General features: G+C 71.5%; 53 protein-coding genes, 1 tRNA gene, 2 pseudogenes and 1 riboswitch (1 of these 57 cut by a window edge). Of the genes and pseudogenes, 29 read left to right on the forward strand and 27 right to left on the reverse strand.

Features of this window, described 5'->3' with window-relative positions:
- The first annotated feature begins 258 nt into the window (after positions 1–258).
- The 8 genes from BIV25_RS02070 to BIV25_RS02105 all read left to right on the forward strand — a co-directional run bounded on the left by BIV25_RS02070 (position 259) and on the right by BIV25_RS02105 (position 8,646).
- Entirely contained in the window at positions 259–1,119 is an 861-nt protein-coding gene (locus BIV25_RS02070) for a hypothetical protein (protein ID WP_071370343.1), read from the forward strand.
- A gap of 243 nt (positions 1,120–1,362) precedes the next feature.
- Positions 1,363–1,495, forward strand: a riboswitch (cobalamin riboswitch).
- 116 nt (positions 1,496–1,611) lie between these two features.
- Positions 1,612–2,850: a prenyltransferase/squalene oxidase repeat-containing protein gene (locus BIV25_RS02075; protein WP_071370344.1), complete on the forward strand. Its 1,239-nt coding sequence runs from the start codon at positions 1,612–1,614 to the stop codon at positions 2,848–2,850.
- Complete coding sequence (locus BIV25_RS02080) at positions 2,847–3,500, forward strand: SCO2322 family protein (protein ID WP_071370345.1); 654 nt, start codon at positions 2,847–2,849, stop codon at positions 3,498–3,500. Before BIV25_RS02075 ends, BIV25_RS02080 begins: the two co-directional genes overlap by 4 nt.
- Entirely contained in the window at positions 3,493–4,593 is a 1,101-nt protein-coding gene (locus BIV25_RS02085; protein ID WP_256255519.1) for an energy-coupling factor transporter transmembrane protein EcfT, read from the forward strand. The genes BIV25_RS02080 and BIV25_RS02085 overlap by 8 nt, the downstream gene beginning before the upstream one ends.
- Complete coding sequence (locus BIV25_RS02090; RefSeq protein WP_071370346.1) at positions 4,590–6,287, forward strand: ABC transporter ATP-binding protein; 1,698 nt, start codon at positions 4,590–4,592, stop codon at positions 6,285–6,287. Before BIV25_RS02085 ends, BIV25_RS02090 begins: the two co-directional genes overlap by 4 nt.
- Entirely contained in the window at positions 6,284–7,174 is an 891-nt protein-coding gene (locus BIV25_RS02095) for an ECF transporter S component (RefSeq protein ID WP_071370347.1), read from the forward strand. Before BIV25_RS02090 ends, BIV25_RS02095 begins: the two co-directional genes overlap by 4 nt.
- 301 nt (positions 7,175–7,475) lie before the next feature.
- Positions 7,476–7,883 (forward strand): transglycosylase SLT domain-containing protein, encoded by a 408-nt coding sequence (locus BIV25_RS02100; RefSeq protein WP_071370613.1) that lies wholly within the window; start codon positions 7,476–7,478, stop codon positions 7,881–7,883.
- A 112-nt stretch (positions 7,884–7,995) separates the two neighbouring features.
- Positions 7,996–8,646 (forward strand): YoaK family protein, encoded by a 651-nt coding sequence (locus tag BIV25_RS02105; RefSeq protein ID WP_071370348.1) that lies wholly within the window; start codon positions 7,996–7,998, stop codon positions 8,644–8,646.
- Between the two features lie 9 nt (positions 8,647–8,655).
- Here the strand turns inward: BIV25_RS02105 and BIV25_RS02110 are convergent, their stop codons facing one another.
- A complete protein-coding gene (locus tag BIV25_RS02110) occupies positions 8,656–9,891 on the reverse strand; it encodes a cytochrome P450 (protein ID WP_071370349.1) in 1,236 nt (411 codons plus the stop codon).
- A gap of 220 nt (positions 9,892–10,111) precedes the next feature.
- Here BIV25_RS02110 and BIV25_RS02115 point away from each other — a divergent pair, with 220 nt between their 5' ends.
- Positions 10,112–11,281: a steroid 3-ketoacyl-CoA thiolase gene (locus tag BIV25_RS02115; protein WP_071370350.1), complete on the forward strand. Its 1,170-nt coding sequence runs from the start codon at positions 10,112–10,114 to the stop codon at positions 11,279–11,281.
- Here BIV25_RS02115 and BIV25_RS02120 read toward each other — a convergent pair.
- Positions 11,265–11,531, reverse strand: a complete 267-nt coding sequence (locus tag BIV25_RS02120) for a DUF397 domain-containing protein (protein WP_071370351.1) — start codon at positions 11,529–11,531, stop codon at positions 11,265–11,267. The genes BIV25_RS02115 and BIV25_RS02120 overlap by 17 nt on opposite strands.
- A complete protein-coding gene (locus BIV25_RS02125; protein ID WP_071370352.1) occupies positions 11,512–12,339 on the reverse strand; it encodes a helix-turn-helix transcriptional regulator in 828 nt (275 codons plus the stop codon). The genes BIV25_RS02120 and BIV25_RS02125 overlap by 20 nt, the downstream gene beginning before the upstream one ends.
- A gap of 72 nt (positions 12,340–12,411) precedes the next feature.
- On the opposite strand from BIV25_RS02125, the gene BIV25_RS02130 reads away from it, so the two are divergent.
- Entirely contained in the window at positions 12,412–12,816 is a 405-nt protein-coding gene (locus tag BIV25_RS02130) for an ATP-binding protein (protein ID WP_071370353.1), read from the forward strand.
- Positions 12,817–13,113: 297 nt separating this feature from the next.
- On the opposite strand, the gene BIV25_RS02135 is transcribed toward BIV25_RS02130, so the two are convergent.
- Entirely contained in the window at positions 13,114–15,147 is a 2,034-nt protein-coding gene (locus BIV25_RS02135) for a bifunctional glycosyltransferase 87/phosphatase PAP2 family protein (protein WP_071370354.1), read from the reverse strand.
- A 333-nt stretch (positions 15,148–15,480) separates the two neighbouring features.
- Here BIV25_RS02135 and BIV25_RS02140 point away from each other — a divergent pair, with 333 nt between their 5' ends.
- Positions 15,481–16,152, forward strand: a complete 672-nt coding sequence (locus BIV25_RS02140; RefSeq protein WP_071370355.1) for an O-methyltransferase — start codon at positions 15,481–15,483, stop codon at positions 16,150–16,152.
- An 18-nt stretch (positions 16,153–16,170) separates the two neighbouring features.
- Here BIV25_RS02140 and BIV25_RS02145 read toward each other — a convergent pair whose 3' ends face one another.
- Entirely contained in the window at positions 16,171–16,563 is a 393-nt protein-coding gene (locus BIV25_RS02145; protein ID WP_071370356.1) for an FHA domain-containing protein, read from the reverse strand.
- Positions 16,564–16,690: 127 nt separating this feature from the next.
- Between BIV25_RS02145 and BIV25_RS02150 the strand changes: the two genes are divergently transcribed.
- Complete coding sequence (locus BIV25_RS02150) at positions 16,691–17,098, forward strand: DUF1992 domain-containing protein (protein WP_071370357.1); 408 nt, start codon at positions 16,691–16,693, stop codon at positions 17,096–17,098.
- 147 nt (positions 17,099–17,245) lie between these two features.
- Here the strand turns inward: BIV25_RS02150 and BIV25_RS02155 are convergent, their stop codons facing one another.
- On the reverse strand, positions 17,246–17,668 hold the full coding sequence (locus BIV25_RS02155; RefSeq protein WP_071370358.1) for a nuclear transport factor 2 family protein: 423 nt from the start codon (positions 17,666–17,668) through the stop codon (positions 17,246–17,248).
- A gap of 59 nt (positions 17,669–17,727) precedes the next feature.
- Positions 17,728–18,450 (reverse strand): YafY family protein, encoded by a 723-nt coding sequence (locus BIV25_RS02160; protein ID WP_071370359.1) that lies wholly within the window; start codon positions 18,448–18,450, stop codon positions 17,728–17,730.
- A 72-nt stretch (positions 18,451–18,522) separates the two neighbouring features.
- Here BIV25_RS02160 and BIV25_RS02165 point away from each other — a divergent pair, with 72 nt between their 5' ends.
- Positions 18,523–19,020, forward strand: a complete 498-nt coding sequence (locus BIV25_RS02165) for a GNAT family N-acetyltransferase (protein WP_177235131.1) — start codon at positions 18,523–18,525, stop codon at positions 19,018–19,020.
- On the opposite strand, the gene BIV25_RS02170 is transcribed toward BIV25_RS02165, so the two are convergent.
- Complete coding sequence (locus tag BIV25_RS02170) at positions 19,013–21,064, reverse strand: MDR family MFS transporter (protein ID WP_071370361.1); 2,052 nt, start codon at positions 21,062–21,064, stop codon at positions 19,013–19,015. The genes BIV25_RS02165 and BIV25_RS02170 overlap by 8 nt on opposite strands.
- Positions 21,065–21,294: 230 nt before the next feature.
- On the opposite strand from BIV25_RS02170, the gene BIV25_RS02175 reads away from it, so the two are divergent.
- Complete coding sequence (locus tag BIV25_RS02175; RefSeq protein WP_256255521.1) at positions 21,295–22,182, forward strand: peptidoglycan-binding protein; 888 nt, start codon at positions 21,295–21,297, stop codon at positions 22,180–22,182.
- A 239-nt stretch (positions 22,183–22,421) separates the two neighbouring features.
- On the opposite strand, the gene BIV25_RS02180 is transcribed toward BIV25_RS02175, so the two are convergent.
- Both BIV25_RS02180 and BIV25_RS02185 read right to left on the reverse strand, forming a co-directional pair.
- Entirely contained in the window at positions 22,422–23,090 is a 669-nt protein-coding gene (locus tag BIV25_RS02180) for an HAD-IA family hydrolase (RefSeq protein ID WP_071370363.1), read from the reverse strand.
- A 187-nt stretch (positions 23,091–23,277) separates the two neighbouring features.
- The gene (locus tag BIV25_RS02185; RefSeq protein WP_071370364.1) at positions 23,278–23,859 is read right to left on the reverse strand and encodes a TMEM165/GDT1 family protein; all 582 of its coding nucleotides are present in this window, start codon (positions 23,857–23,859) and stop codon (positions 23,278–23,280) included.
- A 395-nt stretch (positions 23,860–24,254) separates the two neighbouring features.
- On the opposite strand from BIV25_RS02185, the gene BIV25_RS02190 reads away from it, so the two are divergent.
- Positions 24,255–24,908 carry an HNH endonuclease family protein gene (locus tag BIV25_RS02190; RefSeq protein ID WP_071370365.1) on the forward strand — a complete coding sequence of 218 codons (654 nt, stop codon included), beginning with the start codon at positions 24,255–24,257 and terminating at the stop codon, positions 24,906–24,908.
- A 205-nt stretch (positions 24,909–25,113) separates the two neighbouring features.
- Here BIV25_RS02190 and BIV25_RS02195 read toward each other — a convergent pair whose 3' ends face one another.
- The gene (locus BIV25_RS02195) at positions 25,114–25,728 is read right to left on the reverse strand and encodes a DedA family protein (RefSeq protein WP_071370614.1); all 615 of its coding nucleotides are present in this window, start codon (positions 25,726–25,728) and stop codon (positions 25,114–25,116) included.
- 227 nt (positions 25,729–25,955) lie between these two features.
- Here BIV25_RS02195 and BIV25_RS02200 point away from each other — a divergent pair, with 227 nt between their 5' ends.
- On the forward strand, positions 25,956–26,486 hold the full coding sequence (locus tag BIV25_RS02200; RefSeq protein WP_071370366.1) for a superoxide dismutase family protein: 531 nt from the start codon (positions 25,956–25,958) through the stop codon (positions 26,484–26,486).
- A 143-nt stretch (positions 26,487–26,629) separates the two neighbouring features.
- Here BIV25_RS02200 and BIV25_RS02205 read toward each other — a convergent pair whose 3' ends face one another.
- On the reverse strand, positions 26,630–27,085 hold the full coding sequence (locus BIV25_RS02205; RefSeq protein ID WP_071370367.1) for a DoxX family protein: 456 nt from the start codon (positions 27,083–27,085) through the stop codon (positions 26,630–26,632).
- 102 nt (positions 27,086–27,187) lie between these two features.
- Positions 27,188–27,412 carry a DUF2277 domain-containing protein gene (locus BIV25_RS02210; RefSeq protein ID WP_079176409.1) on the reverse strand — a complete coding sequence of 75 codons (225 nt, stop codon included), beginning with the start codon at positions 27,410–27,412 and terminating at the stop codon, positions 27,188–27,190.
- Positions 27,413–27,505: 93 nt separating this feature from the next.
- Between BIV25_RS02210 and BIV25_RS02215 the strand changes: the two genes are divergently transcribed.
- From BIV25_RS02215 to BIV25_RS02220, 4 genes and pseudogenes are all read left to right on the forward strand, one after another.
- The gene (locus tag BIV25_RS02215; RefSeq protein WP_079176384.1) at positions 27,506–28,480 is read left to right on the forward strand and encodes a ketopantoate reductase family protein; all 975 of its coding nucleotides are present in this window, start codon (positions 27,506–27,508) and stop codon (positions 28,478–28,480) included.
- A 75-nt stretch (positions 28,481–28,555) separates the two neighbouring features.
- Positions 28,556–28,702, forward strand: a pseudogene (locus BIV25_RS46270) (ketopantoate reductase family protein); the annotation flags it as partial.
- Between the two features lie 72 nt (positions 28,703–28,774).
- A pseudogene (locus BIV25_RS46275) lies at positions 28,775–28,924 on the forward strand (ketopantoate reductase family protein); the annotation flags it as partial.
- Between the two features lie 150 nt (positions 28,925–29,074).
- Positions 29,075–29,410 (forward strand): hypothetical protein, encoded by a 336-nt coding sequence (locus BIV25_RS02220; RefSeq protein WP_071370368.1) that lies wholly within the window; start codon positions 29,075–29,077, stop codon positions 29,408–29,410.
- A 45-nt stretch (positions 29,411–29,455) separates the two neighbouring features.
- On the opposite strand, the gene BIV25_RS02225 is transcribed toward BIV25_RS02220, so the two are convergent.
- Positions 29,456–29,527: transfer RNA gene (locus BIV25_RS02225), tRNA-Val, on the reverse strand.
- A 249-nt stretch (positions 29,528–29,776) separates the two neighbouring features.
- Between BIV25_RS02225 and BIV25_RS02230 the strand changes: the two genes are divergently transcribed.
- The 3 genes from BIV25_RS02230 to BIV25_RS02240 all read left to right on the forward strand — a co-directional run bounded on the left by BIV25_RS02230 (position 29,777) and on the right by BIV25_RS02240 (position 32,624).
- Entirely contained in the window at positions 29,777–30,547 is a 771-nt protein-coding gene (locus tag BIV25_RS02230; RefSeq protein WP_071370369.1) for a DUF4097 family beta strand repeat-containing protein, read from the forward strand.
- A gap of 96 nt (positions 30,548–30,643) precedes the next feature.
- Complete coding sequence (locus tag BIV25_RS02235) at positions 30,644–31,996, forward strand: hypothetical protein (RefSeq protein ID WP_071370370.1); 1,353 nt, start codon at positions 30,644–30,646, stop codon at positions 31,994–31,996.
- Positions 31,997–32,084: 88 nt separating this feature from the next.
- On the forward strand, positions 32,085–32,624 hold the full coding sequence (locus BIV25_RS02240; protein ID WP_071370371.1) for a DUF4383 domain-containing protein: 540 nt from the start codon (positions 32,085–32,087) through the stop codon (positions 32,622–32,624).
- Here the strand turns inward: BIV25_RS02240 and BIV25_RS02245 are convergent.
- The 3 genes from BIV25_RS02245 to BIV25_RS02255 all read right to left on the reverse strand — a co-directional run bounded on the left by BIV25_RS02245 (position 32,612) and on the right by BIV25_RS02255 (position 37,360).
- Positions 32,612–33,727, reverse strand: coding sequence for an amidase domain-containing protein (locus tag BIV25_RS02245; protein WP_177235143.1), 1,116 nt, complete (start codon positions 33,725–33,727; stop codon positions 32,612–32,614). The two genes, BIV25_RS02240 and BIV25_RS02245, sit on opposite strands and share 13 nt — an antisense overlap.
- 189 nt (positions 33,728–33,916) lie before the next feature.
- The gene (locus BIV25_RS02250) at positions 33,917–35,203 is read right to left on the reverse strand and encodes a hypothetical protein (protein ID WP_071370372.1); all 1,287 of its coding nucleotides are present in this window, start codon (positions 35,201–35,203) and stop codon (positions 33,917–33,919) included.
- Positions 35,204–35,254: 51 nt separating this feature from the next.
- Positions 35,255–37,360: a transglycosylase domain-containing protein gene (locus BIV25_RS02255; protein ID WP_079176385.1), complete on the reverse strand. Its 2,106-nt coding sequence runs from the start codon at positions 37,358–37,360 to the stop codon at positions 35,255–35,257.
- A gap of 303 nt (positions 37,361–37,663) precedes the next feature.
- Here BIV25_RS02255 and BIV25_RS46280 point away from each other — a divergent pair, with 303 nt between their 5' ends.
- Positions 37,664–37,876, forward strand: a complete 213-nt coding sequence (locus BIV25_RS46280) for a zinc ribbon domain-containing protein (RefSeq protein ID WP_079176386.1) — start codon at positions 37,664–37,666, stop codon at positions 37,874–37,876.
- Here BIV25_RS46280 and BIV25_RS02260 read toward each other — a convergent pair.
- The 3 genes from BIV25_RS02260 to BIV25_RS02270 are packed head-to-tail and all read right to left on the reverse strand — an operon-like array spanning position 37,873 to position 42,319.
- The gene (locus BIV25_RS02260; protein WP_071370373.1) at positions 37,873–38,682 is read right to left on the reverse strand and encodes an HAD family hydrolase; all 810 of its coding nucleotides are present in this window, start codon (positions 38,680–38,682) and stop codon (positions 37,873–37,875) included. The genes BIV25_RS46280 and BIV25_RS02260 overlap by 4 nt on opposite strands.
- Entirely contained in the window at positions 38,682–41,153 is a 2,472-nt protein-coding gene (locus BIV25_RS02265; RefSeq protein ID WP_071370374.1) for a phosphoribosyltransferase, read from the reverse strand. The genes BIV25_RS02260 and BIV25_RS02265 overlap by 1 nt, the downstream gene beginning before the upstream one ends.
- Complete coding sequence (locus tag BIV25_RS02270) at positions 41,150–42,319, reverse strand: HpcH/HpaI aldolase/citrate lyase family protein (protein WP_071370375.1); 1,170 nt, start codon at positions 42,317–42,319, stop codon at positions 41,150–41,152. The genes BIV25_RS02265 and BIV25_RS02270 overlap by 4 nt, the downstream gene beginning before the upstream one ends.
- A 186-nt stretch (positions 42,320–42,505) precedes the next feature.
- Between BIV25_RS02270 and BIV25_RS02275 the strand changes: the two genes are divergently transcribed.
- A complete protein-coding gene (locus BIV25_RS02275; protein WP_071370376.1) occupies positions 42,506–43,279 on the forward strand; it encodes a TerD family protein in 774 nt (257 codons plus the stop codon).
- Positions 43,280–43,291: 12 nt separating this feature from the next.
- Here the strand turns inward: BIV25_RS02275 and BIV25_RS02280 are convergent, their stop codons facing one another.
- The 6 genes from BIV25_RS02280 to BIV25_RS02305 all read right to left on the reverse strand — a co-directional run bounded on the left by BIV25_RS02280 (position 43,292) and on the right by BIV25_RS02305 (position 47,820).
- Positions 43,292–44,029, reverse strand: coding sequence for a Tellurium resistance (locus BIV25_RS02280; RefSeq protein WP_071370377.1), 738 nt, complete (start codon positions 44,027–44,029; stop codon positions 43,292–43,294).
- A gap of 114 nt (positions 44,030–44,143) precedes the next feature.
- Complete coding sequence (locus BIV25_RS02285) at positions 44,144–45,283, reverse strand: DUF475 domain-containing protein (RefSeq protein WP_071370378.1); 1,140 nt, start codon at positions 45,281–45,283, stop codon at positions 44,144–44,146.
- A 131-nt stretch (positions 45,284–45,414) separates the two neighbouring features.
- Positions 45,415–45,993, reverse strand: coding sequence for a TerD family protein (locus BIV25_RS02290; RefSeq protein ID WP_071370379.1), 579 nt, complete (start codon positions 45,991–45,993; stop codon positions 45,415–45,417).
- Between the two features lie 103 nt (positions 45,994–46,096).
- Positions 46,097–46,672, reverse strand: coding sequence for a TerD family protein (locus BIV25_RS02295; RefSeq protein WP_071370380.1), 576 nt, complete (start codon positions 46,670–46,672; stop codon positions 46,097–46,099).
- 140 nt (positions 46,673–46,812) lie between these two features.
- Positions 46,813–47,271 carry a peroxiredoxin gene (locus tag BIV25_RS02300; RefSeq protein WP_071370381.1) on the reverse strand — a complete coding sequence of 153 codons (459 nt, stop codon included), beginning with the start codon at positions 47,269–47,271 and terminating at the stop codon, positions 46,813–46,815.
- 123 nt (positions 47,272–47,394) lie between these two features.
- Positions 47,395–47,820, reverse strand: coding sequence for a DUF3052 domain-containing protein (locus tag BIV25_RS02305; protein ID WP_071370382.1), 426 nt, complete (start codon positions 47,818–47,820; stop codon positions 47,395–47,397).
- A 377-nt stretch (positions 47,821–48,197) separates the two neighbouring features.
- Here BIV25_RS02305 and aceE point away from each other — a divergent pair, with 377 nt between their 5' ends.
- Positions 48,198–50,945 (forward strand): pyruvate dehydrogenase (acetyl-transferring), homodimeric type, encoded by a 2,748-nt coding sequence (gene aceE / locus BIV25_RS02310; RefSeq protein WP_071370383.1) that lies wholly within the window; start codon positions 48,198–48,200, stop codon positions 50,943–50,945.
- Positions 50,946–51,323: 378 nt separating this feature from the next.
- Here aceE and BIV25_RS02315 read toward each other — a convergent pair whose 3' ends face one another.
- A complete protein-coding gene (locus tag BIV25_RS02315) occupies positions 51,324–52,943 on the reverse strand; it encodes an MFS transporter (protein WP_071370384.1) in 1,620 nt (539 codons plus the stop codon).
- A 66-nt stretch (positions 52,944–53,009) separates the two neighbouring features.
- On the opposite strand from BIV25_RS02315, the gene BIV25_RS02320 reads away from it, so the two are divergent.
- The 3 genes from BIV25_RS02320 to BIV25_RS02330 all read left to right on the forward strand — a co-directional run.
- Positions 53,010–53,654 (forward strand): TetR family transcriptional regulator, encoded by a 645-nt coding sequence (locus BIV25_RS02320; protein WP_071370385.1) that lies wholly within the window; start codon positions 53,010–53,012, stop codon positions 53,652–53,654.
- An 83-nt stretch (positions 53,655–53,737) separates the two neighbouring features.
- Positions 53,738–54,955 carry an alpha/beta hydrolase gene (locus BIV25_RS02325; protein WP_071370386.1) on the forward strand — a complete coding sequence of 406 codons (1,218 nt, stop codon included), beginning with the start codon at positions 53,738–53,740 and terminating at the stop codon, positions 54,953–54,955.
- Between the two features lie 66 nt (positions 54,956–55,021).
- A protein-coding gene (locus BIV25_RS02330; RefSeq protein ID WP_071370619.1) for a DUF4429 domain-containing protein crosses the window boundary here: on the forward strand, positions 55,022–55,223 show its beginning. The gene runs 650 nt beyond the window's last position; the window shows 202 of its 852 coding nt (coding positions 1–202); its start codon is at positions 55,022–55,024; its stop codon lies beyond the right edge, outside the window.

A 55,223-nucleotide genomic window follows, 5' to 3' on the forward strand; every position in this document is an offset into this window, starting at 1 on the left:
CGGGACGAGACGCGAGGCTACCCGGTCGTCCGTCCGCCGACCAGAGATGACAAGACTTCCTGCCCAATGAGGCAGGAATAGTTGACAGTTGAGCGTGCGGTGGGTGAGGATCACGCCACAGAGAGCAAGATTTCGACCCGCCCCGGGTGCCGCACACGGGGGAAGCGGCACCCGGGGCGTTCCACCGCCCGCCCGACCGCCCCGTCCGACCGTCCCGCTCTGCCGCTGTCCTGCCTCTCCCGCAAAGGTGATGCGCCGATGCCGCAGCCCGTCCTCCTGCTCGGGGCCGGCCCCGTCGCGTACGGGATCCCGCTGGAGCGGATCGCCGAGACCCGCCCCGTGATCCTGGTCGACAGCGCCGCACCCGGCTGGGCGCGGCCCTTCCTGTCCGGCCATCTCCCGGCCGACCCCACGCACGAGGCGCGGACGGCCGAGGCGATCGCGCGGTACGCGGACGGGCAGCCGGTCGCGGGCGTGCTGACCTGGACCAGGGCGCATCTGCGCACCGCCGCGCGGATCACCGGGTATCTGGGGCTGCCGGGCCTGTCGTACGAGACGGCCGGGGCCTGCACCGACCCCGCGACGTCGAAGGCGCTGCTCGCCCGGCACCGCCTGACCGCGGACGGGCCCGGTGACCTCGACGGCGCGCTGGTGTCCGCGGAGACGGTCGTCCTGGACGACGAGGTCCGCATCGCCGCGCTCACCCGTACGACACCGGGGGCGCCGGGGGGCCTGCCGCTGCGCCACTCGGTCCACGCGCACGACGGCCTGCTGCACAACCGCTTCCTGCGGCAGACGGTCGAGCGGGCGGTCCGGGCGCTGGGGCTCGCGCACACCGTCGCGCACGTGGGACTGCGACTGACCGGCCGGGGCCCGCGGGTGACCGGGGTCGCGCCGTTCCTCCCGGGCGACCTGATTCCCTGGCTGGTGGAGCGGGCGACGGGGGTCGATCTGGCACGGGTGGCGCTGGCGCTGGCGTGCGGCACGTCGGTGGACGCCACGCCGAGCCGGCAGCGGGCCGCCGCGATCCGCTTCGCGGAGTCGGCGGACGGGCGGTCGTACTGGGTGGTGGAGGGTGAGGACACGGAGGAGTGCGATCGGGCGCTGGGGGCGGCGTAGGCGCGTCGTGGCCGTCCGGGCCCACACGGCGGAGCCGCATATCGATACGGCCCTCGGCGAGCGCGGTCAGCAGGGTCGGGCCCGAGAGGCGTTCCATGACGAGGTCCCGGCTCAGCACCCACGCCGCGTCGATCTCGTACACGTCCGCCGGGCGGCCCGCGCCGAGCGGTTTCCCCGTCGTCATGGCCGTCACCCTGGTCACCGCCGCCCTGTGCCCACGGCCACCCCCCGGCGCGCGCAGGCCTGCCGGTAAGGTGGCGGGGTCGTCATCACACCCGTACAGGGGGAAGCCGGTGCAATTCCGGCGCTGAACCCGCAACCGTGAGCCGTTCGTCACCGGACGGTGAGCCGGACTGCCCCGGACGGGACGTTGACCGGCTCACGTGCGTCGGCGACCCGCCGCGCACGGCACCGTCGAGGTCTACGGAGCCGAGCCGCCCGGGGTGTCCCCGCGCGCTGCCCGGCTCCCCGCAGGAGAGGCAGTCGCCGACCATGAACGTCCGCCGCAGCGCAGCGGCTCTCGCCGCCGTAGGCGTGCTGGCCGCCGCCGCGCCCGCCACGGCCGCCGGAGCGTCCCCGGCCCCGTCGCCCTCTGCGAAGCTCACCCTCCCGGCCGGGCTGTACGGCACGGCCGACCCGGCCTACGACGGCGTGTGGCGCCAGTCGCTGACGCTGGTCGCGCAGCGCACGCTCGGCTACCGGCCCGCCGCGCAGGCCGTCGACTGGCTCACCGGCCAGCAGTGCGCGAACGGCGCGTTCGCCGCGTTCCGCGCCGCCCCGGACAAGGCGTGCGACAGCAAGGTCGTGGTGGACACCAACAACACGGCCGCCGCCGTCCAGGCCCTGAAGGCGACCGGCGGGCACGACGACGTGGTCGGCAAGGCGGTCGCCTGGCTGAAGTCCGTGCAGAACACGGACGGCGGCTGGGGCTACAACCCGGGCGGCGCCAGCGACACCAACTCCACGTCCGTCGTCATCGGCGCCCTGGCCGCGACCGGCACGGACCCGGCGAAGACCACCAGGGCGGGCAAGTCCCCCTACGACCTCCTCGCCGCCATGTCCGTGCCCTGCAAGCGGCCCGGCGGTGGCGGCCTCGCCTTCCAGCCGGACAAGAAGGGCGCCCTCGCGGCCAACGCGGACGCGACGGCGGCGGGCGTACTCGGCGCGCTCGGCAAGGGGTTCGTCACGACGGCCGGCAAGGCGCCCGGCAGCAGCGCGTGCGTCACCGGCGAGCACCTCACCCCGGCGCAGATCGCGGACAACGCGGGCGCGAACCTCGCGTCGGCCGTCGCGAAGACCGGCCACCTGACCTCCGCGCTGCCCGGCGCCACGGACCAGCCGGACTACGGCAACACGGCGGACACGGTCGTCGCGCTCGCCGCCGACGGGCACGTCGAGCAGGCCTCGCGGTCGTACGCCTGGCTGGAGCACAACGCCACGCACTGGGCCGAGCAGAGCGGCCCGGCGGCGTACGCCCAGCTGATCCTCGCCGCGCACGCGGTGGGCGCGCAGCCGGGCGACTTCGGCGGCACCAGCCTGGTCCGCTCGCTCAACGCGCAGGGCCCGGCGCCCAGCATGGAATCCGCCGGGCACGCGTCCAACAGCCCCGAGAAGTCCACGAAGTCCGACGGCGGATCGTCGTTCGGGCTCTGGTGGTTCGTCGGTGTCTGCCTCGTCGCGGGCATCGGCATCGGCTTCCTGCTCAGCGGCCGCAAGAAGCAGCAGCTGTGACCGGGGTCCGCCGTGCGGCGACCCTGGCGCTGGCCGCGTTCGTCGTCCTCGCCGCCGCGGTGACCCAGGCGCAGGCCGCCGGTTACCGCTACTGGTCCTTCTGGGAGCGCACCGGCGACCAGTGGACGTACGCCACGCAGGGCCCGGCGATCGCCCGTCCCGACGACGGCGCGGTGGCGGGTTTCCGCTTCGCGGTCAGCGCGGACTCGGCCGACGCGAGCCGGCCGCGCGGCACGGCGGACTTCCGGACGATCTGCGCGGCCACGCCGGCCAAGGCCGGCATGAAGCGGGTGGCGCTGGTCCTCGACTTCGGCACCCCTGCGGACGCGCCGTCCGGCGAGACCCCGCCGGCCGGCCGTACGGCCTGCGCCCGGGTGTCCGACGACGCGACGACCGCCGACGCCCTGGCCGCCGTCGCGCCACCGCTGCGCTACGACACCAACGCCCTGCTGTGCGCCATCGCCGGGTATCCGCACCGGGGGTGCGGCGAGCAGGTGTCGGACACGCAGAAACCGCGCCGCGTCACCGGGCACGGCGCCGAGCACAGCCCCTCGGACGGGCCCGCGCTGGGCCTGCCGATCGGCGTGGGCGTGGTCGTCGTGCTGGCGGGCGCGGCGGTGTGGCAGGCGCGACGGCGACGGAATGACTAGCGCAGGCGCCGGGCACCGGGGCACCGTTCACGCCGGTGCCTGGTGGCTGTGGGCCCTGAGCCTCGGGACCGCCGCCACCCGCACCACCAATCCCCTCCTCCTCGCGCTCCTCATATCCGCGTCCGCGTACGTCGTCGCGACGCACCGCGCCCCCACCCCGCTCGCCCGCTCCTACGCCGCCTTCGCCAGGCTCGCCCTCGTCGTCCTCCTCGTCCGCCTCCTGTTCGCGGTGGCGCTCGGCTCCCCGATCCCCGGCACCCACACCCTGTTCACGCTCCCCGAAGTCCCGCTCCCCCACTGGGCGCAGGGCATCCGGCTGGGCGGGAAGGTGACCGCCGAGGCGCTGGTCTTCGCTGCGTACGACGGCCTGAAGCTGGCGACGCTGCTGATCTGCGTCGGTGCGGCGAACGCCCTCGCCGCTCCGGGCCGTCTCCTCAAGTCCCTGCCCGGCGCGCTGTACGAGACCGGCGTGGCCGTCGTCGTCGCGCTCACCTTCGCGCCGCACCTCGTCGCCGACGTCCAGCGGCTGCGCGCCGCCCGCCGGCTGCGCGGCCGCCCGGACCGGGGCCTGCGCGGGCTGCTCCAGGTCGGACTGCCGGTCCTGGAAGGCGCGTTGGAACGCTCGGTCGCGCTCGCCGCCGCGATGGAGGCCCGGGGGTACGGACGCAGTGCCGAGGTCCCCGCCCGGGTCCGCCGTACGACGGCCGCGCTCACCCTCGGCGGCCTGCTCGGCGTGTGCGCGGGGACGTACGGGCTGCTCACCGCGGAGGGCGGCAGCTACGGGCTGCCGGTGCTGCTCGCCGGGGTCGCCGCCGCGCTCGCGGGGCTGAAGCTGGGCGGCCGGCGCTCGCTGCGCACCCGGTACCGCCCGGACCCGTGGGACGCGCGCGCCTGGCTGGTGGCCGGCTCGGGCGCCGCCGTCGCCGCGCTCCTCACCCTCGCCGCCGACCGCGCCCCGGAGGCGCTGCACCCGGGGGTCGTCCCCCTGGTCGCCCCGGCCCTGCCCCTGTGGCCCGCCGCCGCGGTCCTCCTCTCCCTCCTGCCCGCCTTCGCCGTGCCCAAGGCCCCCAAGGACCCCAAGGAGCCGTCGTGATCCGCTTCGAGGACGTCGCCGTGGTGTACGAGGGCGCGGCCGAACCCTGCGTCCGGGGCATCGACTTCGAGGTGCCGGAGGGCGAACTGGTGCTGCTCGTCGGCCCGTCCGGGGTCGGCAAGTCCACCGTGCTCGGCGCGGTGAGCGGGCTGGTGCCGCACTTCACCGGCGGCACCCTGCGCGGCCGCGTCACCGTCGCCGGCCGCGACACCCGCACCCACAAGCCGCGCGAACTCGCCGACGTGGTCGGCACCGTGGGCCAGGACCCGCTCGCCCACTTCGTCACGGACACCGTGGAGGACGAACTCGCCTACGGGATGGAGTCGTTGGGCCTCGCCCCCGAGGTGATGCGGCGCCGGGTCGAGGAGACCCTCGACCTGCTGGGCCTCGCCGGGCTCCGCGACCGACCGATCGCCACCCTCTCGGGCGGCCAGCGCCAGCGCGTCGCGATCGGCTCGGTCCTCACCCCGCACCCCCGGGTCCTGGTCCTGGACGAGCCGACCTCCGCCCTGGACCCCGCCGCGGCGGAGGAGGTGCTGGCGGTGCTCCAGCGCCTGGTGCACGACCTCGGCACGACGATCCTGATGGCCGAACACCGCCTGGAACGCGTCGTCCACTACGCGGACCGGGTCGTCCTGCTCCCGGCCCCCGGCGAGGCCGCGGTCGTCGGCACCCCGGCCGAGGTCATGACAGTCTCCCCGGTGTACCCGCCGGTCGTCGCCCTGGGCCGGCTGGCCGACTGGACCCCCCTTCCCCTGACGGTCCGTGACGCCCGCCGCAGAGCGGGTGACCTGCGGGAACGTCTGGCGGCCAGGGCCGCGAACGGCGATCCCGCCCCAGCCGCGGTGCCTCCGCCGCGGCAGTCGCACCCCGGCCGCGGCCCCGCGCCCCGCCGCTCCCTCCTGCGCCGCCGGACCCCGGACACCCCCCAGTCCCTCCCTCGGACCGCCGCCGAGATCCGCGCCCTCTCCGTCCGCCGCGACCGCATCACCGCCCTGCGCCGCGTCGACCTCACCGTCGCCCCCGGCGAGACCGTCGCCCTCATGGGCCGCAACGGCGCCGGGAAGTCCACCCTGCTCGGCTCCCTCGTCGGCCTGCTGACCCCCACCACCGGCAGCGTGACCGTCGGCGGGGTCACCCCCCATCGCACCGCACCGCCCGACCTCGTACGCCGCGTCGGCCTGGTCCCGCAGGAGCCGCGTGACCTGCTGTACGCCGACACGGTCGGCGACGAGTGCGCGGCGGCGGACCGGGACGCCCGGGCCGAGCCGGGGACCTGCCGGGCGCTGGTGTCGGAGCTGCTGCCGGGCATCACCGACGACACGCACCCGCGCGACCTGTCCGAGGGCCAGTGCCTGGCGCTCGCGCTGGCCGTCGTGCTGACCGGCCGGCCGCCCCTGCTGCTGCTCGACGAGCCGACACGCGGTCTGGACTACGCGGCCAAGGCGCGGCTGGTGACCGTGCTGCGCGGGCTCGCCGCCGAGGGGCACGCGATCGTGCTGGCCACGCACGACGTGGAGCTGGCGGCCGAGATCGCGCACCGGGTGGTGCTGCTCGCCGAGGGGGAGGTGATCGCCGACGGGCCGACCGCCCAGATCGTCGTCTCGTCGCCGTCCTTCGCCCCGCAGGTGACGAAGATCCTCGCCCCGCAGCGGTGGCTCACGGTGGCCGAGGTGCGCGAGGCGCTGGCATGAGCGCCCCGCGCCCGGGGACCCGGCCGCACGCCGTCCGCGTCCGGCCCCGCTCCCTCGCCGCGCTGGTGCTGGTCGGCGCGGTGGGCGTCGTCGCCTTCGGCTGGCCCTTCCTCGCCCCGCCGACCTCGCAGCTGAGCGCCCACGCCCAGGACGCCCCCTGGCTCTTCGCGGGCCTCCTCGTCCTGCTGGTCGCGGTCGTGGCGGCGACGATCTCGGAGTCGGACCTCGGCCCGAAGGCCGTGGCCATGCTCGGCGTGCTGGCCGCGACCGGGGCGGCGCTGCGCCCGATCGGCGCGGGGACGGCCGGGATCGAGCCGATGTTCTTCCTGATGGTGCTCAGCGGGCGGGTCCTCGGCCCCGGTTTCGGGTTCACCCTGGGTTCGGTGACGATGTTCGCGTCGGCCCTGCTCACCGGCGGGGTCGGGCCGTGGCTGCCGTTCCAGATGCTGTCGATGGGCTGGTTCACGATGGGGGCCGGGCTGCTGCCGGGGGCGGTGCGCCTGCGCGGCAGGGGCGAGCTGCTCCTCCTCGCCTGCTACGGCTTCCTCGCCTCCCTCGCCTACGGCACCGTCATGAATCTCGCCGGCTGGCCCTTCCTCTCCACCGCGGCCTCGAACATCTCCTTCGACGCGCACGCCTCCGTCCCCGCCAACCTGGCCCGTTTCGTGGCGTACTGCCTGGCCACCTCGCTCGGCTGGGACCTGGGCCGGGCCGTGTGCACGGTGGTGCTGACCCTGTTCCTCGGCCCGGCGGTGCTGCGCGCGCTGCGCCGGGCCACCCGGCGGGCCGCCTTCGAGACCGCGGTCACATTCGACGCCCGGGATCCCTCACCGGACGCGTACGGCACCTCACCCAGCGGCACCCCGGCGGTGAAGCACCCCACATGACCCGGATCACCTACGATCCGCGACCGTAGCACCGAATGTCCGATACGTACCGTTGGACACCCTCGCTGACCTGCACATGGAGAGCCACGCCACAGAGCGGATGTTTCCCCTCGATCCGGCCACCACTAGTAAAAGGGGTCATTGCGGGCGGGGTCGGGGGCTGTTTCTCTGGATGACGTCGCAAGGCGCCACGAGCCCCCACGGGCCGCGGCGCCGACGTATGCAGACGGACGCGGCCGACGCGCGAGCGGCGCCGCACGGCATACCGGCGACCCCCTGTCCCCGACGCAAGAGGTTCTCCGTGACCGTCTCCTTCATCCGCCGCATCGCCTCCCCGAAGAAGGCCCTCACGACCGCCGCCGTGGCCGCCGCCACCGCCGGCCTGGCTCTGACCGCGGCGCCCGCCCAGGCCGCCACGGCCTCCTCCGCTCAGGCGATCGCGCACAAGATGATCCCGGACGCCGCGCAGTTCAACGCGTTCAGCAAGATCGTCTCGCACGAGAGCGGCTGGAACCCGACCGCGACCAACTCCTCGTCCGGCGCCTACGGCCTGGTCCAGGCCCTGCCCGGTTCGAAGATGGCCTCCGCGGGCGGCGACTGGAAGACCAACCCGGCCACGCAGATCAAGTGGGGTCTGGACTACATGAACTCCCGCTACGGCAGCCCGGTCAAGGCCTGGAGCTTCTGGCAGGCGAACGGCTGGTACTGAGCCACCAGCAGCACGCGCTCAAACCCTGAAGGCGGCGGCCCCGATCACCGGGCCGCCGCCTTCGGCGTGGTCAACTGGGGCGGTGAGCGCAGCTGAGAACTACGACCCCGAGATGCGCGGGCTGCGGCTGGTGATCGTGCTGCTGGCCCTGACGGTGGTGAGCGGGCTGATCGACGCCGTCAGCTACCTGGGCCTGGGCCGGGTCTTCACGGCCAACATGACCGGCAATGTCGTCGTCCTGGGCTTCGCAGCAGCCGGTGCCCCCGGCTTCTCGGTGCCGCACACGGCCACCTCGCTGGGCTGTTTCCTGCTCGGTGCGGTGACCGGCGGACGCCTGGCGACCCGCTACAGCAAGGGCTCGCGCCGCACCTGGGCCCGCCGCACCCTGGCGGCGGAGGCGGTCCTGGTCGCCGTATCGGCCGCCGTCGCCTTCGCCTGGCCGCACGCCGGGGGCACGGTCTACGCCCTGATCGCCCTGACCGGGTACGCGATGGGCCTGCGCAACGCCACGGTCCGCAAACTGCGCATCCCCGACCTGACGACCACCGTCCTGACCATGACCCTGACCGGCCTGGCCTCGGAATCGCGCTTCGGCGACGCCACCGGCCACCGCGAGCCGCGCCGTGCGGCCGCGGTGCTCGCGATGCTCGCCGGTGCCTGCCTGGGCGCGTGGCTGGTCCTCCACCACGGCCTCGGCATCCCGCTCGCGCTCGCGGCGGCGGCCTCGGCCGTGCTGGCGGTGGTGGCGTCGGGGAAGGAGTGACCGGCCCGGTCAGCCGGTGGTGACCCGGAGTTCCTTGACCCCGTTGATCCAGGCCGAGCGCAGCCGCCGGGGCTCGTCGGCCAGCCGCAGGCCGGGCATGGCGTCGGCGATGGCGTTGAAGATCAGGTCGATCTCCAGGACGGCGAGGGACTTGCCGAGGCAGAAGTGGGGACCGCCGCCGCCGAAGCCCAGATGCGGGTTGGGGTCGCGGGTGATGTCGAAGGCGTCGGGGTCGGTGAAGACCTCGGGGTCGTGGTTGGCGGAGGCGTAGAAGAGCCCCACCCGGTCTCCCTCCCTGATCAGCACCCCGCCCAGTTCGGTGTCCTGGGTGGCGGTCCGCTGGAAGGCGTTGACGGGGGTCGCCCAGCGCACGACCTCCTCGGCCGTCGTCGCGGGCCGCTCCCGCCGGAACAGGTCCCACTGCCCGGGATGGGTCAGGAACGCGTGCATCCCATGAGTGATCGCGTTCCGCGTCGTCTCATTTCCCGCCACCGCCAGCATCAGCACGAAGAAGCCGAACTCGTCGGAGTTCAGGTTGCCTTCGTCCTCCGCCGCCACCAGGGTCGTCACGATGTCGCGGGCCGGGCACTGCTTGCGTTCGGCGGCCATGTTCATGGCGTAGGCGATGATCTCGGCGGCCGACTGGGCGCCGACCTCCTCCGTGATGGCGTACTCGGGGTCGTCGTAGGCGATCATCTTGTTGGACCAGTCGAAGATCTTGGACCGGTCCTCCTGGGGTACGCCGATCAGCTCGGCGATGGCCTGGAGCGGGAGTTCGCAGGCGACCTCGGTGACGAAGTCGAAGGGCCCGGAGCGGGCGCGGGCGGCCGAGACGATGGACTCGGCGCGGGCCCGGAGCCGCTCCTCCAGGGCGCGGATGGAACGTGGCGTGAAGCCCCGCTGCACGATCTGCCGGACGCGCGTATGTTCCGGAGGATCCATGTTGAGCAGGATGAGGCGCTGTGCGTCGATCGCGTCGCGCTGGATGTGCTCGTTGAAGCGGATGATCGCGGTGTTGAGGGTGGAGGAGAAGAGCTCGGGGTGCGTGGAGACGTACCTGACGTCCGCGTGCCGGGTCACGGCCCAGTAGCCGGCGTCGGCGAAGCCCGCGACCCCGTGCGGCTGCGGGATCCAGCGGACCGGCTCGGTACGGCGCAGCTCGGCGAACTCCGGGAGGGGCACGCGGTGGTGGAGCAGATCGGGGTCGGTGAGGTCCAACCCGTCGGGCAGCGCGGGACAGGGCATCGGTGGCTCCCGTCGTCAAGTTCTCAAGTTCTGACGGTCCATCAGTGAACGTCGTGAACGTAGTAACGGGTTCTACAACTCGCAAGAGGCACGGCATCGCCAATCCAGCCCCAATCCACTGCAAGACCCTTGCGGCAATGGACATCACGTCAGCAAACTGCCCTGAGAACTAGAACGCGTACTAGTTCTGGAGGAGAGCCCTCGGAGAGGACCCGCACCCATGGCCGCCGAACCCGTGATCGTCGAAGCCGTCCGCACCCCGATCGGCAAGCGCGGCGGCGCGCTCGCCAACCTGCACCCCGCCTATCTCCTGGGCGAGACCTACCGTGAACTCCTCGGCCGGACCGGCATCCCCGCCGACGCGGTCGAGCAGATCGTCGGCGGCACGGTCACCCACGCCGGCGAACAGTCCATGAACCCCGCGCGCACGGCCTGGCTGACCATGGGCCTGCCCTACGAGACGGCCGCGACGACCGTCGACTGCCAGTGCGGCTCCTCGCAGCAGGCCTCGCACATGGTGGCCAACATGGTCGCCGGCGGCGTGATCGACGTCGGCATCAGCTGCGGCGTGGAGGCCATGTCCCGGGTCCCGCTGGGGTCGGGTTCGAAACACGGCCCGGGAAAGCCGTTCCCGGACGAATGGAACGTCGACCTGCCGAACCAGTTCGAGGCGGCGGAACGGATCGCCCGGCACCGGGGGTTGACGCGGGAGGACGTGGACGCGCTGGGCCTGCGGTCGCAGGAGCGCGCGGCGCTGGCCTGGGCGGAGGAGCGCTTCAAGCGCGAGACGTTCGCCGTCCAGGTGCCGACGACCGAGGAGGAGCAGTACGCCGGTCAGGGCATGTGGCGCCTGGTCGACAAGGACGAGGGCCTGCGGGACACGTCGATGGAGGCACTGGCGAGGTTGAAGCCGGTGATGCCGACGGCCGTCCATACGGCGGGCAACTCGTCGCAGATCTCGGACGGGGCTGCGGCGATCATGTGGGCGTCGAAACGGATGGCCCGCGCCCTGAAACTGAGGCCGAGGGCACGGATCGTCGCCCAGGCACTGGTCGGCGCCGACCCACACTTCCACCTCGACGGCCCGATCGACGCGACGCGCGCGGTGCTGGGCAAGGCGGGGATGACGTTGAAGGACATCGACCTGGTCGAGATCAACGAGGCCTTCGCGTCTGTGGTGTTGAGCTGGGCCCAGGTCTTCGAACAGGATCTGGACAAGGTCAACGTGAACGGCGGTGGGATTGCGCTGGGTCACCCGGTCGGGTCGACGGGCGCCCGCCTGATCACCACCGCCCTGCACGAACTGGAGCGCACGGACAAGGAGTTCGCGCTGATCACGATGTGCGCGGGCGGCGGCTTGGCGACCGGGACGATCATCCAGCGGCTGTAGCCGACACTGACGCCCAGGTGACGAAGGTGGCGAAGGCAGCGGGGTCGAGGGTGAGGATCGGCCCCGCGGGGGTTTTGGAGTCGCGGATGGCGAGGGTGGCACAGGGGGCGAGGGCGATCTCTACGCATTCGCCGCCCTGGTCACCGCTGTACGACGACTTTCGCCAGGTGAGCGGGCCGAGGGGGGCGCACTCGACGCAGTTGCCACCCTGGTCGCCGCTGTAGCTGGACTTACGCCACTTGCTCTCCATAGCGGTCCTCCATCACACGCCGGATCAACCCCGCCGAGTCCCGGAGGGACAGTGCGGCAGCTTGGAGATGATCGTAACGGAGCGAGCAGTCCTTGACGGTGTCCGGGTTGGCGCTCGGATGCCCGCTGCCGTAGCCCTCCGTATAGACGATGGCTGGGTCACCGGCGAAGCGGTAGACGTCGAACGAGCCTTGTGATCCGACGTGCGCTCCAGCAGAGAACGGCAGGATCTGGACGTTGATCAAGGGGTTGCCCTCGAAGCTCAACAGGTGGGCGAGTTGCTCGCGCATGACCTTCTTGCCCCCGATCTCCTGAAGCAGTGCGGCCTCACCGAGGATCGCCCAGAAGACCGGCGGCTCCTCCTTCTCGAAGATGCGCTGGCGAGCCAACCTCACGACGGTGCGGTCATCGATGTCGGTGCTGTCGAGGACGCCGAGCACCGCCCGCGCATACGCCTCGGCCTGAAGTAGGCCGTGCACCATGTGCGTCTCGAAGGAGTAGATCCCCACAGCCCGTGACTGCAACTCCGCCACCTGCTGGAACCACGCCGGAAGCTGACTCCGCATCACCAGCGGGTGGAGGCGGGTCAGCAACCCGCCCGTGCACAGCGCCGCGTCCGCTCGCTGGCTGAAGTCCAGCGTCGGCAGCTTTCTGGCCGTCTCCACCTGGCCGACCATCGACCCCGTGTAGTTGATGATGTCCCCGAACTGCCGCTGCGTCAGCCCCGCCGCTTCCCGGTACCGGCGCAGCTCGAAGCCGTAGTAGTCGAGCGGTGAGGCGCTGGGGTCGAGGGTGTTGATGTTGACCATGCCAAGTCCCCTCCCGGACCTGTTGTGTTCGTCCGGTTGCCCAGCGTAGTGACACCAGGTCAGCCTCGCCCTGTGAACCTCAATATTCCCCACACTCCCCAGTACCGCTTGCAGCTCACCGTCGGCGACCACTCGGTACGCCACATCCGCCGTATCGCCCGCTCACTGCTCCGCGAATGGGGGCTGCCGGAGCTGACGTTCGCCGTGGAGCTGGGCCTGAGTGAGCTGGTCACCAACGTCGTACGGCACGTTCCCGACCGGCGCTGCACCGTCCTGCTCGTACGGCAGACCGCCGGTGTCCGGGTCGAGGTGGCCGACGGGTTCCCCCAACTGCCGGAACCGCTGCTCCAGTTGGTCCTCGATTCGGAGGGCGGCCGGGGTCTCGCACTGCTGGACGCCGTGGTCGGCAAGTGGGGCGTGACCCCGTGGGTGCTGGGCCATAAGACGGTGTGGTTCGAGTGCGGAACCGAGAAGTGACCGTTGGGCCGCCCGGAGAGGGGACGGCTGGGTGGGTTGATGGCGCGGTGCGTGACGGGGAAGGTCACATGGGCCCCATCTGTCACTGGGAGGGGGTGACTGGAAGGAATGGGCGCACCTGGTCCAGCACGAGCCACCCCCTCCTCCCCCTGCCCAGTGCCTTCCTGCGAAGCCTGGCCCAACCCTTCCGATCACCGCCCACATCTTCCAATGACCGGCGAACCCTGGCACCCGCAGCCCGCCCTTGACGCGGACCGTGGAGGCGCGACGCCGGCCGAGAAACGAGCGGCCCCGCGGTCACGTGCTGCCGACGCTCACCTTCTCTGCCTCCTGGGCGCCTGCCACCGCCGTGACCATTCGTGCCCTCGGCCCCTGGAGCACGTACGACAGCCCGAAGCCGGCGGTGACGACCGCCGCGCCGCCGATCGCGTCCAGCACCCAGTGGTTGCCGGTCGCGACGATGGCCGAGACGGTGAAGAGGGGGTGCAGCAGGCCGAGGGCCTTCATCCACCGCTTCGGGGCGATGACCGCGATGACCACGCCGCACCACAGGGCCCAGCCGAAGTGCAGTGAGGGCATCGCCGCGTACTGGTTGGTGAGCGCGGTCAGCGCGCCGTAGTCCGGCTTGGAGAAGTCCTGCGCGCCGTGGACGGTGTCGATGATGCCGAGGTGCGGCATCAGGCGCGGCGGGGCCAGCGGGAAGAACCAGAAGCCGATCAGGGCGAGGAAGGTGGCGAAGCCGAGGGAGGCGCGGGCCCAGCGGTAGTCGACCGGGCGGCGCCAGTAGAGGACGGCGAGGACGGCCAGCGGGAGGACGAAGTGGAAGGACTCGTAGTAGAAGCTGAAGAAGTCCCGCAGCCACTCGATCTTCGCCACGGTGTGGTTGACCCAGTGCTCGATGTCGATGTGCAGGAAGCGCTCGATGCCGAGCACGATGTGCCCGTGGTGCTCGGCGCGTGCCCGGCCGCCGGAGATGGAGCCGCCGGTCGCGGCGAGGCGGACCTGGGAGTAGGCGGCGTAGACGACCCGGATGAGGAGCAGCTCCAGCAGGAGGTTCGGGCGGGTCAGGACGCGGCGCAGGAAGGGGAGGAGCGGGACGCGTCGAAAGCGGGCCGCGACCGGTGGGGCGTACTCCGTGCGGATCGGGGTCCGGTAGTAGGGGGAGGTGCGGGAGAGGAAGGGGACGGCCGTCGCGGCGGCGAGGGCCGCGAGCAGCACCAGGTTGTCGCGCAGCGGGTACAGCACCGGCATGTTCGGCAGCATCATCGTCGCCGGAAGCGTCGTGACGAGGACGACGGCCACCGGCCAGACGTAGCGGTCGGAGGCCTTCCTGCCGACCCGGCCGACGACCGCGAGGAGCACCCACAGCAGCTGGTACTGCCAGGCGGTGGGCGAGACGGTGACGACGGCGCAGCCGGTGATGCCGACGGAGAGCAGCAGCTGCCCGTCGGCCGCGTAGTGCACCGCGCGGCGCATGGCGACGGCCGCGACGGCGGAGGCCAGCACCAGGAAGACGGCGATCTCCGGCCACCCGGACACACCGAGCCGCAGCAGCGCGCCGTGCAGCGACTGGTTGCCGAGGGCGTCGGCCTTGCCGCCGAGGCCCGCGCCGGCCATGTGGTGCACCCAGTACGCGTACGAGTCGTGGGGCAGCGCGGCCCAGGCGAGCGCGGTCAGGGCGGCGAAGGTGCCGGCCGTGCTGAGCGCGGCCCGGCGGCGGCCGGTGAACCACACCAGCGGGGCGAACAGCAGCAGGGTCGGCTGGAACGCGGCGGCGAGGCCTATGCACAGGCCGCAGGCCCGCTCTCCGCGGACCGCGAACAGGCCGAGCAGGACGAGCAGCACCGGCAGGATGCTGGCCTGGCCGAGCCACAGGGCGTTGCGGACGGGCAGCGACAGCATCAGCAGGCTGATGGCGACCGGCGCGGCCAGCAGCGAGGTGCGGCGGCTGACGGGATGGGGCAGTGCGCGGGCGACGACCAGGCCGAGGACGACGACGAGCAACAGCGTGCCGAAGGTCCAGCCCCAGCCGAGCGCGGCCTCGGCGGAGCGGGTCAGCGGTTTGAGGACGAGCCCGCCGAAGGGGGTGCCGGTGAAGCGGGTCGAGTCGTAGATCGAGCCGTCCACGTGCAGGACGCCGTGCGGGCCGGCCCAGGTCTCCAGGTCGGTCAGCCGCTCACCGCTCGGGGTGCTGAGCACGGCGGCCACCTGCCGTACGGCGAGGATCGCCGCCACCGCCCACAGTCCCAGCCGGGCCGCGCGCAGCCGCGCTCCGGGGGATGCCTGCCCGAAGGTGTCCGTCGGTCGTCCGCTGTGCTCCACGTTCGCCACGCCTCGTCGGCCTCCCGCCCCGTATTTCTCAGAACCCTATGAGGTTCCCACCGCCTCTGGACAGAGACGCGGGCAACCCCCTCTTCACCTGACGTCCGCCCGACCTTCTTCCGCCTTTTGTCCGGAAGACGATGGTGCGCACCCTGTGCGGTTGCGGGGCCGGGGCGCGAGAAGGGTCACAACGGGGGGCTCCGCGGAGTCCGGCCGAAGCGCGGCGACCTGCCTGGGCGCGCCCCCTTCGGCCGGGAAGCGCCGACGATCTCCCGCTCGGTGCCTCTGTGCTGAGACGATGACCCCGCAGGAAGCGCAGACACTCGGGAAAGGCGGCAGAGCATGACCGGCTCGCAGCTCTGGGACGACGTCGACGACTACTTCATCAGCCAGCTCGCGCCCGACGACGAGGCGCTACAGGCGGCCCTGCGGGAGAACGAGGCGGCCGGGCTGCCGGACATCGCCGTCACGGCCGCGCAGGCCAAGTTCCTCCAGCTCCTCGCGCAGTTGCAGGGCGCGCGCACGGTGCTGGAGATCGGCACGCTGGGCGGGTACAGCACGATCTGGCTGGCCCGGGCGCTGCCCGAGGACGGCCGGCTGGTCTCCCTGGAGTACAGCGCCAGGCACGCCGAGGTCGCCGTGCGGAACATCGCGCGGGCGGGCCTGGACCGGGTCGCGGAGGTGCGGGTCGGCCCGGCCCTGGAGTCGCTGCCCAAGCTGGCCGACGAGAACCCGCCCCCGTTCGACCTGGTCTTCATCGACGCCGACAAGGCCAACAACGCGCACTACGTGGAGTGGGCGCTGAAGCTCACCCGTGCGGGCAGCGTGATCGTGATCGACAACGTGGTGCGCGGCGGCCGGGTCGCCGACCCGGACAGCACCGATCCGGACGTGCTCGGCACCCGCGCCGCGATCGACCTGATCGCCACCCACCCGAGGCTGAGCGGTACGGCGGTCCAGACGGTCGGCCGCAAGGGCTACGACGGGTTCGCGCTGGCCCGGGTGCTCGCCTGACCGCACCCGGCGTCCGGCTCAAGCCTCGTGGTAGAAGCCGACGTTGACGCTGCGTGGCGCGGTGCGGTCCTGGACGACGATCTCGCCGGACCCGCCGTGCGGCAGCCGTACGGTCGCGCCGTAGCCGAGAGGCTGGCTGAACTCCCCTGAGATCAGGCGTACTTCGGCGGACGGCTCGGCCTGTGAGCCGCGCAGCCAGGTCAGTTGCCAGCCGCCGTCCGGGGCGCACACGAATTCCAGGTGCACGCGGGAGACGAACAGCCAGTCCTCGGGCGTGACCAGCTTGCACGCCGCCGCGTCCCGGCCGACCCGGAGCGCGGCACCCGGCTCGCTCGGCGCCTCGGCCATCGTCATCCCGGCCGTGGCGCCGGAGTCGGCCTCGGAGACGGTGGCCATGGTGAGTTCGAGCACGTGCGTTCCCCCTGTGATGTCCGTGCACGTCCGTGCACCATCCGTGCACGTCCTCGCGACGAGGCCGGATCGGCCTGCCGCCGCATGATAGAACGCCCGGCCGGGGCGCGTCCGGCACAATGGAGTCATGACCGAGCGAAAGCCACCGGGTGTGCCGTTCGACTCGTTTGTCGACAAGCAGATCCGTGACGCGCAGGGGCGCGGTGAATTCGAGCGACTGCCGGGGGCGGGCGAGCCGCTGCCGAGCGAGGTCGACTCCACGTACGACGAACTGTGGTGGATCAAGCGGAAGTTGGCGCGCGAGGGCCTGTCCGTCCTGCCGCCCGCGCTCGCCCTCCGCAAGGAGGCCGAGGACGCCCTCGACGCGGCTTACGCGGCCCCTTCTGAGCGGATCGCCCGGAAGATCGTCGAGGACGTCAACGTCAAGATCAAGGACATGATGTTCAAGCCCCCGCCCGGCCCCCCGCTGGGCAAGAAGCCGTACGACGTCGAGGAGGTCGTACGGGAGTGGCACCGGCGGAGAGCGGGCCGCTGAGCGCTCCGCTGGAAGTGCCGCAATGTGCCGTCGGCCATCTGCGGGTCCGTCGTGGCTGGTCGCGCCCACGCGGCGGAGCCGCATGTCGATGGAGCCCCGCGCCCCTTCGGGGCGCCGCCGAACCCCATCGGACTTCGCCGGACCCGCCTAGTCCGCGAAGCGGCGCAGGCCGGTGACCGACCAGACGGTCGCGATCCGTCCGTCCGTCACCTCCAGCAGGTCGATCCCGCTCTTGCGGAGACCGTCCGCCCCGGTCACGTGCCAGCAGCAGGCGACCCGGCCCAGCCCGGTGTCCACCAGCGGCGTGCCGTCCACGGCGTACACCAGGTCGGGCCGCTGCGCACGGAAGCCGGAGACCAGACCGACGATCCCGGCCGGGCCGTGGACCGCGTCGGTCGCCCCGCCCCGCTCGGGTTCGTTGGCGAAACGGATCCGGAAGCCGGGCGCGAGGAAGGCCTCCGGGTCGCTGAAGTCTCCGTTCCACAGGGCGGTCCAGCGGTCGAAGAGGGCGATGCCGGTGGCGGTGGTGAGGGGGGTGGGGGCGGCGGTGTGCCGAGTCGTTGTCGTCATGGGCATCAGCCTCCGCCCCGTCCGCGACACCCCTGTGTCGGTGATTGCCGTCACATCCGTCAGAGTGCGGCGGCCGCGGTGAGGGGGACGACGTCCGAGCCGAGGGTGTCGAGGGCGGTGAGGTCGACGGCGCGGTGCGGGACCCGCTCGTCCAGCGCCGTCGCGGCGCGCACCCGGTCCAGCCGGAAGCCGCGCGGCGCGTTCCGCAGCCGGCACCAGCCGGCCAGGTACCAGTGCTCCGTGCCGCCGAGGAACCCGAGCGGTTCGACGTCCCGCGCGGTGCGCCGGCCCGCCGCGTCGGCGTAGTCCAGCCGCAGCACCCGGCCCGCCGTCAGCGCCTCCCGCAGGGCGCGGGGCACCACCGGCCCGGCGGGGCGCGCCGGCCGGGACACGGGCACCAACAGCCGTACCCGCTCGGCCAGTTCACCCGTCGCCCGGCGCTCCCGCTCCGGCATGACGGCCAGCACCTTGTGCAGCGCGCTGCGCGCGTCCACCGCGAACGGCGTGCCGTCCAGGGCGTGCAGCGCGACGGCCAGGGCGGTCGCCTCGGCCGGGGTGACGGTCAGCGGGGGCAGCGTGCGCTCCCGGTCCAGGACGTAGCCGCCGGTGCGGCCCGGTTCGGCGTGGATCGGCAGCCCGGACTGCTGCAGCGCGGCCAGGTCCCGTTCGATCGTACGGACACTGACCTCGAAGTGCCGGGCGAGCGCGCGGGCGCTGCGGGGGCGCGGGGCGGCGGCCCGCAGTTCCTCGACGAGGGCGTAGAGACGGTCGGTGCGGTTCACGGCAGACAGTGTGCGGTCCCGTGCGGAAAAACCGGGCGGCGGGTGCGGCCGGCACCGCCCACAATGACCGGCATGACGTGGACCATCGCCCCGGAACCGTACGACTCCCCCGTCGCCGCCGCCCTGTGGCGGGCGTACTACACCGAGGTCAGCGACCGCTGGTACCTGCTGCACGAGGGGCACCGCACCGACCCCGGCGAGCTGGAGCGGGAGATCGCGGCCGAGGACGGGGCCGAACTGGCGCCGCCCGCCGGGCAGTTGCTGGTCGGCCGGTACGCGGGTGAGGCGGGCGGTTCGGCGGGGGTACGGCTGCTCGACGCGGACACGGCCGAACTCACCCGGGTGTTCGTGCGCGAGCCGCTGCGCGGCCGGGGCGGCGCCCCGCTGCTCGTGGCCGCCGCCGAGGACGCCGCCCGCGCCCTCGGGGCCCGGCGGATGGTCCTCGACACCCGCGGCGACCTGGTCGAGGCCCGCGCCCTGTACACCCGCCTCGGCTACGCCGAGACCGCCCCGCACAACGACGACGTGTACGCCGAGCACTGGTTCCGCAAGGAGCTGGCCGTCAGCTGAGCCCGGCCACCGGCCGGCTCTGCGGTTGTTCGCGGGGCTGTTCGCGCGCGGAGCCGCACAGCTCGGCGGTGAGTTCCTTCACCAGCTCCGTCAGGTCGGTCGAGCGGTCCGGCTGCCACCAGTCGCCGAGGAGTTCGGCCAGGGACTCCTCACGGGCCGCGGCCAGCCGGTCGGCGACCTGGCGGCCGGTGTCGGTCAGGTACAGGTCCAGCCCCTCGCGCCCCGCCAGGCGCCGTTCCTCGACCTGGCGGGCGGCGGCGAGGACGACCTCCAGCGGGACGGGGCCGTGCTCGGCGAGCACGCAGGGTTCGACCGAGCCGTACCTGCGGATGCGCAGCAGCAGCCAGCTCGCGGCGGGCAGCAGGTCGTACCCGGCCCGTGCGGTGATCTTCTCGTAGATCTCCCGGCGGCCCTCGCGGGTGCCGAGCACGGACAGGGCGCGGCAGCACTCGTCGTAGGAGGAACGCTCGACCGGGTTGGCCGCGAGGGTCTCGGAGACGTCGGGTGCGGTGACCGAGCCGCGCAGCGGGTCCTCCTTCAGGAGCCACGCCAGCAGGAAGCCGAGCAGGGCGACCGGGGCGGCGTAGAGGAAGACGTCCGTGATGGCGGAGGCGTACGCGTGCAGCGCGGCGGGGCGCAGCGTGGGCGGCAGTGCGGCGATGCCCCGGGGGTCGGACTTCAGGGTGTTCGCGGTGGTGCCGGGCGGCAGCGGGACTCCCCGGAAGGCGGCGGTGAGTTTGTCGCCGAGGCGGCTCGCGAAGATGGTGCCGAAGATGGCCACGCCGAAGGAGGCGCCGATGGAGCGGAAGAAGGTCGCGCCGGAGGTGGCCACGCCCAGGTCCTCGTACGAGACCGCGTTCTGCACGATGAGGATCAGCACCTGCATGACCAGGCCGAGGCCGAGACCGAAGACGAAGAAGTAGACGCTCATCACGGCGGTCGAGCTCTGCTCGGTGAGCCGGTGCAGCAGGAGCAGGCCGATGGCGGTGACGGCGGTGCCGGTGACCGGGAACACCTTCCAGCGCCCGGTGCGGCTGACGATCTGACCGGAGGCGGTCGAGGACAGCAGCAGGCCGAACACCATCGGCAGCATGTACACCCCGGACACGGTCGGCGAGACGCCGTGCACGACCTGGAGGAAGGTCGGCAGATAGGTCATCGCGCCGAACATGGCGAAGCCGACGATGAAGCTGATCACGGCGGCGAGCGTGAAGGTGCGGATGCCGAACAGCTTGAGCGGCAGCACCGGTTCGGCGGCCCGGCGTTCGACGGCCACGAAGACCACGGCCAGCAGCACGCCCAGTACGGCGAGCCCGATGATCTGCGCCGAGGCCCAGGGCCAGGTCGTACCGCCGAGGGAGGCGACGAGGACCAGGCAGGTGGCGACGGCGGCGATCAGGCAGGTGCCGAGGTAGTCGATGACGTGGCGCTCGCTGCGGCGCGGCAGGCGCAGCGCGGTGGCGATCGCGGCGAGCGCGACGACGCCCACGGGGAGGTTGACGTAGAACACCCAGCGCCAGCTCAGATGCTCGGTGAGCAGCCCGCCGAGCAGCGGCCCGAGCACGCTGGTCGCGCCGAAGACGGCCCCGAACAGCCCCTGGTAGCGGCCGCGTTCACGGGGCGGCACGAGGTCGCCGACGATCGCCATCGACAGCACCATCAGCCCGCCGCCGCCGAGGCCCTGGAGCGCGCGGAACCCGATCAGCTCGCCCATGTTCTGCGCCATGCCGCACAGCGCCGAGCCGATGAGAAAGATCACGATTGCCGTCTGGAACAACCGTTTCCGGCCGTACTGGTCGCCGAGCTTGCCCCACAGCGGGGTCGCCGCGGTGGAGGCCAGCAGATAGGCGGTGACCACCCAGGACAGGTGCTCCAGGCCGCCGAGATCGCTCACGATCGTCGGCAGCGCGGTGGAGACGATGGTCTGGTCGAGCGCGGCGAGCAGCAGTCCGAGCAGCAGGGCGCCGATCGGGACGAACACATTGCCGGGGACGTGTTCGCCGCCCTTCACGTCCTTCGTCGTGCCATGCGTGTCGAGGGTCATGGAGACCTCCCGGGAGGCTCGGAATGCACCTTCTCCATCGTCGTCGGTGTGACCGGTTATGGCCTGTCGAGTCCCGCGTTTCCGACGGCGGATGCGGACAAGGTCCGCATAGTCTCGGAAGCTCGCAAGGGGAGGACGAACACATGAGTGATTCCGCGAGTCCCGGGGGTCCGGAGAGTCCCGAGCGTCCCGAGGGCCGTACGTGCCCGCGGTGCGGGGCGCCGAGGGGCGTGGACCGGAGTCCGTCGTGCGACTGCACCGAGCGGGCGGCCGAGGCCCTGCGGGAGACGCGGACGGCCGAGGCGGCAGCGGCGGAGGACTTCGACCCGTTGCGCATCCGCCCGTACGTCGAGGTGGACGAGCCCGCGCAGACCGGCGCGGTGCCTGCGGTCGGGGCCACGCTGCCGCTGCGCGCGTTACCGGGGCCGAGCACGACGGATCTGCGGATGTTCGAGGAGGGCGGGGCGGACGGCCCGGCCGCGGCGCAGCTCGCGCCGGGCGGGACGCCGCGGCGGCGGCCCCGGCGCGCCGTCCTGCTGTCGGCCGCCGCCGCGGGCGTGGCGGTCGTGGCGGCGGCCGGGTTCGCGAGCGGGCTGTTCTCGTACGACACCCCGTCGTCCCGGGACCGTGCCGCCGCCCAGGAGGTCAGGGAGAGCGTCCCGGACGTGAGCACGCCGGTGTCGTCGCCCCCGCCGACGGCGGATTCCCCGCCCGTGTCCCGCTCGCTGGTACGTCCGTCCTCGGCGCCACCGCCCCCGCCCCGCCCGGCCACACCGTCCGCGTCGCCGTCCTCCAGGCCCCCGTCCCGCACGCCGTCCCGGCCGCCCTCTCCCTCCCCGACGGCCTCCGTCAGCACGCACACCACGCCCGCCGTCGCACCGGTGCTGCGCCTGGGCGACACGGGCCCACAGGTCGCGGAACTCCAGGAGCGGCTGGGCCAGTTGAACCTGTACGACGACGACGTCGACGGCGTCTTCACCCGCCCCGTGCAGGACGCGGTGCACACCTACCAGTTGGCCCGTGGCATCACGGGCGACCCCTCCGGTGAGTACGGCCCGGCGACCCGGCAACGCCTGGAGTCGGAAACGTCACAGCCGCAGCAGCCGTCGCAGCAGTGAGGGCGGGCCGGCGGGTGCCGTCCGGATCCGGATCAGACAGGGGGCGCCCCCTCCGAGGCAGTGCGTACCAGACCCCGCGAGCCGGAGTGTTCCAGACAGCGCCCCCCAGGGGGTTTCGTTCGGATCAGGCCGGCCGGGGCGAACGGCGCCCGCCGGCCGGCCCGAGCGCGCAAGACCCCGTTGCGCCGGCCTGATCCCGGCGGCACCCCCTGGGGCCCGTCGGATCCGGTTCGCCCGTGTCAGCCGATGTGCAGTCGGACGGTCCCGTCGGCGCCCGCTTCGACCCGTACGCGCGTGAGGTCGGGCACCGCCACGTCGGGCTCGTGCAGACCGGCGCGGGGGCCGATGCCCACCACGGTCATCCCCGCGGCCCGCCCCGCCGCGATCCCGGCCCCGGAGTCCTCGAAGACGACGCAGTCGGCCGGGGCCACGCCCAGTTCGGCGGCGCCCTTCAGGAAGCCCTCGGGGTCGGGCTTGCTCGCGCCCACCGACTCGGCGGTGATCCGGACCCGCGGCAGCGGCAGCCCGGCGGCGTTCATGCGCGCGGTGGACAGTGCGACGTCCGCGGAGGTCACCAGGGCGTGCGGGAGACCGCGCAGTGCGGCCAGGAAGACGCTCGCGCCGGGGATCTCGACCACGCCGTCCGTGTCGGCGGTCTCCTCGGCGAGCATGCGCGCGTTGTCGGCGAGGTTCTGCTCGACGGGCCGGTCGGGCAGCAGGACGGCCATGGAGGCGTGCCCCTGGCGGCCGTGGACGACCTTCATCACCTCGTCACCGGCCAGCCCGTGCCGCTCGGCCCAGCGCCGCCAGATGCGCTCGACCACTGCGTCCGAGTTGACGAGGGTGCCGTCCATGTCGAGCAGGAGGGCGCGGGCGGTGAGGACGGTGGGCGCGGCGGTGGCCGTCATCGGCAGCTCCAGGAACGAAGAGGACCCCTGTGAGGGAAGGGACCGGGAGGGGCAAGCCTCCCGAAGGGACAAAGGAGCCCCGCCCGCCGGTCAGGGAAAACGGACGGGAGCTACTTTGTTCCTCCACGGTACAAAACAGCTCCCGATCCCGCCAGCGGCCCCGTCGAGGGTTCACCCGCCGTTCAGCTCAGCCGGCGATCGCCTCGTACAGGCTCCACACGCCCAGCCCCAGCATCAGCAGGGCCGCGATCTGCGTGATCAGCCGCAGCGGCACCTTCTTCATCAGGGCCTTTCCGCCGACGATGCCGAGTCCGGCGACGGCCCACAGGCCGAGCGTCGCACCGAGGCCGACGGAGATCGGGTCGTTGTAACGGGCGGCGAGGTTGGCGGTCATGATCTGGGTCAGATCACCGAACTCGGCGACGAGGATGAGCATGAAGCCCGTGCCCGCGACCTTCCAGAAGGACTGGTCGGCCGGCTTCTTGATCTCCTCTTCGTCCTCGTGCTTCTGGAGCAGCAGCATGGCCGCGCCGCCGAGGAAGAGGACGCCGGTGATCGCGTGCACGATCTGCTGCGGCAGCAGGGTCAGCACGCTGCCGGCCGCGACGGCCAGCACGACGTGCAGCAGGAAGGCGGCGGCCACGCCCGCGAAGACGTAGCTCGCCCGGTAGCGGGTACCGAGGACCAGACCGGCGAGCGCGGTCTTGTCCGGCAGTTCGGCGAGGAAGATGACGCCGAAGACGAGCGCCGTCACGGTGATGCTGATCAAGGTCCCTCAATCGGTCGGGCCGCCCCGCCGAGAGTGTGCTACGTCACGCGATGACACCTCGGCACGGCAGCACACTCGGCACCCGTGACACGGGATCACGGGCGTGCACTGCTTGCCGAAGGTCTCGCTGGCGGACCTCGACACGACTCGGCGGTCCGCCTCCGGGCGCCGGCTCAGGCTCGCTGAGCAGTATGTCGACGGTCCGGCGAAGAGCTACTCCCCTTCTGCGCGACCCATCGTACGGGATGTGAAAGTTCGGCCGTGAACCAGTCGAAGCCCTGTCATGTCATGGACGCGTCATTAGCTTCTTACCAAACACTCACCTCCCGGCAACGCCACCTCGCGAGCATTTCCCGGCTCGCACCCCAACACCCCCACCGCACAAGGGAGTTCGCATGGCCCGCCCCGCGAAGATCTACGCGCGTCGACGACTGAGCATACTCGCGGCTCTTACCGTCCTCATGGCCTCCGCCGCCCTGTTCAACTCGCCCGCCGCCTCCGCCGCCCTCCCCACCCCGGTCAGCGGCGCCACCGCCCGCGGCTACCTCTCCCAGCTCACCGTCGCCACCGAGAACCGCACCGGCTACAGCCGCGACCTGTTCCCGACCTGGATCACCATCTCCGGCACCTGCAACACCCGTGAGTGGATCCTCAAGCGGGACGGCACGAACGTCGTCACCAACTCCGCCTGCACCGCGACCAGCGGCAGCTGGTACTCCCCGTACGACGGAGCGACCTGGACCGCCGCCTCCGACCTCGACATCGACCACCTCGTCCCGCTGGCCGAGGCCTGGGACTCCGGCGCGAGCAAGTGGACCACCGCCCAGCGGCAGGCTTTCGCCAACGACGTCACCCGCCCGCAGCTCCTCGCCGTCACCGACAACGTGAACCAGTCCAAGGGCGACCAGGACCCGTCGACCTGGGTCCCGACCCGGTCCGCCTACCTCTGCACCTACGTCCGCGCCTGGGTGCAGGTGAAGTACTACTACGACCTCTCGGTCGACACCGCCGAGAAGAACGCCCTGACCAAGGACCTGGCGAACTGCTGACGTCCGCACGCCCGTCACGGAGACGGCCGGAGCGGGTCTCGCACCCACCGCCGAGCGGCCGATGCACACCGCGAACGCCTGCCGTCGCGGTGCGGGCCCCGGCCCTCGTACGGAACGGACCCACGCGGGCCGGAGCCCGGCGCCACGAGCGGGCGCACCTCCCCGCCGGAGACCGCAGGGAGTCCGGCGACAGGGCCCGTCCGGGTCAGGAGGCCGGGCGGCGGCGCATCAGGTAGCCCGCGGCCGCGCCCGCGCCGAACAGGGCCGCCAGGGAGACGCCCGTGGCGAGCCAGGTCGCACCGAGCCACTGGGCGCCGTAGTAGCCGAGGGCGACGCTGTACGCCGCCCAGGACAGACCCGCCAGCGCGGACCACGGGACGAAGTCGCGGGCGCGGCGATGCGCGGCGCCCGCACAGAAGGAGACGACCGAGCGGCCGGCGGGGGCGAAGCGGGCCAGCACGACGAGGGCGCCGCCGCCCCGGGCCAGCGCGTCGCCGAGTCGTTCCTGCGCGCTGGTCAGCCGGCGGGAGCGGGCTATGGCCCGGTCCAGCCGCTCCCCGCCCCGCCAGGCCAGGCGGTAGGCGACGAGATCGCCGAGGACCGAGGCGGTCGCCGCGCAGATGATCAGGACGAGCAGGTCCGGCACGCCGTGCGGGACCCGGCCGGTGGCCGCGCCGGAGCCCGCCGCCGCGGCCGTGCCCGACGCGATGACGAGCACACCGCTCGGCAGCACCGGCACGAACACGTCGAGCAGTACGGACAGGGCCACCACCGCGTAGATCCACGGCCCGTCGGCCAGTGACCCCACACTCTCGAACACCACGACTCCCGTTGCTCCCCCGTTGACAGCCATACAGCGTACGCCGGGGGTGTGACAGTCGGGGCCAGGGGGGCCGATGGGGCGATTCCGGACGTCGGTTCACTCTTCTGGCGCCCCCCGTGCGGCGGAGCGGTCCTGGGTCCCGTAGCAACGTAGAGAGGCCTGTCCTCCGACAGAAGGCATATGCAGTATCGAAACGGCGCATTAGCGCAGGAAAAGGTGCACTCATGGTGGCAGCCGTATACACGGGCGCCCTCGCCGCAGCCCTGTTCGCGACCGGAACCGCAAGCACGCCCGGCTTCACGCTGGACGCCTCCGGCGTGTTCAGCCCGCCGAACGCGACCGTCGCGTCGAAGGCCGTGACGTACGACCAGAAGCTCGTCCCGGCGGGCGCCCTGATCAACATCCGGCAGCAGACCAAGCCGGGCGGCGCGACGACGGTCGAGCTGCGGGTGGCGGGCCTCAAGGCCGGCCACCAGTACGGGGCCCACATCCACCAGAAGGCCTGCGGGGCCAAGGCCGACGCCGCCGGCAAGCACTACCAGGACAAGTCCGGCACGGACGCCGCCCACGTCAACGACAAGAACGAGGCCTGGCTGGACTTCAAGGCCGACGCGAACGGCATCGGCCACGCGACCGCGCGGCACGACTGGGCCTTCCGCAAGGGGCAGGCCGGCTCGGTGGTGATCCACAGCGAGCCCGGCACGAAGGGAGCCCGGGCGGCCTGCTTCACCGTGCCGTTCGGCGGCACGTCGTGAGCGACGGCCGGCGGACGTCGCCGACGACGGTGACGTGACGGCGACAGCCTGACGGTACAGAGCGGCGCCCTCCCCCCTCGTGGCGGCGAAGGGCGCCGTCCCGCGCCGGGCGCGCGGGGTGCGCGGGGTGCGCGGGGTGCGCGTCAGGCGGCGATCGGGGCCCGCTCGGCGACGGACTCGCCGTCCGCGGCCGCGCCCTTGCCGAAGAGCCGGTCGAGGCCGAAGGCGCCCGAGCCGGTGAAGACCAGCAGGAAGAACGCCCAGCAGAACAGGACGGACAGCTCGCCGCCGTTCTGGATGGGCCACAGCGCGGCCCGCTGGTGCACGTCGAAGTAGGCGTACGCCATCGAGCCCGAGGCGATCAGCGCGGCGCCACGGGTACCGAGACCGAGGAACACCAGGGCACCGGCGGCCAGTTGGATCACGGCCGCGTACCAGCCGGGCCAGGTACCGGACGGGATCGTGCCGCCCTGGGTGCCCGCGGCGCCGCCGAGCACGCCGAAGAGGGAGGCGGCGCCGTGCGCGGCGAAGAGCAGGCCGACGACGGCACGGAAGAGCCCGATGACGTACGGCTGGGCGGAGTTGAGGCGTGCGGACATATGGGGGTTCTCCTCTTCGGTGCCGGCCGGGGACGTGGCCGGTCGTGGGGGTGTACCGAACGAGAGACCCAGGTTAGGCGAACCTAATCAGTGCTTGCAAGTTCAAACATTAGGTGTCCGCCCCCTCACCTCCAGCCCGTCGAGCAGTTCCGCCGTCGCCTCCGCCACCGCGGCCACCGCCCGCTCGAAGACCTCACGGTTGTGGGCGGCGGGGGCGCGGAAGCCGGAGACCTTGCGTACGTACTGCAGCGCGGCGGCGTGGATGTCGTCGTCCGTGGCCTCGCCGGGCAAGGCGGGCGGGCGCAGCGTCTTGATGCTTCGGCACATGCCCCAAGTCTCCCGCTCGCCGCCTGCCTCTGCGATGATCATGACGGAGGCGGCCACCGATCCCCGGGGCCGACCATCGAAAGGAACAGCCTCATGGCTACCGAGCACACCGAGCAGCGTGGGCCCGCCGAGCGCAGCGGACCCACCGGGAAGAGCGGGAGCGGCAGCGGCGGCCGGCGGAGCACCGTGGCCGTTCTCGGCCCCGGCGGCACGGGCGGGCTTCTCGCCGCCCTGCTCTCTCGTGCCGGCCACCGCGTCGTCTGCCTCGCGCAGGACGGCACGGCCGACACCCTGCGCCGCGCCGGAATCGCCGTCCGCAGCGCGCAGTTCGGCACGTTCACCGCGTCCGTCGAGGCGGACACCGAGCTGCGCGTACCGGTGGACGCCTGCCTGATCGCCGTCAAGCACACCGCGCTCGACGCCGCCTTGACCCGCATCCCGCCGGCCGCGCTCGGCGACGCCCTGGTCGTCCCGCTGCTGAACGGCGTCGAGCACCCCGCCGCGCTGCGCGCCCGGTACCGCCCCGACCGGGTCGCACCGGCGGTGATCCGCGTGGAGTCCACCCGCGTCTCCCCCGGCGTGATCGAGCACGGCAGCCCGTTCACGGAGATCGACCTCGCCGGAGACGGAGTGCCGCGCGCCCGGCTGGACGCCCTCGCCACCGTGCTCGCCGACGCCGGTACGACCGCCCGCGTGGTCGAGGACGAGACGGCGGCGCTGTGGGCCAAGATGGCGTTCCTGGCCCCGTTCGCCCTCCTCACCACGCGATACGGCCTCCCGCTCGGCGAGGTCCGCACCCGGCACCGCGAGGAGTTGGAGTCCCTCGTCGCCGAGACGGCCGCGGTCAGCCGCGCCTGCGGCGCCCCCGCCGACCCGGCGAGCGCCCTCGCCCGCTACGACGCCTTCCCGCCCGCGGCCAAGTCGTCCATGCAACGTGACGCCGAGGCGGGCCGCCCGCTGGAACTGGACGCCATCGGCGGAGCACTACTGCGCGCAGCCGACCGCCACGGCGTACCGGCACCGGTGACATCCCGCCTGGTCGACGAACTGCGGGCCACCGGCCACTGACCCGGTGCGGGAGGACGGCCAACGACCCGGTGCGGGGCAACGGCCACTCACCCGGTGCGAGCCGGCCCGTCGCCGTCATCCATGCAGCGTGACGCCGAGGCGGGCCGCCCGCTGGAACTGGACGCCATCGGCGGAGCGCTACTGCGCGCAGCCGACCGCCACGGCGTACCGGCACCGGTGACATCCCGCCTGGTGAACGAACTGCGGGCCACCGGCCACTGACCCGGTGCGGGAAGACGGCCAACGACCCGGTGCGGGGCAACGGCCACTCACCCGGTGCGAGCCGGCCCGTCGCCGTCATCCATGCAACGTGACGCCGAGGCGGGCCGCCCGCTGGAACTGGACGCCATCGGCGGAGCGCTACTGCGCGCAGCCGACCGCCACGGCGTACCGGCACCGGTGACATCCCGCCTGGTCGACGAACTGCGGGCCACCGGCCACTGACCCAGTGCGGGAGGACGGCCAACGACCCGGTGCGGGGCGGCGGGCCGGCTCGTCGCCCCGCATCCCCCGCGGCCACCCGTTCGGCTGAACCTCCCCCGGACCCCATGAAGGAGCTCGCACCTCAAAATCGAACAGGCGTAGCATTGCCGCGTGGCTACGCCCTATGAATTCCCCAGTGACCTCCTGGCCGGTCAGGAGGAGCTGCATCAGGTCAGGGCCGAGCTGTCGGCCCTGCTCAAGCGGTTGCCCTGGTCGGTGGCGCCGATGGACGGATTCAGTGACGACACCGGCTGGCGCAAGGTGGAGCGGCCCGCGTCCCCCGGCTGGACCGAGGACGAGCAGGCCGAGGTGGAGAAGCTGCGCCGGCGCGAGCACGAGCTGGCGGTGTTCGTCAGCACGCACCGCTTCTGGGCCGAGGTCGCGGCGCCGGACCGGGTGGCGATACGCACCCGGCTGAAGCACGCCCCCGAGCCGACAGAGGAGTAGACGAGAAGGAGCCCCCGGCCATTGCGGCCGGGGGCTCCTCGTCGGTGGGCGCGGACGGTTTCGAACCGCCGACATCCTGCTTGTAAGGCAGGCGCTCTACCCCTGAGCTACGCACCCCGAACACCCGGACGAGTGCCCAGGTCGAGTCGACAGCCTACCTTGCCGGGCCCCGTGTACCGCAAACCCGTTCCGGCGGGCGATCAGGGTGTCGGCCGGTGATTCGGTCAGGGTTTTCCGGGGGTTATCCCCCGCCCGGGTCCGGGAGGTTCCCTGATTCCCGGTCCCGGCGTGACCACTTACGGTCGTGACAGAGACCGACACGTCCGGCCGCCGTACCCGGCGGGCCGGTTCAGGGGGAGATGTCGCATGGCCCGTTCCGTTGCCGTCCGCACCGCCGTCATGGCCGTGGTCACCGGGGTGCTCGTCGCGGGGGTGAGCGCCTGCGGCGCCTCCGCCGAGGACGACAAGCACCCCGACCACAGGTCCTTCGCGCTGCACGGCCGCGCCCTCACCGTCGACTCGGACGACGCGGCACTGGAGGTCGTCGCCGCGCAGGACGCCAAGGCGGGCACGGTCCAGGTCACCCGCTGGTTCCAGGGGAAGGTCATCGTCGGCGGCAGCCCCAAGGTGAGCTGGTCCTTCCAGGACGACCGGCTGAAGCTGCGCATGCACTGCACCGGATTCATCGCGGACTGCTCGGCCAAGTACCGCATCGAGGTGCCGCGCGGGATCGCCCTGACGGTGACCGACAGCAACGGAGGCGTGCACGCGCAGGGCTTCGCGAACCCGGTCAGCATCCGCAGCAGCAACGGCGGGGTGCGTGTCACCGACTCCAGCGGACCGCTCGAACTGCACTCCAGCAACGGCACGGTCAGCGCCGAGACCTCCTCCCGGCAGGTCCGGGCGCAGACGAGCAACGGCGCGGTGCACCTCGACCTGCGCGCCGTACCGGACAGCGTGGACGCCCGCAGCAGCAACGGCGCCGTGACGATCACCGTGCCCCACGCCGACTACCGCGTCCGGACCAGCTCCAGCAACGGCAAGGTCACGGTCTCCGTGCCACGCTCCGACAGCAGCGCGCACACGGTGACGGCCGACACCTCCAACGGCGGGATAACGGTCCGTACGGCGAACTGACGGCCCGCCGTACGGCAACTGACCGGCCCGTGTGTTCGTCTTCCACGGGTGGGAGAATGACTCCACCCAGGGCGGACCACAGCACGGGAGAGGGATGTGACGGCGAGGAGAGGGCCCACGGCTCTCAGATCCACGGCTCTGCGCGACACCCTCACTCTCATCGGCCTGCCGGTGCTGGCCGCGCTCGCGCTGCCCGCCGCGTTCGCCGGCGGCGGCACCCGGCGCTGGTTCGGCGGCCGGTCGGAGGGCCAGCGGGCCGAGGCGCAGGCGGCGAAGGACGCGGCGGCTACGGCGTTCTACGAACTCGACACCGCCCAGCGGGATCTGCGGATCTCCGTCGAGACCATCACGGCGGTGGACGACACCCCGGCCGCCCGGCGCGCCGCGAGCGACTTCGCGGCGCTCGGCAGCCGGATCGACGAGGTCAGCCAGCGCTACATCCAGGCGGTCGACGCCCACGACCTCGACCGGGACGACCTGGAGGCCTCCGCCGCGTCCCGCGCGCGCTCGGAGCTGACCGCCGCCAAGGACGAGCTGCTGCGCGTCAAGCAGGAGCTGGACCGGTTCGGCAGCTCGCTCGCGCCGCTGCTGGGCAAGGCCGAGACCCAGCTGGCCCGGGTGGCACCCGCCGTGGAGCGGGCCCGGCAGGCGCTGCTGGGCGCGAGCAACGCGCTGGACGCCGTGCGGGCGCGGGCCCTGCGGGCCGACGACCTCGCGGGCCGGCTCGCCGCGCTCTCCCCGGAGCTGACGAAGCTGAACCAGGGCGCCGGGCAGCACGGCGTGCAGCAGACGCTGGAGCGGGCCGAGCGGGTGCAGCGGGAGGCCGGGGCGATCCGGGCCGAGGCCGAGCGGCTGCCGGAGCTGGCGGCCGAGATCGACCACCGGCTGGTCTCGCTGCGCACGCGCGCGCAGGCGCTGACCACGCGGGCCGGGCAGGTGGACCCGGTCCTCAGCGAGCTGCGGCGGCGGTTCGCGGCGGCCTGCTGGCAGGACCTCCAGCGCGTGCCCGAGCAGGCCGCGGAGAACGTACGGCAGGCCGAGCTGAAACTGCGCGAGGCGCAGTCCGCCCGGGAGGCCCAGCGCTGGCCGGACGCCACGTCGCTGCTGTCGACGGTCCGGGCGCTGCTGAACTCGACCGACGAGGCCGTCTCCGCCGCCGGTGACCGGCTGACCAGGCTGAACGCCGTACAGAAGGATCCGCAGGCCGAGATCGAGCGCACCCGGTTCGCGATCCGGGACGCGCAGCGGCTGGCGATGAGCGGGAGGTCGACGCCGGATCCGCGTCATGCGCGGCCGCTGGACGAGGCGGTGGGGCGGCTGGACCGGGCCGCGGCGTCGCTGGAGGGCCGGCACCCGGACTACTGGCACTTCCTGACCGAGACGGATGCGGTGCGGCAGGCCGCGGCCGGGGTGGTCGCACGGATCCGTGAGGAGCGCGGCGGGCACTGAGCGGCGGCACTGCTGTTGCCCCATCCCGTGCGGTGGGCGGATATTGGGTGGACGGATGGCCTCCGCTACACGCCCGAGGGAGGCGGACATGGCCACACACGCAGCGCACCCACAACAGCGGCAGCGGATCCGGTTCGATCAGCATCTGCCCGTCGACCACCGGCTGAACACGGTCTACCGGATCGGCGCGGGCCTGATCGGCGCGTTCCTCGTCGCCTTCGGCATCCTGGGTCTGCTCCACAACATCGGCTTCTTCAGCACCGGTGGCGCCTCGGTCGTCGGGTTGAACACCAACGACACGCTGAGCGTGCTGTCGATCGTCGTCGGGGCGATCCTGCTGGCCGGCATGGTGATCGGCGGAAACGTGGCGTCCACGCTGAACATGGTGTTCGGGGTGCTGTTCCTGCTGGCCGGCTTCCTCTTCCTCGGCCTGCTGGACACACCGCAGAACTTCCTGGCGTTCAAGATCCAGAACGTGTTCTTCAGCTTCGTCGTGGGCCTGCTGCTGATGACCTTCGGCATGTACGGCAGGGTCGGCTCGACGCTGCCGCACGACAACCCGTACTGGCGGGCCCGCCATCCCTCGGAGGGCGGGCCCGGGCAGCGTGCGGACGATCAGGTGCGGTAGGCGTAGAAGTACGCGCCGGGGTACGACGCGACGAGGCTCGCCACCGACCGGTTGTAGGTGTTCGTCGAGTGGTACGTCACGTACGGCACGCCGGAGCGGTCGCGGTAGGTGACGATCATCGAGTGGTCCTTGGACCCGTCCCGGTTGAAGTCCATCTGGATCACGTCGCCGAGGTCCGCCTGGTAGACGTCGGCGAGCGGCGTGACACGCTTGGAGGACAGCGCGAACCAGGAGAACTCGTTGACGCCGACGAACGAGTCGGACTGGATGTCGGCGGTGCCGAACCACTTGTGGAAGTCGTTCGTGTAGCCGGGGACGTGCTTCCAGCCGCCGGCCTTCAGGGACTGGCTGACGAAGTTGGTGCAGTCGCCGCCGTCGGCCTCGCCGTTGAAGTCCGGGTAGTCCGGGTTGTAGTGGCTCCAGTACTTCTGCGCGTACGCCACCATGGCCTGGTAGTCGTAGGTGCCGCCGGTGAGCTTCTTCGGGTTGGCCGGTGCGGGCCAGGTGGTGGCGGCGCGGGGCGCGTCCGGCGGGCCGTCGTCGGCGGGCGTGGTCTTCGCCTTGGCGACCGACGGCGTGACGACCTGGTTCACGGCGAGGTAGCCGTCGTCGGTGTCCTTGATGCCGCTCAGCTGCCAGTCGCCGTGGCGGTCGGCCTTGAAGGTCAGCTCGTGGTGGGCCTGGAAGCCGGTGGTCTTCGGCCCGTTGGCCGACGGCTTCTCGTAGGTCAGGGTCGTGGTCTCGGTGACGGCGACCTTGGCGCTGCGGCCGTGCACCTCGGTCGCGTCGAGCGTGACCTGCGTGCTGCCGGCGCGGTACTTCTCGCCGAGCTTGGCGAGCAGGCTCTTGCGGGCCGTCAGCGTCTTCACGGCGGACGACTCCTGGTGGCTCTGCCCGCCGGACATGCGCACGGAGCCGGAGAAGCCCGCCGTGTGCCGGGTGCCCTTGCTGCCGGCGCCGTCCACGAGGGCCTGGGTGCGGTCGGTGAAGACCGCGTCGGCGAGCTTCTGGAAGGTCGCCTTGGTGGCCGCGTTCACCGTCGGGTCGTCGACGACGGCGGCGCCCGCGGTCCAGTTGGGCAGCAGGGCCACGCCGGCGACCAGCGAGGCGGCCGCGGCGCCCACTATGGTGGCGCGGCGGCGCTTACGGCTCAGTTTTCTCGATCTCAATGATGTTCCCCTCTATGCCGGTAGGCCTACCGAGCGATACGCATAGTGGCACGGATCGTGTCACTGGTGTGAAGAGAGCTGCACAAGCGGAACTACTGTTACTCGCTTGTCACTTGAGGACGTTCAACGTACGACCGTGGACCAGTCCGGCGACTGGGCCGGGTCGAGGGCGCGCAGCGCGGCGAGGGTCTGCGGCTTCTGGACGTCGAGCCAGTCGGCCAGCTCCTTGAAGGACACGCACTTGACGCCCTTCTTGGTGCAGATCTTCGGGACGATCTGGTCGATGGCCTTCATGTAGATGCCGCCGTTCCAGTTCTCGAAGTGGTTGCCGATGAACAGCGGTGCGCGGCTGCCGTAGTAGACGCGGTTGAAGCCGTCCATGTAGGACTGGACGGTCTGTTGCTCCCACTGCGGGTACTTGGCCGGGTCGCCGTGCACCTCGCCGTTGGACTGGTTGTAGAGGAAGTTGAAGTCCATCGACAGACCCTGGAAGTCCTTGCCCGCGTACGGGAGCATTTCGAGCGGGAAGTCCCAGACGCCGTTCTTCTTCGTCGGCCAGATCTGGAAGTCGCCCGGCGAGCTGGCGTCGTAGCGCCAGCCGTAGCCGTACTTCTGCAGGGCCTTCAGCAGGTTGGGCTGGCCCTCCAGGCAGGGCGCGCGGCCGCCGACGACCTCCTGCCTGAAGTCGAAGGGGAGGGCGGGGATGTCCTTGAAGCCGGTGTTGGTCTTCCAGTTCTCCACGAACGAGTAGAACTGGTCGATCTCGCTCTTCCACTGCTCGACGCTCCAGTCGCCGCCGCCCTTGGCGCCGCAGAAGTGGCCGTTGAAGTGCGTGCCGATCTCGTTGCCTTCCCCGTAGGCAAGGCGCAGCTGCTCCAGCGTGGTGCGGATGTGCTCGTCGGTGGCGTAGTCGATCGCGGCGTCGCCGGGGCTGTGCATCGGGCCCTGGTACTTCGACTTCTTGCTCTTGGGCAGCAGGTAGATGCCGGTGAGGAAGAAGGTCATGTGGGCGTTGTACTCCCTGGCCATCTCCCGGTAGTGCGAGAAGAGATGGTCGTCGCCCTCCAGCGCGCCGTCCCAGGAGAAGACCACGAACTGCGGCGGCTTCTCGCCGGGTTTGAGCGGAACCGGCTTGAGCGTGCCCTTCTGCGGGCCGGTGTAGGAGGTGGAGCCGTCTCCGAGGATCTTGGTCTTGCCGTCCCAGGAGGGGGTCGGGCTGGGCTTGGCGCCGGTCTTCGGCTGGGGCCCGGAGGCGGCCGCCGGGGCGGTGCGGTCCGTGCGGGTCAGGGCCAGGTACCCGGCGACGAGCGAGGCGACGACGAGAAAGGCGGCCAGCGTCAGGACCTGCGGCCGGCGTATGAGGGCCGGTGCGGGTGCCTGCTTGCGGCGCGGCGACTTCTTGCGGGGCATGCGCGGCTCAATCTGCGAGGAGGGCGGCGGGTGCGGGTGCGGGCCCGGGGGTCAGTCCAGGCCCATGGCTGCCGACCAGAGTCGGTAGGGCACGCTGTCGGCGGACGTTCCGGCCAGCCCCTGGAGTGGCAGCGGCTCCAGGGACTTGGCCAGGTCCATCCGGTAGACGACCACCGCCGTGGAAACGGAGTCGTCGCTGCCGGCGTACCAGGCTGCGGTGTCGTTGGCGGTGGTGCCGGCCTTCCCCGCCAGGTGCGGCTGCAGCGCGGCTGTGGACGGGTGGGCGGCGCGGAAGGAGTCGGTGAGCGCGTCGGTGACGTCCTGGGCCACCTCGGTGCCGACCGCGCGCTGCGGACGCGGCGTGTTCAGGGGGAGCGGCGCGCCGTTGCGGGTGATCCGGTGCACCGAGTACGGCTCGGTGTGGGTGCCGTCGGCGGCGAACGTGGCGTACCCGCTCGCCATCCGGATCGCGCTCGGCGTGGAGCTGCCGAGCGACAGCGTGGGCACCTGCGGGCCGATGGTGTCGGAGAGCAGCCCGGCGGCCTCGGCGGTCCGGCGGACCTCGTCCAGGCCGGTGTCCATGCCGAGTTGCATGAACGGGGTGTTCACGGACCGGGCGAGCGCCTGGCGCAGGGTGATCTTCCCGTACGACGTGTTGCCGTCGTTGTGCGCGGCGACCTTCTTGCCGCTGCGGTCCCAGTACGGCCCCTCGGGGGTCATGACGGGGATGTTGTCGTCGCCGTCGTAGACGCTGTCCGGGGTGACGGGGGTGGCGGGTCCGCCGCGCGTCTTGTGGACGCCGTGCTCCAGTCCGGCGGCGTAGACGAACGGCAGGAAGGAGGTGCCGGCCGGGACGGTGGCCGCGTTGGACTCGTTGTAGCCCTGCGTACGGTGGTCCGGGCCGCCGTAGACCGCGAGGATCCGCCCGTCGGCGTCGACGGAGGCGGCGCCGTAGTGGGCGTCCTTCGCCGGGCCCGGGTCCTTCTGCTTCGCCTGCTTGCGGGCCTTGGTGACGGCGTCGGTGAGCGCCTGCTCCCGTTTGCGGTCGAAGGTCGTGTAGATCTGGTAGCCGCCCAGGTCGAACTGCTGGTCGGTCAGATGGGCGGCCTTCTTGGCGTACTGCGAGGCCAGTTCGACCAGGTAGTCGCTCTGCGCACCGGTGTTGTAGAGCGGGTTGGTCTTCAGCGGCTCGGGAAACGTCGTGTACGTGGCGCGCTGCTGCGGGGTCAGCTTGTGGATCTTGACCATGCGGTCCAGGATCCACTTCCAGCGCTCCACGGCCCGGTGGTGGTTGGCCGCGCCGAGCGTCGGGTCGTACAGACCGGCACCCTTGAGCAGTCCGGCGAGCATGGCCGCCTCGGAGACGTTGAGCTTGCTGACGTCCTTGCCGTAGTACGCCTGGGCGGCGCGCTGGATGCCGTAGCTGCCGCGGCCGAACCAGCTGGTGTTGAGGTAGCCCTCCAGGATCTGGTCCTTGCTCATCTTGTTGTCGAGCTTGAGGGCGATCATGGCCTCGGTGAACTTGCGGCTGATCGTCCGGTTCTGGTTGAGATAGACGTTTTTGACGTACTGCTGGGTGATGGTGGACCCGCCCGCGGTGTCCCCCTCGCCCACTGTCTGCCACAGGCCGCGGGTGATGCCCCGCACGGATATGCCGGGGTCCGTGTAGAAGGTCTCGTTCTCCGCCGCCAGCACCGCCCAGCGGACGTCCTGGGGGATGTCCTTGAGCGGCATCGCTTGCCGCTGCACCCAGCCCGTTCGGGCCATGGGGGTGCCGTCGGACCAGAAGAAGACGTTGTCCTGCTGGGTGGCGTACGAGTTCAGGTTGCTCGGGATGTCCGTCATCGCGTACGCCGTGACGAGGAAGGCGCCGAGCAGGCCGAACGACGTGAGGACACCGCCGATCCACTGCCGCCACGAGGGCATCCAGCGGCGCCAGCCGGTCCGGCCGGGGCGCGGGTAGACGGGCTTGAGCCGGCGGGCGTAGGGCGCGAGTCTGCGGGCGTACGGCGCCAGGGGTGCGAGCAGCGCGAGCAGCCGCCGGGCGGCCGCCTCGGCGCGCTGGCGCACCGAGAGGCGGGCGCTGCGCCGGCGCTCGGCCCGGCCACCACCAGTCGGCTCGGGCGGCTCCGGCGGTGCGGGCACCCGCAACTGCATGGTCTCGTCCGCCGGGGCGGCATTGACCCTTATGTGCAGGGTTGCCTCACTGTCAGGCAACTCCACACCTTCGTCCCCCCCTTGGGGACGATCCTGTCCCCGCGACGCGTCAGTCACGACGGCGTCTCCCCTCCGCACTCGCTCTTGCTCGCGCGGTGAGCTGAGCGTTCTCGCAACGGCGCAAACAAGCTATCAGCGTATTTTCGAAACCCTCACACATGTGTCTGTGAAGAAGCCGGTTCGATATGGATCACACCTGGATCACAAGGGCCCAAACCGGGCCCCGGCGGCTACCCTGAGCCCATGCCTCGCTATGAGTACCGCTGCCGGACCTGCGGCGACACGTTCGAACTGAGCCGGCCGATGGCACAGTCGGCCGCACCCGCCTCGTGCCCCAACGGCCATGACGACACGGTGAAGTTGCTGTCCACCGTGGCGGTCGGGGGTACGGCGGCACCTGCCCCCGCGGCCGGTGGCGGCGGGGGCGGATGCTGCGGCGGAGGGTGCTGCGGCTAGCCCTGCCGGGCGGACTTCAAGAATTCCCTGAGAATTCGCTCCCCCGCGAGGACCCCCCGCTCCGGCAGCGCGGTGATCCCCGATGCCGTCCACCCTGTGTCGGCCAGCTCTCCGTGGCCGGGGCGCCAGCCCCGGTCGGCGGCGAGCAGGAGGTCGGCGTCCAGCAGGGAGTCACCGGCGGCCAGGGTGAGGTCCGCGCCCGTGCGACGGGCCACCTCGCGGACCGCGGCGCTCTTGGTGAGCGGCTGCGGGACGGCGTAGAGCTTGCGGCCCTGGAGCGAGACCGTCCAGCCCCGGCCCTCCGCCCAGGCCGCCAGCTCCTTCACCCACTCCTCGGGCAGCAGCTCGCGCTCCACCACCAGGTAGGTGAACAGCTCCTCGGCGACCCGGTGCTTGCGCAGCCACGCCGGGTCGGCCGTCCGCGCCAGATGGTCGTGCACCTCCGCCAGCGGCGCGCACTCGTCCGCGAGGCGCGCCTGCACCCGCGCGTGCCAGTCGGCGTCGGTGACCCCGTCGACCAGCAGATGGCCGCCGTTGGCGCAGATCGCGTACGTGGGGGGCGGTCCCGGCAGATTGATCCGCTGGTACTGCTTGCGCGTCCGGGTCGTCGTCGGCACGAACACGGCCGTGTCCCCGAGCTCGGTCAGCAACTGCGCGGCCGTCTCCGTCAGATACGACAGCGGCCGCGCCTCGTGCACCTCCACGCACAGCAGCCGGGGCGCCCGGGCGTCCGGCATGGTCAGTGCGAGGGCCGCCGAGGAGTAGATCAGCGTACGGTCGAGGTCGCTCGCCACCAGCACCGGCATCAGAGGTTCACCGCCCTGCCGTCGGCGCCCGTGGCCCCGCGGGTGTACTTGGGGTGGATCAGCCCGACGCAGGTGTACGGCAGCCCGTCGGCCTCCTCGACGGGTACGCCCCGCTGCTGCGCGAGCAGGCGTACGTGGTCGAGGTCGGCGCCCGCACCCTTACGGGCCAGGATCTTCCAGGGCACCCGGCGCAGCAGCACCCGGGTGGTCTCGCCGACGCCGGGCTTGACGAGGTTCACGTCGTGGATGCCGTACTCCTCGCTGATCCGCTCCACGGCCCGCCAGCCCGCCCAGGTCGGGGTGCGGTCCTCGGCCATCAGTTCCTTGGCGGCGGTCCCGGCCGCGTCGGCGACCTCCGGGAAGCGGGCGGCGACGGCGTCGAGGAAGGCCACGGAGACGTCGGAGCCGGCGAGTTCGCGGTAGAACTTGGCGCCGTGGAAGTCGTCCGGACCCACCAGGTCGGCGCGCAGCACCGTACGGGATATCAGGCCGGAGACCGTGGAGTTGAGGCAGGCGGAGGGGATGAGGAAGTCCTCCCGGGTGCCGTAGGTGCGCACGCAGGAGCCCGGGTCGGCGAGGACGGCGATCTCCGGGTCGAAGCCGCCGATGCCCTCCGCCTTCTCGAACTCCCCGACGGCCTGGGCGAGTTCCCTGGTGATGGCGCCCTTGCCGGTCCAGCCGTCCACGAAGACGACGTCCCGCGGGTCGTGGTGCGCGGCCAGCCAGCGCAGCGCGGTGGCGTCGATGCCCCGGCCGCGCACGATCGAGACGGCGTAGTGCGGCAGGTCGAGCCCGTGCCGGACCTGCGCCCAGCGGCGCATGAGGACGCCGACCGGGGTACCGGCCCGGGCCAGCGACACCAGCACCGGCCTTGGCGACCGCTCGGCGAGCACCGTCTCCGTCACCACACCGACGGCCTGCGCGATCCGGGCGGCGGAGGTGTCGAGGGCGGCCTGGAACAGCTCCTGGTACCGCTCGCTGGGCTGGTACTCCACCGGCAGCGACTCGGCGTAGTGCGCCCCGCCGCTCTGGATGGCCTCCTCCCGCTCCTCGGTCGGCGCCTCCAGGGTCACGTCGGAGAGGTCCTGGAGGAGCCAGCCGACGTCGTCGGGCGCGTACGAGGAGAATGCGGGGCCGCGGAGGGGCTCGGGCAGCATGGCCGGCCTTTCGGGAGCGTGCTGGGGCTCGGGGACGTAGGAGGGGACGACCGCGAGCAGGACGTGCGGGACGTGCGCCGCGAGCCGGGCCGCCAGCCCGTCGGGCGCGTGCAGGGCCGGGGTGTCGGCGACGGAGTCGACCACGGCGACGACGGCGTCGAACCCGGCGCCGGCGACGTTGTAGGCGTACCGCTCGCCGGGCCCGTCGGCCGGGTCGTCGTGGGCGGGGAAGACCAGGCGGGTGCGGATGGCGTAGCCGGGGTCGTCCAGCGCGAGCACGGGCGACCGGGTGGTGGTGGAGAACCGCACCTCGGCCTCCGTGATCCGCTCCAGTTCCCGGGCGAGCCGCAGCGGGGCGTACATCAGCTCCTCGAAGCCGAGGACGAGGACGCGGCGGGCGGAGGCGGGCAGGGCGTCGGCGAGCCGGGCGGCCATGCCGGGCAGGGCGGCTTCGAGACGGGCACGATGGGCGGGGGTGAACCCGTGCCGCCCGCCGTCGGGGAGGTGGCGCGGCCAGTGGAGTTCTATTCGTGCTGTGCGTTCTGTTCGGCTGTACGGGGTCGTCCGGCCGGCCACGGCGGGCCCGCGTCCGGCGTCCTCGTGGCGGGCCACCAGCTGCCGCCCCTTCTCCAGGACGTCCGGCGGCAGCCGCACCGTTCCGGACGCCGCGGCGAGCAGGTCCACCCGCGCCCCGATCTCCGTGGCGAACCGTTTCATCCGGTCGACGTCCTGCGCCGACCGCATGTCGACCAGCGCGACCACCACATACCGCTCCCGCGGATACCGCGCGTGCAGATCACGCACCGTGTTCAGCACGGTGTTGCCGGTCGAGAACTCGTCGTCGACCAGCACCAGCGGACCGTCACCGGCCAGCAGCGCGGGATCCTCCGGCAGCAGCAGATGCGAGGTTGCGTGCGAGTGCGACTCCTCGAAGCCGCCCGCACGTGCGACCCCGGCGACCGGCCGCCGCGTGGAGTGCAGATACGGCGCCGTACCGAGCCCGTCGGCGACGGCGTGGCCCAGCCCGGTCGCCGTCTCCGCGTACCCGAGGACGACCGCGCGGGCCGCCTCCGTCCCGCCGAGCAGACCGGCCACCCGGCGGCCCAGCCGGACCCCGTGCCCGTAGACCACGGAGGGCGACTGCGGCACGTGCTTGCCGAGGACGTTCGACACCAGCAGATGGGCCCGCTTGGGGTTGCGCCGCAGGGCGAGCCCCAGCAGGGAGCGCAGCCCGGCGTCCCCCACGAGTTCGACCCCGAGCCGCTGCGCGACCCAACTGCCGGACCAGACCCCGTCGTTCACTGCGTTCCTCATGCGTCCCTTATCCCGGCGGCGAGCAGCTCCACGAAGCCGACGTCCTCGTGGGCCACACCGAACGCCTCGGCGCGCAGCAGGGTCCGCTCGGCCCAGGCGCGATGCGGCTTCACTTCGTTCATCTTGTTCGTGTAGGCCGATCTGAGCACACCCCCGCCGCCGCGTTCCGGCCGCAGGATGTCCTGGGCGTCGCTGTACTCCTCGTGGCTGACCACGGACAGCGCGTGCACGGGCAGCACATGGGAGGGGTGGATGCAGGTCTTGCCGAGCAGGCCGTTGGCGTGGTCGAGGGAGATCTCCCGCAGCAGTCCGTCCATGGCGTGCTCGATCAGCTTCTCGCGCAGCTCGACGGCCTGCACCTCCAGGAAGGGGCTCTGCCGCAGCTGGGGCTTGAACATGCGCTCGGAGAGGCGGAAGTACTCCCACACGGGCCCGGTCACGGTGAATCCGGTGCCGTCGGCCCGGCCCAGCATGTTCACGACGTCGGCGATCACCGAGGCGACGATCTGGACGTCGTAGGCGGTCATGTCGGGGGCGCGGCGCAGCCCGTAGGACGAGCAGAAGTCGGTGACGCCGAGGCGCAGCGCGAGCACCCGGTCGCGGAACTTGTCGACCGCGCGGAAGATGCCCTCCAGGGTGTCCACCCGGGACTCGCGGTAGAGCAGCTCGGGGGATTCCAGGACGGGCATGGCGAACAGCCGGCGGCCGCTCTCGGCCTCGGCGGCCGTCAGTGCCTCCAGGAACGGGATGCCGCGCTCCTCGGTGAACTTGGGCAGCACGAAGCCGGACAGCAGCCGCACGGACGCGCCGAGCCGTCGTACGAGGTCGGGTATCTGCTCGGGGGCGCGCACCCGGATGAAGAGCAGCGGCGGCTCGCAGCCGGGCCGGGCGGCGAGGTCGGCGAACTGGCGGACGAGGTTCTCCTCGCCGGCCACGACGTCCGCGTCGTCGATGGAGTCCTCCAGGCACAGCACCATCGAGATCACGCCGTTCCCGGCCTGTTTGACGATGTCGTCGGCGAGCCGCGGCCGGGTGGCCGGGCTGTACAGGGTGGCTCCGAGGGCGGCGGCGAGCAGCCGGGCCGGGGAGTCGGCGGTGAACGCGGCCGGCTCCCGGTGGAACAGGCGCCGCCGCACCTCGGGGGCGATGTGCCCGAAATGACGCATAGGACTCCCCATGGGCGCGGGCCCGATTCTGTGGGTTCGGTAAAAGGTGGCCGGTAATAGTACGTAGGGAGCCGTGTCCGAGGTTCCCTGCGGGCATGAATTTCCGGTAACCCACTTGTGTCGGCGACCGTCGGCGGCCCTACCCCCGCATTGTCGTGACCAGGACCGAGAGGGCAGGATGACCGCATGACGCACGCCATGCTGAAGGGGTCGAACGTCCCGCTGGAGGCCACCACGGTCCGCGCCGTGCTGCGCTGGACGCCCGGGCAGGGGGTCCCGGACGTGGACGCCTCGGCCCTGCTGCTGGGCCCCGACGGCCGTGTGCGCTCGGACGAGGACTTCGTCTTCTACAACCAGCCCCGGCACCCGTCCGGAAAGGTGTGGCGGCTCGGCAAGAAGCGGGTCACCGAGGGGCTGACGGACACGATCCAGTCAGACCTTCCCGGTGTCGAGCCGGGCGTCGGGCGGATCGTGCTCGTCGCCTCCGCGGACGGCGTCACGTTCGACCAGGTGCCGGCGCTGTGCATCCTGCTGTACGACGCTTCGGACACAGCCGCCGACGGGGAGCCGCTGGCCACCTTCGAGATCAAGCCGGAGACCGGCGCGGAGACCGCGATGATCTGCGGCGAACTGTACCGGCGCGGGGAGGGCTGGAAGTTCCGCGCGGTGGGCGAGGGGTACCAGGACGGGCTGAAGGGCCTCGCGACGGACTTCGGCATCTCGGTGGACGAGTCGGAGGGGGCCGGGCCGGAGCCGGAGCTCACGGCCTCCCAGCCGCTGCCGCCCGAGCAGGCGACGTCGGTCGTGCCGCAGCAGCCGCCCGCGTACGGCTATCCCCAGCCGACGTCTGGCGCGCCGGCGTACGGCTACCCCCAGCCGCAGCCCGTGCCGGTGCCCGCCGGGCCGCTGGACCCGAACTTCCGGCTGCCGCCGCAGGGGCCCCAGTTCATCGGGCGGTGAGGGGGCCCGCCCTCACCGGTCCGCCGTCTTGTAGCCCCTGCCCCACTGCAGGCCCCACCCGTACAGCCGGTCCAGCTCGCCCTGGAAGCCGTACACGAACTTCACCTCGCGGCGCACGAGCAGTTCGTCCTTCACGTTCTCGATCATCACCACGGCACACGAGCGCGCCTGCGGATGGCGCTCGTCGAGGCCGATCTCTATGCGCGGGCCGTTGCCGGGGTAGAGCGTGACGATGGCGTGGGTACGGTCGAAGGCCGGGGTCTGGTCGTAGATGTAGACGAAGACCAGCAGGCGTTTGATCTGGTCGCGGTGGTCGAGGTTGACGTACATCGTCTCGCCCGACGCCGAGCCGAACCGGTCGTCGCCGCTGAGTTTGATGTACGGCGGGGCGTTGACGTCGCCGAGGAGGTTGCCGAGCGGCTGGACGACGCCCTTCGTGCCGTCGGCCAGCTCGTACAGGCAGCCGAGGTCGAGGTCGACGTTGACCATGCTCTGGCCGTGCCCGAGCACCTCCGGCGGCTTGAGCGCCTTGAAAGGGTGCCGGAAGAGGCTGGTGCGTGCGGTGCTGTCGAAGTCGTCGGACGTGCGCATCCGCCAGGTCAGGTTGACCCGCAGATTGCCCGTGGCCGCGCCCTGTTTGGTGAGGGACACCGTGTGGTGCCGTGCCGACATCTGGATGGAGCCGGTCGCGGCCTCGCCCGAGTCGAAGTTGGCGGCGCTGGCGCCCCGCAGTCCGTCGAAGAAACCCATTCCCGCCCCCAGGTCACATGGCTGTACGCCGGTACGTCGCCGCCCCTGCACGCCGACGGGGCGGCCGGCCTGCGCCGGCCGCCCCGTTCAGAGCGTTCCTCACCCGCGGGGGCGTCACACCCCTGAGGACACCTCGGCCGGGGCGTCGCTGCCCTCGCCGGCCGCCTCAAGGGCACGGTTGCGGCGGACGGAGGACCAGAAGGACAGGGCGATCAGGACGACACCGACGAGACCGGTGATGACCTCGTTGATCTCGTGCTGGATGGTGACCATGAGGATCACGGCCAGGGCGCCGATGGCGTAGTGGGCGCCGTGCTCCAGGTAGACGTAGTCGTCGAGGGTGCCCTGGCGGACCAGGTAGACCGTGAGCGAGCGGACGTACATCGCGCCGATGCCGAGACCGAGGGCCATCATCACGATGTCGTTGGTGATGGCGAAGGCGCCGATCACCCCGTCGAAGGAGAAGGACGCGTCCAGGACCTCCAGGTAGAGGAACATGAAGAACGCGGCCTGGCCGGCCAGCAGCACCGCCGACTTCTTCTTGCCGGTGCGGACGGCCTCTTCCTCCTCCTCGTGCTCGCGCTCCTCCTCTTCCTCCAGCCGGTCCTCGAAGTAGCCGGACAGACCGCCGACGATCATGTACGTGATCAGGCCGGCGATGCCGGAGATCAGGACCGTCTGGGCCTTGTCGACATGGGCGCCGCCGTGCTGGTGGGCGTGGGTGGCGAAGGTGAAGGAGGTGATCAGCAGGACGATCAGGGCGATGCAGACCGACAGCATGTCGACCTTGCCGAGCTTGGCCAGGGGCCGCTCGATCCAGCGCAGCCACTGGATGTCCCGGTCCTCGAAGATGAAGTCGAGGAAGATCATCAGCAGGAACATCCCGCCGAAGGCGGCGATCGCCGGGTGGGCGTCGGTGACCAGCTGCTGGTACTGGTCCTTGTCCGTGAGCGCCAGGTGGACGGCGTCGTAGGGGTTGAGCTTCGCCGTGATGGCCACGATGACGACGGGGAAGACCAGCCGCATGCCGAACACGGCGATCAGGACGCCGACCGTGAGGAAGATCTTCTGCCAGAAGGCATTCATCTTCTTCAGGATTCCGGCGTTGACCACGGCGTTGTCGAAGGACAGGGAGATCTCGAGGACAGCGAGGATCGCCACGACCCCGAAGGCCTCCCAGCCTCCGTAGAAGACTGCGGCGACGAGGCCGAGCGCGGTGACCGCGAACGACCAGCCGAAGGTTTTCAGAAGCACTGGCTACCCAATCATCTTTGGGGGCACCTCCCAGAACGAAGTCTGGGGGGAGGGTCTCCCCCGCGCCGTACTCGGCTTTGCTAAACGTTGACCCCGAGTCTAGAGGTGCACCCTACCGGCGGTACCAATGGCTACGAAACGTTCACCCCGAAGTCGAGGGCGATGCCGCGCAGCCCGGAGGCGTAGCCCTGGCCGACGGCGCGGAACTTCCATTCGCCCTGGTATCGGTAGAGCTCGCCGAAGATCATGGCGGTCTCGGTGGAGGCGTCCTCGCTCAGGTCGTAGCGCGCCAGCTCCTGGCCGTCGGCCTGGTTGACCACGCGGATGAACGCGTTGGAGACCTGGCCGAAGGTCTGACCGCGCTCGTCCGCCATGTGGATCGAGACGGGGAAGGCGATCTTCTCGCACTGCGGCGGGACCTTGGCGAGGTCGACCAGAATCGATTCGTCGTCGCCCTCGCCCTCACCGGTGAGGTTGTCACCGGTGTGCTCGACGGAGCCGTCGGGGCTCTTGAGCTGGTTGTAGAAGACGAACCACTCGTCGCCCAGCACCCGGTTGCCGGCGCCGCACAGCAGCGCGCTGGCGTCCAGGTCGAAGGGGGCGCCGGTGGTGGACCGCGCGTCCCAGCCGAGCCCGATCATGACGTTCGTGAGGTTGGGTGCGGCTTTGGAGAGGGAGACGTTGCCTCCCTTGGCGAGCGTGACGCCCATGATGGTGGTCCTCCCCTAGTGGTACTTCTCTGGTTGTCCTGCGCGTCCGGCGCCGCCCCTAAACGGTGCGGCGCCGGACGGTTGCGGGGTCGGACGCCGGTCGTCAGACGTTGACGCCGAAGTCCTGGGCGATGCCGCGCAGCCCGGAGGCGTAGCCCTGGCCGATGGCGCGGAACTTCCACTCCGCGCCGTTGCGGTACAGCTCACCGAAGACCATCGCGGTCTCGGTGGAGGCGTCCTCGCTCAGGTCGTAGCGGGCGATCTCCTGGCCGCCGGCCTGGTTCAGCACCCGGATGTAGGCGTTGCGGACCTGGCCGAAGGACTGCTGGCGGTTCTCGGCGTCGTAGATCGACACCGGGAAGACGATCTTCTCGATGTCGGCCGGGACGCCGGCCAGGTTGACCTTGATGGCCTCGTCGTCGCCCTCGCCCTCACCGGTGAGGTTGTCACCGGTGTGCTCGACGGAGCCGTCGGGGCTCTTGAGGTTGTTGAAGAAGACGAAGTGCTGGTCGCTCGCGACCTTGCCGGCGTTGTTCAGCAGCAGCGCGCTGGCGTCGAGGTCGAAGTCGCTGCCGGTCGTGGTGCGGGCGTCCCAGCCCAGACCGACGAGGACCGCGGTCAGGCCCGGGGCCTCCTTCGTCAGCGATACGTTGCCGCCCTTGCTGAGGCTGACTCCCACGAGTCCTCCATGTGGTGTCCGGGGGCGGGGAGCCCCGTCGTGCTTCGGATACGGGATCAACGTGCCGATCCTAGTGACGGGTTCCCGCCCCCCCGCAGACCCTGGGCCCGACGACGCACAGGTGTCGGCCCACGGTCGGCCTAGAGGGTGTCGAGCGCCTTCACGTACTCGTCCAGGTCACGGGCGTCGGGCAGGCCGTTGATCACGGTCCAGCGCACGACACCCTCCTTGTCGATGATGAAGGTGCCCCGCACGGCGCAACCCTTGTCCTCGTCGAAGACGCCGTACGCGCGCGAGACGTTGCCGTGCGGCCAGAAGTCGCTCAGCAGCGGGTACTCCAGGCCTTCCTGCTCGGCGAAGACGCGCAGGGTGTGGATGGAGTCGTTGGAGACGGCGAGCACCTGGGTGTCGCGGTCGGCGAACTTCGGCAGGTTGTCGCGCACCTCGCACAGCTCGCCGGTGCACACACCGGTGAAGGCGAAGGGGTAGAAGAGCAGGACGACCTTCTTCTCGCCCCGGAAGTCCGAGAGCTTCACGGTGGCGCCGTGGTTGTCCTTGAGCTCGAAGTCGGGGGCCTTGTCGCCGACCTGGATCGCCATCGGGATGTTTCCCTTTCGGTGGGCTGTTCGGAGGGTGTTCCGGAGGAGAACAGCCTACGGCGACGGGGGCGGCGGTCACCCTGAGGGACCGCCGCCCCCGCCACGCTCACCTGCGGGAGACCGTCAGCGCTTGGCGCTCTTCGGGGTCGACAGCTTGCTGCCGTTCCAGTCCTTGCCCGCGCTGATGCTCTTGGTCTGCGACAGGCCGGCCGTCTGCGTCGCGTCGTTGATGTCGCTGGGCTCGACGTACCCGTCCCGGCCGGTCTTCGGCGTCAGCAGGACGATGTGGCCGTCCTCTTCGAGGAACCCGATGGCATCGACCAGCGCGTCCGTCAGGTCGCCGTCCTCGTCGCGGAACCACAGCAACACGGCATCGGCCACGTCGTCGTAGTCCTCGTCCACCAGCTCGGTGCCGGTGACCTGTTCGATGGACTCACGGAGTTCCTGGTCGACGTCGTCGTCGTAGCCGATCTCCTGGACCACCTGGTCGGGCTGGAAACCCAGCCTGACGGCCAGGCTCGTCTCCGCGTGGTCCGCGGTCGCGCTCACGGTCTGCCTCCTGATCATGTTTTCGGGAACAACTCAGCCACGCGCGTGCGCGTGATGCTTGGCCGTAGTCCACACGTGCGGGGCGGATCGCGCAAGTACCCGGCCCTCCGGACCGCCGAAACGGTGACGATCCCGACCTTGTCACCGCAACTTCTGGCACCACACCTCGATCCAGAGTGACCCAAATCACACGCATTTGCCTGTTTTGCGGGTCGCTCTTCTCTCGGCCTCCCTCGACTTCCCTCGACGGAAATCACTGGTGGAGATGACGTAGGCGGCCCCGAGGTAGACGATGGGGAACGGTGTAGGCAGGTGCGGACAAGCAGAAAACAGCAGAAAACAGCAGAAAAACGGCCCTCTGACAGGTAAGGAACAGCGTGGCTTCCGGATCCGATCGCAACCCGATCATCATTGGCGGCCTTCCGAGTCAGGTTCCTGACTTCGATCCCGAAGAGACCCAGGAGTGGCTCGACTCCCTCGACGCCGCCGTGGACGAGCGCGGGCGGGAGCGGGCCCGCTACCTCATGCTCCGCCTGATCGAGCGGGCCCGCGAGAAGCGCGTGGCCGTACCCGAGATGCGCAGCACGGACTACGTCAACACGATCCCGACCAAGAGCGAGCCGTTCTTCCCGGGCAACGAGGAGATCGAGCGCAAGATCCTCAACGCGACCCGCTGGAACGCGGCCGTGATGGTCTCGCGCGCCCAGCGCCCGGGCATCGGCGTCGGCGGCCACATCGCCACCTTCGCCTCCTCCGCCTCGCTGTACGACGTCGGCTTCAACCACTTCTTCCGCGGCAAGGACGACGGCAAGGGCGGCGACCAGGTCTTCTTCCAGGGCCACGCCTCCCCCGGCATCTACGCGCGCGCGTACCTGCTCGACCGGCTCACCGAGGACCAGCTCGACGGCTTCCGCCAGGAGAAGTCGAAGTACCCGAACGGCCTGTCCAGCTACCCGCACCCGCGCTCGATGCCGGACTTCTGGGAGTTCCCGACGGTCTCCATGGGCCTCGGCCCGCTCGGCGCGATCTTCCAGGCCCGGATGAACCGCTACATGGAGGCGCGCGGCATCGCCGACACCTCCGCCTCCCATGTGTGGGCGTTCCTCGGCGACGGCGAGATGGACGAGCCGGAGTCGCTCGGCCAGCTGTCCATCGCGGCCCGCGAGGGCCTGGACAACCTGACCTTCGTGGTCAACTGCAACCTGCAGCGGCTGGACGGACCGGTGCGCGGCAACGGCAAGATCATCCAGGAGCTGGAGTCGATCTTCCGGGGCGCCGGCTGGAACGTGATCAAGCTGATCTGGGACCGCACCTGGGACCCGCTGCTCGCGCAGGACCGGGACGGCATCCTCGTCAACAAGATGAACAACACCCCGGACGGCCAGTTCCAGACGTACGCCACGGAGTCGGGCGCCTACATCCGGGACCACTTCTTCGGCGACGACCACCGGCTGCGCGCCATGGTCGAGAACATGACCGACGACCAGATCCTGCACCTGGGCCGCGGCGGCCACGACCACCGCAAGATCTACGCGGCGTTCACGGCGGCCAAGGAGCACAAGGGCCAGCCGACGGTCATCCTGGCCAAGACGATCAAGGGCTGGACGCTGGGCCCCAACTTCGAGGGCCGCAACGCCACGCACCAGATGAAGAAGCTGACGGTCGACGACCTCAAGCGCTTCCGCGACCGCCTGCACCTGCCGATCACCGACCAGCAGCTGGAGTCCGGCCCGCCGCCGTACTACCACCCGGGCCGGGACACCGACGAGATCCAGTACATGCACGACATGCGCAAGCAGTGCGGCGGGTACGTCCCGACGCGCGTCGTGCGCTCCGCGCCACTGCCGCTCCCGGACGACAAGACGTACGCGACGGTGAAGAAGGGCACGGGCCAGCAGTCCATCGCGACGACGATGGCGTTCGTCCGGCTCCTCAAGGACCTCATGCGGGACAAGGAGATCGGCCGGCGCTTCGTACTGATCGCACCGGACGAGTACCGCACGTTCGGCATGGACTCCTTCTTCCCGAGCGCGAAGATCTACAACCCGCTTGGCCAGCAGTACGAGTCGGTGGACCGCGAACTGCTGCTCGCCTACAAGGAGTCACCGACCGGCCAGATGCTGCACGACGGCATCTCCGAGGCGGGCTGCACGGCGTCCCTGATCGCGGCGGGCTCGGCCTACGCCACGCACGGCGAGCCGCTGATCCCGGTCTACGTCTTCTACTCGATGTTCGGTTTCCAGCGCACCGGCGACCAGTTCTGGCAGATGGCCGACCAGCTGGCGCGCGGTTTCGTACTGGGTGCGACCGCCGGCCGTACGACTCTGACCGGTGAGGGACTCCAACACGCCGACGGCCACTCGCAGTTGCTCGCCTCGACCAACCCGGCGTGCGTGGCCTACGACCCGGCGTACGCGTACGAGATCGCGCACATCGTGCAGGACGGCCTGCGCCGGATGTACGGCGGCGACGCCGAACACCCGCACGGCGAGGACGTCTTCTACTACCTGACCGTCTACAACGAGCCCATCCGGCACCCGGCCGAGCCGGCGGACGTGGACGTCGAGGGCATCCTCAAGGGCGTCCACCGGATCGCTCCGGGCACGGCGGGCTCGATCCCGGCGCAGATCATGGCGTCGGGCGTGGCGGTGCCGTGGGCGCTGGAGGCGCAGAGGATCCTCGCCGAGGACTGGAACGTACGCGCCGACGTCTGGTCGGCCACCTCCTGGAACGAGCTGCGCCGCGAGGCGGTGGCGTGCGAGGAGCACAACCTCCTCCACCCGGAGGAGGATCAGCGCGTGCCGTACGTGACGCGCAAACTCGGCGGCGCCGAGGGGCCGTTCGTGGCCGTGTCCGACTGGATGCGCTCGGTTCCGGACCAGATCGCGCGGTGGGTGCCGGGCACGTACCAGTCGCTGGGCGCGGACGGCTTCGGCTTCGCCGACACCCGGGGCGCGGCGCGGCGCTTCTTCCACATCGACGCGCAGTCGATCGTGGTGGCGGTCCTGACCGAGCTGGCCCGGGAGGGCAAGGTCGACCGGTCCGTGCTGAAGCAGGCCGTCGACCGGTACCAGTTGCTGGATGTCACCGCCGCGCATCCGGGAGCGGCGGGCGGCGACGCGTAACGCTGCGCTCGGCTTCGGCCGACGGCGACCGGGGAGGGCTCACTTCGCCGTTGCCGGGCGCCGGTGGTTCGTGGCTGGTCGCGCATTTCCCCGCGCCCCTTGGCGGGCTGCAGTCGAGCGCCCTGAAGGGGCGCGGGGAACTGCGCGAGTGACCACCACGGACCCGCGCCCGGCAACGGCGAAGTGACACCACCTCAGTTGCCGTCGGCCGAAGCGCCGCAGGCTGACGCGCGCCGCCCCCTCCGCAGCGCGCGCCGTGGCCCGGTCGTCCTCCCATGCCCTGCGGAGGACTTGACCCACTGTGACCTGCGGCGCGCGCCCGGTGCGAGGGATCTTGAGCGGCGTCACCCTGATAGGTGAACTCCGCCCGGATCGGCATCAGATGTGACCCACGCCCGCGCCCGCCTCGGCGTTCGCACCCCGCTTGGTGAGCAGCGCGACGAGGATGGCGACCGCCGCCACGCCGGCCGCGACCAGGGAGGCGAGGCTCATGCCGGAGATGAACGTGTGGTGCGCGACCTCGGTGATCTTCGTGGCGACCGGCTCCGGCGTGCCCTTGGGCAGCGGCGCCACGCCGACCTGGACCGCCTCGGAGGCCTTGCCCAGCTGATCCGGGGTCAGCTTCGGCAGCCCCGCCCCGGTCCAGTTGCCCGCCAGGTCGCTGTCGACCTTGGAGGCCATCACGGCGCCGAGCACGGCCGTACCGAGGCTGCCGCCGATCTGCATGGCCGCCTGCTGGAGGCCGCCCGCGACACCGGACAGTTCCATGGGGGCGTTGCCGACGATGACCTCGGTGGCGCCGACCATGACCGGCGCGAGGCCGAAGCCGAGCAGCGCGAACCAGATCGACATGACACCGCTGCCGGTGTCGGCCTTGAGCGTCGACATGCCGTACATCGCGACGGCGGTCGCGGCCATGCCGCCGGCCAGCGGGATGCGCGGGCCGAGCTTCGTGATCGCGGCGCCGGCCAGCGGCGAGCCGACGATCATCATGCCGGTGAGCGGCAGCAGGTGCAGACCGGCCTTGATCGGGGTCAGCCCGTGCACGTTCTGGAGGTAGAACGTCACGAAGAACAGGCCGCCCATGAAGGCGATGGCCATCAGGACCATCAGGACCACGCCCGCCGAGAGCGGGACCGAGCGGAACAGGCCGAGGGGGATCAGCGGTTCGGCGACCCTCGTCTCCCAGACCGAGAAGAGCGCGAAGAGCAGGACCGAGGCGGCGATGAACGCCCAGGTCTTCCCGTCGCCCCAGCCCCACGTCGGGGCCTTGATGAGCGCCCAGACCAGGCAGAACATGGCGCCGGAGAGCAGTCCGATGCCGAGGACGTCGAAGGAGCGCGGGGCGTTCTCGGCGCGGTGGTCGAGCAGGATCAGCAGGCCGAGGGCCAGGGCGACGGCGCCGACCGGCACGTTGATGAAGAACACGGACTGCCAGCTGACGCGCTCGACGAGGACGCCGCCGAGGATCGGGCCGCCCGCGGTGGACGCACCGATCACCATGCCCCAGATGCCGATCGCCATGTTGAGCTTCTCGGCCGGGAAGGTGGCCCGCAGCAGGCCGAGCGCGGCCGGCATCAGCAGGGCGCCGAACAGGCCCTGGAAGACGCGGAAGGTGACGACGGCGGCGATGCTGTTCGACAGCCCGATGGCGCCGGAGGCGGCGGCGAAGCCGGTCACGCCTATCAGGAAGGTCTGGCGGTGCCCGAAGCGGTCGCCGAGCTTGCCCGCGGTGATCAGGGAGACCGCGAGGGCGAGGAAGTATCCGTTGGTGATCCACTGGACGTCGGCGAAGCTCGCGTCGAGGTCCTTCTGGATCGCGGGGTTCGCGATGGCCACGATGGTGCCGTCGAGGGCCACCATCATGACCCCTACGGCGACCGTGATGAGGGTGAACCACGGATGGCCGCGCAGCCCTGCGGAAGGGGGCGCCTCGAGCGGGGCCGTCGGCGCCCCGTCCCCCGCCCCCGAGGCGTCGAGAGTGGTCTGACTAGTCATACGTTCGAGGCTAGTGACAGCAGCTGACAGTTGACAAACGATTTCACATGTCAGTAACTGACACGTGTGAAAACTCTGCGCGAACGCAAGAAACAGCGCACCCGGGATTCGCTGCTGCGAGCCGCCCTCGAACTGTTCACCACCCAGGGGTACGAGCACACCACCGTCGACGAGATCGCCGAGGCCGTCGACGTCTCGCAGCGCACCTTCTTCCGGTACTTCGCCGGCAAGGAGGACGCGGCGTTCGCGGTGCAGGACATGACCGAACAGCACTTCCTGGCGTGCGTACGGACGCGGCCCGCACACGAGTCCCCGATGGAGGCGCTGCGCCAGGCGGTGCTGGAGGGCTGGGACGCGATCCGCGAGACGGTCGAGTCGGCCGTGCCGGTCGAGCTGTATCTGCGCATGTACCGCACGATCGAGTCGACGCCGGCGCTGCTCGCCGCGCATCTGCGCCGCTCGGCCGCGACCGAGGAGACGATCGCGAGGCTGCTGGCCGAGCGCGAGGGCGTCGACCCGGACGCCGACCCCCGGCCGAGGCTGGCGGTGGCCGTGTTCGGCGGGGTGATAAGGGTCACCGAGCGGCAGTGGTGCACGGGCGAGGACTTCAGCCTGGAGTCGATCCGTCAACTCACCGCGTCCTACCTCGATCAGGTGGGTCCGGCGCTCACCGGCAACTGGCGTACGAGCGGGGCCGGCAGGCCCGACTGACGGGGCGTTCGATCTTCGGCGAAACGTGATACCTGTCACTCGGTTACCGCGAGACCGTCTCGTTCTCCTAGTGTGTCCTCCCAGTGACTTCCTTCGACACCTCCCCGCAACTGAACGTCTGGCGCGCACTCCTGGCGCTGGCCGTGGTGTTCGTGATGCTCGCGACCACCGGCTGGACCGCCCTGCGCAGCCACCGGGAGTCGACGGCCCTTCAGGCCTCGGTCTCCGCGTGGGAGCACGGCCGGCTGCACGGCCACCGCCTGCCGGACCCCGAGACCGACCCGGCGCGGCTCACCCGTTACTTCGCGTCCCTCTCCCCCGCGGACCAGAGCCGCCTCGCCCACCGCTATCCGCTCGCCGTCGGCAACATGAACGGCGCCCCGGTCACCTTGCGCTACAGCGCCAACCGCATCGCGATGGAGCAGGCCCGCAAGGTCGAGCAGGAGCGCATGCACGACAGCCGGCTCAGCGCGGCCGGGCACCAGGACGCGGGCCGTCGTATGCACCGCTACGAGTCCCTGCTCACGCCCGGCCGGCAGATCCTCGCCTTCGACCCCGAGGGCACGGGCCGGATCGCCGAGGTGTTCGGAAACCTGGACGAGGCCCGGCGGATCTCGGTCGTCGTCCCGGGCGTCGACACCGACCTGCTCACCTTCCAGAAGACCAACCGCCCGTACACCGCCCCGGTCGGCATGGCCGGGGCGCTGTACGCGCAGGAGCGCAAGGCGAGCCCCGGCACCCGTACGGCCGTGATCGCCTGGGCCGACTACACCGCGCCCGACGGGCTCGGCGTGGACGCGGCCACCGGCCTGCGCGCGGCGGAGGGGGCCCTGCGGCTGAACGCCCTGCTGGACGCCCTGCCCGGCACGGCGCCGGTGGCGACGATCTGCCACAGCTACGGCTCGGTGCTCTGCGGCGTCGCCGCGCACGACATGCCCCGCCGGGTGTCCGACATAGCGGTGGCCGCGAGCCCCGGCATGCGGGTCTCCGAGGCCTCCCATCTGCGCACCGGCGCCCGGGTGTGGGCGATGCGGGACGCCACCGACTGGATCCAGGACGTGCCGTACCTGGAGCTGGGCGGGCTCGGCCATGGTGCCGACCCGGTGTCCTCGGCGTTCGGCGCGCGCGTGCTGTCGGCCCGGGACGCCCAGGGCCACGCGGGCTACTTCCAGCCCGGCACGGACAGCCTGCGCAACCTCGCCGACGTCGGCGTCGGCGCGTACGACGCGGTGACCTGCGCCCGGGACAACGACGCGTGCCGGGCCGGTGCGCCCGGCACGGCTGCGGCCGGACGCGCGTAGAAACAGCAGGAAGTGCGGTCTGCGCGGGTGGCGACGGAGGAGGACGTGCCGCATACGATGAGCCGCATGGGTGACGTACTGGCGGGTTTTCATGCCGTCTGGGAGTTCGAGTCCGACTCCGTGCTCATCCGTTACGAACGGGGGATTCGGACACCGAAGCTGTTCCAGGCGCTCGGCGAACGGCGCATCCCGCTGTCCGCGGTCGAGGGCGTGAGCCTCGCCCCGGGCAAGCGCGGCACCGTCGTCCTGCGGCTGCTGCCGCGCGCCG

Source organism: Streptomyces sp. MUSC 14 (assembly GCF_001866675.1).
Lineage (GTDB): Bacteria > Actinomycetota > Actinomycetes > Streptomycetales > Streptomycetaceae > Streptomyces.

Excerpts from the sequence above, each read along its gene's own strand:
- BIV25_RS02150 (WP_071370357.1), top strand. The coding sequence starts at position 16,691 with ATGACCGAGCGAAAGCCACCGGGTGTGCCGTTCGACTCGTTTGTCGAC.
- BIV25_RS02165 (WP_177235131.1), top strand. The coding sequence starts at position 18,523 with ATGACGTGGACCATCGCCCCGGAACCGTACGACTCCCCCGTCGCCGCC.
- BIV25_RS02075 (WP_071370344.1), top strand. The coding sequence starts at position 1,612 with ATGAACGTCCGCCGCAGCGCAGCGGCTCTCGCCGCCGTAGGCGTGCTG.
- BIV25_RS02200 (WP_071370366.1), top strand. The coding sequence starts at position 25,956 with ATGGTGGCAGCCGTATACACGGGCGCCCTCGCCGCAGCCCTGTTCGCG.
- BIV25_RS02140 (WP_071370355.1), top strand. The coding sequence starts at position 15,481 with ATGACCGGCTCGCAGCTCTGGGACGACGTCGACGACTACTTCATCAGC.
- BIV25_RS02275 (WP_071370376.1), top strand. The coding sequence starts at position 42,506 with ATGACGCACGCCATGCTGAAGGGGTCGAACGTCCCGCTGGAGGCCACC.
- BIV25_RS02205 (WP_071370367.1), bottom strand. The coding sequence starts at position 27,085 with ATGTCCGCACGCCTCAACTCCGCCCAGCCGTACGTCATCGGGCTCTTC.
- BIV25_RS02120 (WP_071370351.1), bottom strand. The coding sequence starts at position 11,531 with ATGGAGAGCAAGTGGCGTAAGTCCAGCTACAGCGGCGACCAGGGTGGC.
- BIV25_RS02315 (WP_071370384.1), bottom strand. The coding sequence starts at position 52,943 with ATGACTAGTCAGACCACTCTCGACGCCTCGGGGGCGGGGGACGGGGCG.
- BIV25_RS02105 (WP_071370348.1), top strand. The coding sequence starts at position 7,996 with ATGCGCGGGCTGCGGCTGGTGATCGTGCTGCTGGCCCTGACGGTGGTG.
- BIV25_RS02115 (WP_071370350.1), top strand. The coding sequence starts at position 10,112 with ATGGCCGCCGAACCCGTGATCGTCGAAGCCGTCCGCACCCCGATCGGC.
- BIV25_RS02180 (WP_071370363.1), bottom strand. The coding sequence starts at position 23,090 with ATGACGGCCACCGCCGCGCCCACCGTCCTCACCGCCCGCGCCCTCCTG.
- BIV25_RS02230 (WP_071370369.1), top strand. The coding sequence starts at position 29,777 with ATGGCCCGTTCCGTTGCCGTCCGCACCGCCGTCATGGCCGTGGTCACC.
- BIV25_RS02170 (WP_071370361.1), bottom strand. The coding sequence starts at position 21,064 with ATGACCCTCGACACGCATGGCACGACGAAGGACGTGAAGGGCGGCGAA.
- BIV25_RS02255 (WP_079176385.1), bottom strand. The coding sequence starts at position 37,360 with ATGCAGTTGCGGGTGCCCGCACCGCCGGAGCCGCCCGAGCCGACTGGT.
- BIV25_RS02300 (WP_071370381.1), bottom strand. The coding sequence starts at position 47,271 with ATGGCGATCCAGGTCGGCGACAAGGCCCCCGACTTCGAGCTCAAGGAC.
- BIV25_RS02085 (WP_256255519.1), top strand. The coding sequence starts at position 3,493 with ATGACTAGCGCAGGCGCCGGGCACCGGGGCACCGTTCACGCCGGTGCC.
- BIV25_RS02280 (WP_071370377.1), bottom strand. The coding sequence starts at position 44,029 with ATGGGTTTCTTCGACGGACTGCGGGGCGCCAGCGCCGCCAACTTCGAC.
- BIV25_RS02265 (WP_071370374.1), bottom strand. The coding sequence starts at position 41,153 with ATGAGGAACGCAGTGAACGACGGGGTCTGGTCCGGCAGTTGGGTCGCG.
- BIV25_RS02190 (WP_071370365.1), top strand. The coding sequence starts at position 24,255 with ATGGCCCGCCCCGCGAAGATCTACGCGCGTCGACGACTGAGCATACTC.
- BIV25_RS02250 (WP_071370372.1), bottom strand. The coding sequence starts at position 35,203 with ATGCCCCGCAAGAAGTCGCCGCGCCGCAAGCAGGCACCCGCACCGGCC.
- BIV25_RS02155 (WP_071370358.1), bottom strand. The coding sequence starts at position 17,668 with ATGACGACAACGACTCGGCACACCGCCGCCCCCACCCCCCTCACCACC.
- BIV25_RS02290 (WP_071370379.1), bottom strand. The coding sequence starts at position 45,993 with ATGGGCGTCACGCTCGCCAAGGGAGGCAACGTCTCCCTCTCCAAAGCC.
- BIV25_RS02125 (WP_071370352.1), bottom strand. The coding sequence starts at position 12,339 with ATGGTCAACATCAACACCCTCGACCCCAGCGCCTCACCGCTCGACTAC.
- BIV25_RS02215 (WP_079176384.1), top strand. The coding sequence starts at position 27,506 with ATGGCTACCGAGCACACCGAGCAGCGTGGGCCCGCCGAGCGCAGCGGA.
- BIV25_RS46280 (WP_079176386.1), top strand. The coding sequence starts at position 37,664 with ATGCCTCGCTATGAGTACCGCTGCCGGACCTGCGGCGACACGTTCGAA.
- BIV25_RS02110 (WP_071370349.1), bottom strand. The coding sequence starts at position 9,891 with ATGCCCTGTCCCGCGCTGCCCGACGGGTTGGACCTCACCGACCCCGAT.
- BIV25_RS02095 (WP_071370347.1), top strand. The coding sequence starts at position 6,284 with ATGAGCGCCCCGCGCCCGGGGACCCGGCCGCACGCCGTCCGCGTCCGG.
- BIV25_RS02070 (WP_071370343.1), top strand. The coding sequence starts at position 259 with ATGCCGCAGCCCGTCCTCCTGCTCGGGGCCGGCCCCGTCGCGTACGGG.
- BIV25_RS02240 (WP_071370371.1), top strand. The coding sequence starts at position 32,085 with ATGGCCACACACGCAGCGCACCCACAACAGCGGCAGCGGATCCGGTTC.
- BIV25_RS02270 (WP_071370375.1), bottom strand. The coding sequence starts at position 42,319 with ATGCGTCATTTCGGGCACATCGCCCCCGAGGTGCGGCGGCGCCTGTTC.
- BIV25_RS02260 (WP_071370373.1), bottom strand. The coding sequence starts at position 38,682 with ATGCCGGTGCTGGTGGCGAGCGACCTCGACCGTACGCTGATCTACTCC.
- BIV25_RS02210 (WP_079176409.1), bottom strand. The coding sequence starts at position 27,412 with ATGTGCCGAAGCATCAAGACGCTGCGCCCGCCCGCCTTGCCCGGCGAG.